This is a genomic window from Vibrio jasicida CAIM 1864 = LMG 25398 (assembly GCF_000400365.1).
GTDB classification, from domain to species: Bacteria; Pseudomonadota; Gammaproteobacteria; order Enterobacterales; family Vibrionaceae; genus Vibrio; species Vibrio jasicida.
In genome coordinates this window covers 1-41,351 of the sequence record NZ_BAOG01000132.1, presented here as the reverse complement: position 1 = coordinate 41,351, position 41,351 = coordinate 1, and the positions used below count along the sequence as shown (strand labels likewise).

Here is a 41,351-nt window from a genome sequence, read left to right as displayed (position 1 = left end):
TTTAGCAATGACACATTTTAGCTCGCGGCTATATTTGGACATAAAAAGACCCCCAATAATTAGTGTCCAACTATTGGGGGTCAGTTCACATTTAGCGGCTTTTTTGATCGTGAGGTTCGAGAATCGATTAATCGTTTGATTCTGTACCTAGAAGGTTCTTGTAGATAAGTGCACCTAGGATACCACCAACGATTGGTGCTACCCAGAATAGCCAAAGCTGAGAAACCGCCCAGTCGCCAACGAATACGGCAACACCAGTACTACGTGCTGGGTTAACCGATGTGTTAGTCACTGGAATACTGATTAGGTGGATAAGAGTCAAACATAAACCGATCGCGATAGGTGCAAAACCTTGTGGTGCGCGTTTGTCTGTGGCACCCATGATCACGATTAGGAACATCATTGTCATCACAACTTCAGTCACTAAAGCAGCAACCATAGAGTATTGGCCTGGAGAATGCGCGCCGTAACCGTTCGCGGCAAAGCCAGAACCAACAACGTCAAACCCTGCTTGACCTGTTGCGATTACGTAAAGTACACCACCCGCAATCACACCACCAATCACTTGCGCGATGATGTAAGGCACAACGTCTTTAGTCTCGAAACGACCACCGGCCCATAGACCGATAGTTACTGCTGGGTTTAGGTGACAACCTGAGATATGGCCAATAGCAAATGCCATTGTGAGTACGGTAAGACCGAACGCCAAAGAAACGCCCAACAAGCCAATGCCGACATCAGGGAAGCCAGCCGCTAACACTGCACTACCACAGCCACCAAGCACTAACCAAAAAGTACCAAAAACCTCTGCCATGTATTTATTCATATTGTTTCCTATTGCGGATTTAGATTACCCGCTGAACATAGTAGAGAATTGTCAGAAAAGTGTGAGTTGAAGCACGGAAATTAACCAAAATGCCAGATATGCGCGTTTCTGTCTCATATATGAAACGGAATGGGTAGAAAGAGGGTAGGTGGATGAGTTCAAAGGAAAACCTCGGCTATCGTTATAGAGCTTGATAACCGAGGCGAGAGGAAGCGTTAGCTAAAAGCAATAAATGGTGAGATACACAACAAGATGCCCGTCGCGATGATTAGGTATAGTGAAGCACCTTTGTATTTATGTAGAGAAGGCACTTGATACACCAAGTAAGCAGGAATCAAACAGCCAATCAAACCAAAGATAGGGCTACAAACCGAAGTGAAGCTCAAAACCGGTAGGTTGAGTACGATAGCGCCCCATGCCATCAAAATCGCGAATAGAATGATGCCTTTCGTCACGAGATCTTTGTTGATTTGCTCTTCAGGCATCACTTTTTTCAATGCCAACATCGCAAGGCCTTGGCAAGAATCACGGAAGCCAAGGTAAACACCAAAGAAGGCTGTCATTACAGAAAAGATGTTCAACATCAGGCTAAGCAGTTTAAGCGTCGTGCCGTCCATGCCTTGTGCTACCATCGCAAGCGCAGAGATGTTCTCGTTTGCTGCGCGGACTGCTTGTTCATGAGACATCGCCAACGTGAAAGAAATCGCGTAGAAAAACACGGTCACAAACAAAATGCCAAAAGCGATATTCATGGCACGCATCGCTTTAAAACGGGCAACTTCAATAGACTTCTCTTTCGAACGGTAAGAGATCACCATCGGACTCAAGCTTTGAATAAACAAAATAGAAGTGAGGGTGAACGGCAGCAGTTCAATCGCATCTTTTAAGCCAGCACCAGCAGTTGGTACGGTACCTACATTCGCCAGATCCCATTTTTCAATCATCATGAAGCCTAGCAGTGCTACGGTACAAAGTTTTACCAATACTAATCCGGTGCTGACCTTAAATAGGACCTTCTCACCACGCGAAGCGATTGCCACCAAAGCGCAAACCAATGCTAGACCATACAGCGGGTTTTCCGACAACAGCCCCTCAGTGATACCAAAGCTGTGTAGGAAAGAGGCTGAGTCATTATTGATTGCTGTCGAGTATACGAATACCCAGATCACCAACATGATGAAGTAGAGCACGCCTAACAAGGCGCCCCATTTATTGCCAAGGTAGCCTGAGATAACGCCCGCATAGTCTTGACACTTCGGAGAGGTGGAAAGCGTGTTAATAAATAGGCGTTGGAACAAGTACATCGCTGGATAACCAATCACCGCGGAGGCAAGAAATACCCATATGCCAAGTACGCCCACCTTTACTGGAAGAAAAACAATACCAGCACCGATTGCCATGCCGATACTCATGATTACCCAGCCCCAGTCAGTGCTATCAAACTTAGTCGCCGCTTTCCATTCTGTGGCTGTCATTCCGGCTTTAACGTGAGGTGGTTCTTTAGTTATTGGAAGAGTTTGTGTAGGTACAGTAACGCTCATTGTCGTTTTCTCTTTGTTAGTATGAATTTTTCTCAAATCTATTTGAGAAAAAGATTAACAACAATTTTTTTGTGGAAAATTCAGATAAATTTGAGATCTCGACAAAATTACTCAATAAAATCTGAATTTAGATCGATTTGTGTGATCTGTAGTGGTTGTTTTGCTCACATATAGTTGAAAGAATAGCTTTGAAACGAAAGCAAAAGCTGAGTTTTACGACTAAAATTAAAAACTATGTGAGGATTAACATGAAAGAATTGATCACTTCAGAGCACGCTCCTGCCGCAATTGGCCCATATTCACACGGAACCACTTACGGGGATTTGATTTTTACGTCTGGCCAACTCCCAGTTGATAGCGCGACAGGTAAAGTAGTAGAGGGAGGGATTACTGCTCAAAGTCATCAATCTCTAACGAACTTAAAACATGTGCTTGAAGCGGGTAACGGCAGTTTAGATACGGTTCTAAAAACGACGTGTTACTTGGCAAACATCAGTGACTTTGCGGAATTCAACAAAGTGTATGCAGAGTTTTTCCAAAAAGATTGCCCAGCACGAAGCTGCTTTGCGGTGAAAGATCTTCCGCTAGGTGTTTTGATTGAAGTTGAAGCGATTGCTAGTAAAAAGTAATACGGAGAAGAAGCATGAATCAGCAATGGAACCAATATATCCAAATCATTAAGCAAGTTGTGAAACCTGCCCTCGGATGTACCGAACCCATTGCTGCTGCATATGCGGCAGCAGTTGCAAAGCGTGAGCTTGGATGCCAAACCCCGGACATGATTGAAGTACGTGTCTCAGATAACTTGTTTAAAAACTCCATGGGGGTTTACGTTCCCGGCACTGGGAAAATTGGCCTTAAGATCGCGGCGTCAGTTGGGGCATTAGCGGGAGACCCAAACGCAGAACTGGAAGTGCTCGCTAAAATTAATCAAGACGATGTGACTGCTGCCCAGCAACTTATTGATGAAGAGCGAGTCAGTGTTGCTCGCATTGATACACAAGAATTTATCTTTTGCAGTGTCACCATGAGCGTTGGAGAAGACACCGTCTCGGTGACCATCAGCGGTGGACACACTAATATTATCCAGATCACTCGCAATGGAGCGGTGACGTTCGATGCCCCTTTGCAGCAGCGAGTCGCGACAGGATCAGTATGTGAAGGGGTGGATATCTCTATTAAGCAGATTTACGACTTTGCTCTTCAAGCGCCATTTGATGACATCAAATTCATTCTGCAAGCGGCTGAACTCAACTCTTCCTTAGCGCAAGAGGGTATCGACCGAGGTTACGGCTTAGAAATTGGCCGAACATTAAAAGGCAATATCGAACAGGGGTTGCTTGGTAATGATCTGATGAGCAGAATCCAAATGATGACCTCTGCAGCATCCGATGCTCGAATGGGCGGTGCGACGCTGCCAGCGATGAGTAACTTTGGCAGCGGTAACCAAGGTATTGCCGCGACGATTCCGGTTGTTATCGCAGCAGAAGCGTTTCAAAGTAACGAAGAACAACTCGCTCGCGCACTAATCATGAGTCATTTAGGCGCGATCTACATTAAGTCATACTACCCACCTTTATCTGCATTCTGTGGTAACACCGTCACTAGTGCTGCCGCATCCATGGCACTAGTGTATCTAGCAGGCGGCTCGTTTGAGCAATCTTGCTCTGCAATTCAAAACGTCATTAGTGACAGTTCAGGCATGGTGTGTGATGGCGCGAAGTCATCTTGTGCAATGAAAGTTTGCACCTCATCAACGACGGCAGTTCGCTCATATTTGATGGCGATGGGTAACCACAGTGTGAAGAATCAAGGTATAGTAGGCGACGAAGTCGAACAAACTATAAGAAACGTAGGCTCTATGGTTAGACTTGGTATGCCGTATACTGACAAATCTATTATCGACATCATGTCGGCCTAGCCTCAAAGTTTTTGCTAAGGGAAGTAAATTGCAGCTTAAGAAACTCACCAAAAGTGATTTAGATATTTTGAATTCGATGAAGAACGTCGTCGATGGCATTGCGCGCATGTATGGCAAGCATACCGAGGTCGTTCTTCACAGTCTTGATGCAGAAGCTCCGGAAATCATCAAAATTGCCAATGGCCATGTTACTGAGCGTGGAGAAGGTGCACCGATTACCAACTTAGCAAGAATGAAGCTGCTTGAAGGTAACGACGTTTCAGATTCGTATGTGACGAAAACCGTAAGCGGTAAAACCTTGCATTCCATCACGACCATTGTCCGTAACCCAAAGAACAAACCTATTGGGTTATTGTGTATCAACGTCGACATGGATGTACCGATGCAGGATTTTTTGAGATCGATTATGCCAACTCAACAAAATGACTGCTGTGCGGGCGCACGTTCACCAGAAACCTTCGCTCGTAACATCGATGAAACCATTATTAGTACCATTGAGACCGTACAAGCAGAAGTGTGGTCAAACGAAGCGATTTCCCCTTCAAAACGCAACCGTGAACTGGTCACGCGTTTACAAGGTTTGGGGATTTTTAAATACAAAGATGCGGTATTGATGGTGGCAAATCATCTCGGTATTTCACGCGATACTATTTACCTTTACTTGAGAGAGTTGGGTAGTAACGACTAGGTCAGTTGTTCAAGTTCGGTGATATTATTTATCGCTTCTTGATTCGTTTTGCCGCACACAACTGGGCAAGGTTTGAAGTCGTGGCAAACTTTTGGGCGTTCAGGCATTCCGAAAAGTTTACATAAGTTGTCGTCATTTAATTGAATGCAGCGCTCTCCAGCAGGTTTGCCTTTTGGCATGCCCGGAATCGGAGAAGAGATACTTGGTGAGATACAACACGCCCCACAACCTAATCGACAATCCATCTAAAAGCCCTCGTAAAAATGAAGGGGGCATTATGGCCATTTCTCGTCAGATTGGAAGAGGCGTGCGTGAATTCACGCCAACAAAGTTAGCCCTTTCTACTCGTCATTAAGTCCTTTTTACTCATCATTAAGTAAAGCAGCGACTTCAAAATTCTGATCGCGTTTAGCCTGTTGGATATAACGGTTGCACTCTTGCATGCTTAAACCCCAGGTTCCAGCCTCGGTGCGAGAGGACATTTCCGTTAGGAACGTTGCTTGACCTTCTTGAACATTAGACGCTAGATCCTTGCCGTATTGTTGACAAAGTTCTGCATCGGTACTTGCCGCAGCTCCGAACGAAACAAGAGAGATAATGGTGATCATTGCGAGCTTCATAATATTGATTCCTTTATTCACACTATGAGCTAAAACCATAGGATAGGAATCACTAATAGTAAAAATATCAATGTTGTTCGCCCTTGCTAGTGAAATAGAACAAACGTTGATAATAGTTCGTATTACGGGGCGGAATTCGGCAAAACTTGAACTTTTGTTGTCAGAGGGGTATAAAACGCACCCAATTCATTCCCATTCGAGAAATAAGTAGTAAGCGTATGAGCACTCCATTTTGGCAAAGTAAATCGTTAGAGAACATGACAGAAGAAGAATGGGAATCTCTCTGTGATGGGTGTGGCAAATGTTGTCTGCACAAGCTAATGGATGAAGATACGGACGAAATCTACTACACCAACGTGGCGTGTAGTTGGCTGAACAGCAAAACTTGTTCGTGCAAAGACTACCCGAACCGTTTCACTTCAGGCGAAGAGTGCACCAAGCTGACGCGTGAAGATATTGATGATTTCACATGGTTACCACACACTTGTGCATACCGCTTGTTGGCAGAAAGCCAGCCACTGCCAGAATGGCACCCATTAATCACTGGCTCTAAGTCTGCAATGCACGCAGCTGGGGAAAGTGTACGAAATAAAGTGGTGTATGAAATCGATGTGGTGGACTGGGAAGATCACATTTTAAATCACCCAAATCGCCCATAGCCGAATGTAAAACAAGCCTTTCATTGAAAGGCTTGTTTATTTTGGGGTGAGGCAAAAGTACCTAACCTTTTAAGAAACGGTTATAGACAAACAATATAACGAAAGCACCTAAAGTTGCAGTGACGATACTGCCGATGTTTACACCGTCTGCACCGCCTAGGCCAACAAAGCTGCCTAAAAAACCGCCAACGAAAGCACCAACGATACCTAGCACCATAGTGGCAATCCAGCCACCGCCATCGTTACCAGGCATCAGCCACTTAGCCAATGCTCCTGCAATCAAACCTAGAATAATCCAAGATAGAAAGCCCATAATTTCTCCTTACTCATTATTGTGTTAGGTACGTGTCGTTACGTATTCATGGTTACGTTTCAATCATAGACCATTCATCCTAAAGCGTAGATTTAACTAACTGATGACCATCGCGATGTAACCTAATATCAGGACTAAAACTGAAGTTAATGCGTATGGCACGGGGTAGCCAATAGCTGGCATGTCACTGTGGCTTGCATCTTGGGCTCCTTTCATTGCAGGGGTACTGTTTCTCCCTCCGGCACAGGCTCCCGCTAAAATAGCAGGGTTCATTTTGCGGAAGTACAATCCGTATAACCAAGCTAGCAGAGGTGGTACGAGTGCTGCAGTCACACCCAGTAACGCAATCTTGATGACAATGATGCCTTGGAATGACGCTAAGATTTTCGGCCCCACGGTTGCCGCTAATACCGCGACAAATAAGTTTAGGCCGATGTCCTGTAGAAAGCTTCTTGCCCCTTCACTCATGGGGCCGCCAAAGCTAGGGTTACGAGTTCGTAGGAATGAGAAAACGATCCCGGTTAACATGCAACCCGCCGATGTGCCAAGGGCAAAAGGGATACCTGCAACGGTGACACTCAAATGTCCAAAGACATAGCCAATAAGAAGGGAGAGGGCGAGGTAGAAGGTTTCGGTGACCGTACTCTCTACAATCGGAACACTATTGAGTTTGGATGCGGTTTGCTCTACGCACCATTGGGAGCCTGCAATACGCACAACATCGCCTACTTCGACCTTAGTTTGTGGCAATAAAGGTTGCTGGTGGCCTTGTCGAAATATCGCTTTGAAATAAACACCAAAGCCGACTTCAGCATGCAATTGTGCGACAGTTTTCCCTGCATGCTCAGATTTACCAACGTGAATATCAGCCACTTCAATGTCGACATTTCTTGCGCGTGGCTCATCGACTTCATTTCCGATATCGGCTTCACCTTCCGCGATCAAGACGCGATATTCTCCCCGAATGCCAATAACATCATTTAACTCAAGCGTTGGGTTATCGGAAGCATCAATGACTTGCTCACCTCGAACCACTTTAAGCACGGCCGCATCAGGGAATTTCTGATACAACTCTTGCACTGAACGGCCAACTAACTCTTGGTGTGTGACTTTATAGGCACGAACATCGATCGGTAGGACGCCCACGTCTGAAAAACCAAAGGTGCTTGGGAGTTTCTCGTTGTCATCGCCAGTTGAGAATTCCGCTTCTGCCTCTTTACCTGCTTTGACGGGGTCAATACCAAAGAGCGAAGGGAGGTACTTAATGAACAAGATGATGAGGACGGTCGAAAGGACATAACTTATCGCGTAGCCCGCGGCAATATTGGCACTGACGTGATCAATGCTCATCCCTTCAGGTGGCGTAAATGCGCCTGAACTAATTGCTGACTGCGCTACGCCCATTACGGCGGTCACTGTGTAACTGCCAGAAATGATGCCAGCGGCGTAGCCGGGCTCCAGACCCATTAGCTTGGCGCCGATGACAACAATCGCAAAATTGCTGAACACGACAATCAAACCAATGACGACGAAGTCGATCCCTCCTCTAGCAAGACCGGAGAAAAATTGTGGCCCAACTTTCATCCCAATCGCGTACATGAACATCATTAAGAAGATATCTGAGACCAGACCCGGCTCTTCAATTTTTAGCCCATAAACCGAAAAGGAGGTAAGAGCTAAAGCAACACCAACAACTAAAGTGCCAGCTGTTGTTCCTAGGCTTACTCCTTTGAATGTGAGTCGACCAAGCGGGTATCCAATAGCGAGAGATAGAAAGAGAAAAACGAACGGATTTTCTGACAAGTAACTAAATAGAAAGGACATAGTGTCACCTGTGAATTTGTTGATATAGGAGCAAGGAACCATGAGAGTTCCTTGCTTTAAGTGGAAGGGGACAATTAGCCGTGGTTAAAGTTACTCGACTCATCAGCGTCGCTACCGTTGACGACAGGATGCTTGTCGAAGAAGTCCACGCAGTGTTGTAAATCGGAAATCAAAAGATCCGCCATGTCTCGGCTAAATCCATGTCGAACCAAAATACGCATGATCACTAGATCTTCGCGTTCGGCAGGCATAGCGTAAGCCGCAATTTGCCAGCCACGAGATCGAATGCGATCAGAAAGATCGTAAAGATTGAAGCCTGGGTTTGCGCCATCTTTTATTGACCAACTCAGTGCAGGGATACCACCATGTCCATCATAGATGATGTGGAACATACCCATTTTTTCGACTTCTTTGGCAAGGTAACGAGCTGTGTCATAACAAGCATCGTGGATCTTACGATAGCCCTCTTTGCCAAGACGCAAGAAGTTATAATATTGAGCAACGATTTGACCACCAGGGCGAGAGAAATTGAGTGCAAAGGTGGGCATGTTGCCACCGAGGTAGTTGACGTTAAAGATCAAGTCTTCATGTAGAGCATCGGCATCTCGCCAAACAACCCAACCAACGCCGAGTGGGGAAAGGCCAAACTTATGTCCAGAGGCATTGATGGACTTTACTCTTGGTAAACGGAAGTCCCACACTAAATCTGGATCGCAGAATGGGGCAAGAAAGGCACCACTCGCACCATCAACGTGAATCGGAATATCTAGCCCGGTATCTTCTTGTAGCTTATCTAACGCTTCGTGCACCGCTTGTACTGGCTCGTATTGGCAAGTAAAGGTCACGCCTAACGTTGGGACAACACCAATCGTATTTTCGTCACAACGTTTGATTACTTCCTCTGGGGTCATGATAAGACGGTCGCCTTGCATTGGGATTTCGCGAAGTTCAATGTCCCAGTAGCGCGCAAACTTATGCCAACAAACTTGAACTGGGCCACAGATAAGATTCGGGCGATCAGTTGGTTTGCCTTGCTTCTTCATTTTTTCGCGCCAAGCCCATTTTAGCGCCATGCCGCCTAGCATTGCCGCTTCACTTGAGCCTGTTGTTGAACACCCCATAGGGTTTTCAGCATCCGGTGCATGCCAAAGGTCGGCAAGCATATGCACACATCGAGATTCGATTTCCGCCGTTTGAGGGTATTCATCTTTGTCGATCATGTTTTTGTCGATGCACTCGTCCATCAATTTGTGGACTTCGTCTTCGACCCATGTTTGACAGAATGTCGCAAGGTTCTGACGCGAATTGCCATCAAGCATGAGCTCATCATGGACAACTTGGTAAGCATGATCGGGAGCATGCTCATGCTCTGGAATACGGTACTTGGGCATAACAATGGAAAGATCTTTAGACGAATACACATCGTCTAGGATTGAGCCACGAACGGTTGATTTTTTATGAAGAGGCATGGTGAATCCCTTATCTTATTGAATTAATTCCACTTATTGCTATTTTTTGTAGGGTTAATAGCAATGACGGCAGCAAAAATAAACATAGCAGGGTTTTCTATAATGTCAGGAAAAATAAGCATTTTGTTGCTTATTTCACGTTGTTTTATTTTATTTTGTGCTCGCTTAGGCAAATATCAGAGACGTACACCATGTGGCACATGAATTGAGTTGTCATAAGAGGAGAATTGTGAATTTAGTACGCACTTTTTATTAGTGCTCGTTTTCTATTTCGTGGTGTAAACTTACAGCATCTACTTTCAAGGATTTATATCCCGGCGCTTGACCATCCCGTTCAAGTTCGTCTCTTACGAGGTAAAAATGACGTTACTATCCCCCCTAACAGTGCGTTTTACACCATTCAAGGTGTTGTTTATGGCGTTTGTTTTGACGATGAGTTCCTTCATTGTTAATGCAACAGAAAGCACAGAAAAGGTCGTAGAAGTGCCAGAGGTTTCTGCCGCTGAAAAAGCGATCGATAATATCAATCAAGATATCATCGATTTGTCCGAAACCTTAAAAATAGCAAGTGGCGATGAGCGCGATGCGCTTCAGTTGCAACTGTTCCAGAAAAATGAAGAACTGAGAAGCCGCCTTGCGACAGCGATCAGCAATAAATCTATCGCTCATGATAAATTGATTGAATTAGTTCAAACTCAAGAAAAATATTCAGAAGGCGCGATCGCTTATCTGGATGAAAAAATCAAAGTTTTGAATGAAGAAATCAACAAAGCAAAAGACGCCGATAAACTCTCTCTTTTGAATGAGTACCGTGAATTACAGCAGTACCTAGACGTCAGCTACCAGTCAAGTTGGCAAAACTTGAGCTGGTTAAGTACGTTAGGTGTTCAAGATGAAGATGCAGATATCGCGTTTAAAGACAATGTTGATAAGCGTATGCGTTTGCTTTCTGCATCCATTGAGTATCTGAACCAGCAAAGCGGGATCATTGGATCTCAAGTTTCCTCTAGTCCGGAATCAGAGAAAGCATCGCTGCAATTAAGTCAGTTAATTTTGAAGCAGAGATTGAACATTGCAACGGACAGTCTGCGCACTCTGATCGCGATTGGCGATAAGGTTGGTTTAGAAACCTCTGAATATAAACGTCAGATTTTTGAAGTAACAGGCAGCATTACTCACGACTTGCTGAACACCAAAGTAATTCTGTCTATCTTGAGCCATTGGTCGAACTCAATGGTGGATTGGTTTGCTGAGAACGCACCACAGCACATCTTCCAGTTGTTTGTGTTTGCTCTGATCCTGCTGATTGCCCGCGCACTGGCGAAGCTAACGCGTAAAGTGGTTAGCAAGACGGTGGCATCGAAGAACTTGAAGCTGTCACACTTGATGCAAGACTTCTTTATCTCGATGTCAGGCAAAGCCGTGTGGATCATCGGTATCATGGTTGGTCTATCTCAAATCGGCCTTAACCTTGCTCCAATCCTGACCGGTTTCGGTATTGCTGGTGTGATCATCGGTTTCGCATTACAAGATACGCTCTCAAACTTCGCTGCGGGTATGATGCTACTGATCTACCGTCCGTTCGATGTTGGTGACTTTGTTTACGCAGGTGGTGTAGACGGTAAGGTAAGCCACATGAGCTTGGTGAACACAACAATCCGTACTTTCGATAACCAAATCATCATCGTGCCAAACAGCAAGATTTGGGGTGACGTGATTAAGAACGTGACACATGAGCGCATTCGCCGTGTCGATATGGTTTTTGGTATCGGTTACTCAGATGACGTACTAAAAGCAGAAGAAGTATTGGCAGATATCGTGACGTCTCACCCTTCAGTACTTCGTTCTCCAGAGCCAATGATCAAGCTTCATACACTGAACACTTCTTCAGTTGACTTCATTGTTCGTCCTTGGGTTAAAACGGATGACTACTGGGATGTTTACTGGGATGTAACCCGAGAAGTGAAACTGCGCTTCGACCGTGAAGGCATTTCGATTCCATTCCCACAACAAGATGTGCATTTGCACATGGTGGAAAAGAAAGAAGCATAAATTTCTTTTACTTGAATCCAAAATCAACAAAAAGGCGCTCAATTAGAGCGCCTTTTTTATCGGTTTAGCAGTAAAGATTACAGCTCATCCAAGAACGTGATTTTTGGCTCACTGGCAAGTAAACCATCAATCTCACTCAATAGAGTCTGGAAATGCGTTGTTTTGCAGTGTTCGTCAAACGCGGCTTGGTCTGCAAACTGCTCTTGGAATAAGAATTGGCTTGGGTCATTTTTGTCTTGGAACAAGTGATAACGCACGCAGCCCGTCTCATTTCGAGTCGGCTCTAGCATCGCTTCTAATGCTTGTTTTAGTTGATATACGCAGTCAGGTTTTGCGTGAAATGCAGCAGTTAAATGAATCATAGTTGTGTTTGCTTCTTTGTTTTTATTAAAGGGGATTGTGGCAGTTTCTGTTAGGACAGAACTTACTATCAGAGATAGCGACCTTGACGCTGCAAGAACTCAATTTTGTAGCCGTCTGGGTCGGTAATGAAGAAAAATGTCGCTAAGTGTTTTTCCTGATGGTCAAAGACTTTGATGTCGCTCGCTTCGATATCTAGCGAGTTCAAGCGTCGATAAGTCGCCGCAATGTCTTCTACGCTTACCGCAAGGTGCCCGTAAGCCGTACCATGTGTGTATGGCTCACTTTGGTCGTGATTGTGAGTGAGTTCTAACTCGAATCCCGTTTCAGGGTTTGCTAAGTAGGTAAGAGAAAAGCCGTCGAATACGTATTGGTCTTTGATTTCTAGCTCAAGTGCGTCGCGATAAAACTTAAGAGAACGCTCCAGATCGCTTACGCGAATCATGGTATGAATCATTTTTGTCATGAGTACTCCTTAATACTGCGCCTAGACTAGTCAGTTTTAGCGCGAGTTTGGTAGTACTCAGGTACGACAATAATATGAGTGGTTAGTTTTGCTCACTTAGTGCTTGATCTAGCGTCGCTTGTGGTTGTCGAGCGTAGGTAAGGCAGGCGCAGCGAAGCAGAGAGGCGAAGTTATTGACCTCCCCGTTGTGTTCTAACGCTTCTTGGTAAACGGTCGTGATGAACTTAGGTACGGTCATGTCTTGGGCAGAGGCAATTTCTTCTAGAATCAACCAAAAACTCGATTCCAACTTTACGCTGGTGGCATGGCCATCAATGCGGATGGAGCGGGTAACAAACTGATAGTTTTCTTGTGGTTGTTTAGCAAATATTTCGCACATAAGGTTATTCGTTTTTATAAAAGAGCCGCAATTATTGAAGGGAGGGAGTAAGCCGTCAACCGTTTCTATCACAAAAAAACGCTCCCAGAAGAGAGCGTTTGAGTATCACCATGAAAGTGGCTGAGTGTGGTTATGCGTTGACGAGTTAGTTAATTTGCTTGATGAGGTATTGACCTAGCTCAGAGTGATGCATGATCTTGGAGATAGGTAAAATCGTGCCAGCAGGCCCCCAAGCAAATACGTTTACAGGGGTGTGCGTATGTGTGCCAGTTCCCCAGACTGTATTCTGTTTCGTCCCTTGTTCGCGAGCGAGTAGGTTACCTCTTTGTAAGGAAAAAACGCATCAAAATCGTTAATTGCTGGGACGTTTTCTTCACTTAAATATTTGTGGCTTGCTAAGCGATAAGGGTTTGGTTTACTTGCTAAGACGCGCTCTGCCTGTTCTGGTGTGATAGAAAAGTCACTATTTTCGTTTACGATTTCGGCCAATTTAGCTGGTGTTTGTTTTGTTTTATCAAGCTTTTGAAACTCGCTGATCATACCGTAGTAGCTTTGTTTTTGATTATAAAGTCCATCAAGAATATCGAACTTGCCGAAGTTAAAGTTGGGAGCATAATCGCGGTTCGTAAAAGCCTCACCATTGCGCTTTTGTGGTTTGGGTAAATCAGCGGAAGAATAACTGAAGCCAAATGAACCGGTTTCATGATCGGCAGTGACTATCACCAACGTGTCTTCACGGCCTTTTGCCCATTCGTATACAGAGTTCACTGCTTCATCAAACTTAATCAGTTCGTGCAACATGGTTCCGGCGTCATTGCTGTGACCCGCCCAGTCGATTTGACCTCCTTCGACCATTAAGAAGAAGCCATCTTTATCCTTAGATAGGATATCGAGCGCTTTTACGGTCATTTCTTCTAGTGACGGTTGAGTCCGTTTCGGATCATTTTTGTTTTTGCTGTAAGCGATGCCATCATCCATGCCTGAATAGGCAAATAACCCCAGTAGCTTATCGCCGTTGGAGGTTTCAAGCATATTGCGGTTAAACGCCAAACTGTAACCTTGCTGCTGCGCTTCCGTCAGAAGGTTTCGCTCGTCTTTGCGTTTCGATTTTAGGTAAACGTCACCCTGGGTCAGCTTCTCAAGTTGTTTGTATGTGTCGCCTTTCTCGTTGGTTGATTTAGGAATCCAATGACGAAGGCCGCCAGAAAGCATCACATCCACGCCTGTCTCTAGCATATCAACTGCGATACTATTTTCGAGAGAACGATGCGGTTGATGAGAAGCAAAAGCCGCTGGTGTAGCGTGTGTCATTCGTGTATCCGACACCAAGCCTGTTGCTTTGCCTTTCGCTTTGGCTTTTTCCAGAATGGTTTCCACGTGATTACCCTGGCTATCAATACCGATCACTTCTGATGCCGTCGGGGTGCCAGTAGCGAGCATTGTGGCCGAGCAAGCAGAATCGACGACAATCGCATCTTCAGGGTTGGTCAAGGATGAACCAATTACCCCTTCCTGTGCGAGCTTGTAAATGGCGGTCGTTTCGCCTTTGTAAATCGAGTTTGGTGCGTGATTCGCGTAAGTCTCTAACAAGCCTACTTGCTGAGGGCCCATGCCATCACCAATCATTAGGATAACGTTTTTGATTTCTGCTGATAGAGCATTGAAAGAGAGCGTGGACGCCGCTACTGCGGTCACAATTGGGGTCACTAAGTGCTTCATTGTATATTCCTTATTTATAAAAGCGTGCAAATTAAAACAAGGATTTATGACAAAATTGCTACCGTCACAAAAGGTTCATGTGTACTTCATTTCTTTTTACTATGGCAGAAATAAGAAAGCCCACAGAAGTGGGCTTGAATTAGGTTTAGGAGTGGAAAGTCATGAGCTAAAGCTACACCGCGTAAGCAGGGCTTTGGGCCACGATTTGATTAAACTCGACTCTTGATTGCTGGGCCGCATCAGATAGCTCGAGTTTTCTCTCTTTTGCTTTCATGACATTATCCAATAGGGTCTGCAGCTCATCCTGCATCTCCTGAGGTAAGTGATGATCAGCAAAATCATTGTCGTCGCTATGCTCCAGAGCAAAAGCGCGAATTCGTTTACGTAGTTTCATGAGTTCGGCTAACGCTTCACGCTCTTCTTCTGCCGCATCTTGAGCTGCATCACGCGCACGTTCAAACTTCGCCATTGCCATGCCTTCTGTTGACCACGGATCAAATTCTGGTAGCTCTTCAATGTTGATGGTTGGTTCGATGTAATCTTCTTGATGACGAATATCCAGCGTGGTTGCACGTACCGCAGAAACCATCAGCATGATTGAGATACCCAACAAAGGTAAACCACCCACGATAGCCGCGGTCTGTAGTGTGCTTAACCCACCCATAAACATCAGAACTGTTGGAAGAAAGGATAAGGTGAATGCCCAGAACATTCGGTTCCAACGCATTGGTTCTTCCGTGACGTTGTTTTGTACAACAGACGCAAGAATGTAGGAAATCGAGTCAAAGGTCGTGGCAGTGAAAATAATGCAAAGCACAGTAAACACGGCGATGACTAACGTACTCATTGGCAGTGCATCTAACATCGAGAAGATCGCCGCGGTTGCGCCTTCTGCATTTAGGATAGCAACAACGTCTAGTTCTCCTGATAACTGTAGCGACAAGCCATAGTTACCTAGAATCATAAAGAATAAGAAACAGCCTAGAGAACCAAAGAAAATCGAGCCAGATACCATTTGTTTGATAGTGCGACCGCGAGAGATACGCGCCACAAACAGGCCCATGCTAGGTGCAAATACTAGCCACCATGCCCAATAGAAAATGGTCCAATCTTGTGGGAAGTGGGTGTTATCAAACGTACCGTAACCGCCGAACGGTTCCGCCCATGTTGCCATTACAAAGAAATTAGACAGCATTCGGCCAATCGAGTCTAAACCCGTTTCCAGCATGAAGATGGTAGGTCCAACCGCTAAGATGAACGCCAGTAAGCCCATCGCACCCCAGAAGTTAATGTTGCTTAAAACTTTAATGCCTTTCTCCATACCTGCGTAAGAGGAGTAAGCAAAAATGGCCGTACAGATCAGCAGTACTAACACTTGGCTATATGTGTTTTTAGGCATACCGAAAAGATAATGCAGACCTTCGCCGATCAACGGAGCGGCTAAACCTAAGCTCGTTGCGGCACCGCCAAGCAGGCCGAAGATAAACAGTACATCAACGATTTTACCGGCGGCGCCTTTACTACGTTCTTCGCCAAGCACTGGCATCAATGCACTGGATACTTTCAAAACGGGTTGTTTACGTACGTAGAAGAAGTACGCAATTGGCAGAGCAGGGATAAGGTAGATAGACCATGCGATTGGGCCCCAGTGGAAGAGGCCATAGGTCGCCGCCCAACGCACCGCTTCTTCACTGCCTGGTTCTAGTTGAAAAGGTGGTGATTGGTAGTAATACGCCCATTCGATGCAGCCCCAGTAAAGAATGCTGGCACCGATGCCGCCACAGAACAGCATCGCCGCCCATGACGCAGTAGTAAATTCTGGTTTCTCGTCAGGGTCACCGAGTTTGATTTGTCCCATGTCGCTGAAGACAACGTAAATCATGAAAATAAAGGCAGCAAGGCCGAGTGCAAGGTACAAGAACCCCAATTTATCCGTCATGAAGGTTTTTGCGATCGCAATCCATTCTGCACCCTCAGTCGGGAACATAATTAATGGAAAGACAATAGAAAGTAACAGCGCGATAGCGCCAAAGAAGGTTGGTTTGTCTATGAGAGAAAATGCATTTTTCACAGTTCATCGTCCGTTAATGAATAGTTATCCATTATGGACTTGGGTAAAAACAGTGTTCAAATGAGGATGGTTGTCGTAACGGAAAAAACTCTTTTTTAACCAATAATTTAAGGCGATATTTTAAACAAGAGCGAGAATAATGCCACCAACGGTCAATGCCGCAGACAAATATTGACCAGCAGAGTATGAGCCATCATCCTCTTCTTCAATCGTATCTGGGTGATCCATCCCGAGTGCGCCATGAGCGAAAGATTCGACTTTGTCACCAACGGTCTTATTTTCGGCTTCCACCTTTTTGCTCTCGTGATCAATCTGTTGTAATGCGACGAGTAAGGCTTTCCCTTCAGAGGACAGCGTGACCGTATTTTGGTCGACCTTTAATGGTGCGGCATTGGCACTTTGTTCAGCCACTTTCGCTTGGTCTCGGTTATTTTGCTGTGCTGCATTACTATAAACCGATTGACGGTTGACTGAATTGCTTCCTACTGGATTCATCTGTTACCCCTTCGAACAACGACACTCCTTTATGAGTGCAGGTATACCCAAGTGACTTCAAGATGCAGGATTCAGAGCGTTGTCATTGATTCGAGGTCAAGGAAAACAACGCAGCGTAATAGCTGGCTCTTTCCAAGTTGTTTGACGCAGAAATTGGGTCAATGACACGCTCCCGAAGGGCGAGTTGACTTGGCTTGTATACTTTGTTGTCGATTCTTGATTTGGATCCACCAAACCTTTAAATCGCCGCCGCGTCTACAAACCAAGTCATTCTCGCTGAACCTAGCATCTCGAGGTTACTTGGGTATAAAAAGCAGTTATCCCTATATCGACGGCAAAGGCTATTTCTTGAATCAATCAAATACAAAAATAGGTCTGTTTTTGCCGCTTTCTATGTATATCTAGAATAGCTAGCAAAAAGCAGACCTATTTATCTTAAGTCGTGGTCGGATTTTTCTGATTACTTACATTGAAGATCGCTATTACGCTTAGCAAGGTGCTTGTACGCAGCCATGCGGTTTGCGTCTTGTACGTAACGCACCGGTGGCGCAAGGACTTCTAGTTGGTAATCCGAACCGTCTGCAGTAATGTCCGCAGTAGGGGTAATGACGACAACGTTTAAATCTGGGTTACGATTCAAGATAGAAGCCGCTGTCCCTAAACCGCCTTCAGTATGGAATTTGCCCGCGACGTGAACCACTTGAGTACCTGGGTGTTGCTCTAGGTATTTGACGATGGATTCTGCCATGGTTTCATCCCATGTTACCTGAGCTGCATATTGCTTCTCAGTTTGTTCTGGCTTGCCGTGGTGCATGGATGCCATGAACCTCTCTTTGTATGGGCTGTTTGCGGTGTTGACTTCGTCCGCGACAAAACTGCGCTCATCACTGTCGAGCTTCTCTAAGTAATCGATGCCTTGGCGGCCAATGCAACGCACAATATTTTTCGGCGCATTTGCGGCAATCACGGGAATATCAGCTTGCTTGGCAAACTCAACCAGCGGGCGGTAATCACTTTCGTAGTTTGGCCAAGCATTACTTTGCTTCATAAAGTATTGCTCACCAATTTCGCCGTTTAAGTATGAATCTAAGATTGCTTGCTTGTCGCGTGTGACCTGCTCCATTGAAAGCGCAAGAGGACGACTAGTAGAAGACAACTGCTTTAGCATGTCAGTCTGGAAACGGTGAATACCTGCGTGCGTGTGCCATTCGCCAATCAAAATTACATCGGCTTGTTGTAGGGCTGGGGTTAGCTGATTGACTGAGATGGCTTCACCGGAAGGTGCATGAAGCTGGTAGTCGTAGAAACTGGTTACGTCGTCAGTTGCGGCGTTGGGAACGGTCGGTGCATTTGAAGCACAACCAGTAAGCAAGCCTGCAAAAATCAGACTTAGTGTAGAAAAGCGCATTAAAAAGCCTCCAAAAATGTCCGAATGATATTAATGGAGGCTGATAAATGAATCAATGGTAATGAGAATAATTAGCGTTACATTTTATGCTTCATTCTCAGATTGATTCGATTTCTTACGGTAAACGCGCAACATAAAGTCAGCCTCACATTGGAAAAGTGTAGATGACTTTAGCTCTTCGCGAAGCTCGTCGCTGGCTTTCCATGCGAATGGTGTCATTTGCAGTAGGTCGAATGCGACGCCGTCTTTTAAGTCCATGGTGTAGTTGAGCTTTTGTTGATGCTCAAGTTCGAACCCTTCAATGTTCTCGGGCTCTTCGTTGTGCAAGCGTATCTCTTGGTAGATACGTTCACGGAACTGGTACAAATGACGGCCTGCTGGCGTGACTGTGATAACAACACCGTTATCTTTAATCACACGTTGTAGCTCTTCTGCTTTACACGGAGCGTAGATACGTAAAATCGCGTCTAGAGATTGCTCTGCAAACGGCAAGCGATGGCTTGATGCCACGCTGAAATCGCAATTTGGGTAGCGCTTAGAGGCGAAACGAATGGCGACTTTAGAAATATCTAGACCATACACCGTCGCTTCTTCATTTTGTGAATGCAGAGACTGCTGAACTTGGTCTGTGTAGTAGCCTTCGCCGCAACCAATATCCAACAATTGATGGCTTGTGTCTTCGGTGTATTTGGCACATAGGCTTGCCACTTCTTGGCGCATCGGATCGTAATGATTGCCTTCTAAAAAGCGACGACGTGCTTGCATCATCTCTTTGTTATCACCTGGATCTTTTGAGCGTTTGTGGTGCGCTGGCATCAAGTTGACGTAGCCTTCTTTTGCTAAATCAAACTGATGGTTGTTTTCACACTTAAACGTCTTTGCTGTTAGCTCAAGAGGTTGGTGACATAGAGGACATTGATAGTTCATGACGATCTCTGGACAGGAAGTAGGGCGGCAAATTCTATCAAAAAGGGATGCTGCAAGCGAAACAAAAAAGAGCCGAATTATCGGCTCTTTCATCGGTTTTATTGGAGGGTTAGTGGAAGAAATCCACTTGCTGTTTTAAGTTTTGTGCTTGGTGCTGTAGCTCGGTTGCGCTTTGCGATGTTTTAGCGCTGGTATCACGGCTTTCGCGGTTCAATTCGCTAATAGAGTGCGCGTTTGCGGCAATCTCTTGAGAAACTTGAGCTTGTTCTTCTGAGGTTGCAGCAATAGCATCGGCTTGAGAAGCAATGGACTGAACTTGTCCTGCAATAGCTTCCAGCGCGGTGCCTGCTTCTTGTGCTTTATCCAATACCTTATTCGCGTTTTGCTGGCTTTCCGTCATCATGCTTACGGCATTGCTGGTGGAGCCTTTAAGCTTCTCGATGATCTCTACGACATCTTTCACGGAGGTCTGAGTACGATGAGCAAGCGTTCGCACTTCGTCTGCCACTACAGCAAAGCCACGGCCTTGTTCACCGGCACGTGCAGCCTCAATTGCTGCGTTAAGCGCAAGTAGGTTGGTTTGCTCTGCGATCTCATCAATCATTTTCGTCACGGTTTGGATGCTTTCGCTGTCACGGTTCACTTGCTCGATAGCTGCCGCAGATTGGTCGATTTGGTCGTTTAGCTGAGCCACATCAATACAAACGCCTTCAACGACTTCGAGACCTGATTGGCTATCAGTGTTTGCAGAGCGCACATTTTCGGCAATTTGCTCAACTTGCTGAGCGACAGATTGAGCAGACGAAGCCATCTCTTCAATTGCAGTCACCACTTGCTCTACCTGCTCTTGTTGAAGATCCGATTGCATGAGGTTGCGGTTTGCATCATCCACAACGCTGGTCGAGTTACTTTCAACTTGGTCGCTAGTTGAGCGAATTTGACCAACCAACTCGTTCAGTTGTCCCGCCATATTGGCAACGCCGTTGTTCAAGTTAACGATTTCGTTTTTCGATGCTTTACCTGAAGCCGGAATATCAATACTCACTTCACCTTTTGCTAAACGGTTCATATAGCCATTCAAAACGGTGAGTGGATTTAGCGTTCGGTTAAGAACAAGCGTAAGCACCACAAAAGTTGCCGCTGCCACAATTAGAGAAATCGTCGCAATCAGTTGAAGTAAAGCTTGGCTGCCTTTGGTGACTTCATTGATGAAAGTGCCACCTAAGAGTTTCCAATTCCAACCTGGTACTTGAGTGTAAACGAGGTACTTTTCTCCCACGGTGCCTTGGTATTCAAATGGGTAGCGTATTAAGCCACTTTCCTGTTCAAAAAGTTGGTAGAAAGGCTTGTTACCGTTGTAGTCAGACACTTCTTGAATCGGTGGATCGCTCTCTTCGTGTTTTGGGTGAAGAAGGTAGTGACCTTGGTTGTCTTTTTCGTTATCCAGAATAATGGTGTAACCAGTGTCACCCCATTTTACGCTTTGTAGCGAGCTGAATAGATCTTGGGTCGCGCGCTCAACAGGTAAACCAATGAATGAGATACCGTTGACCTTACCATTCGCGTCTTTTAAAGGTGCGTAGTAGGTGATGTAGCGCTCACCATAAAGTTTGATTTGCGCATAGTAAGGTTGGCCGTTTTTAAGCTTTTGGTAACCCGGGTGGTTAAGCCCCAATGTAGTGCCAAGTGCTCTTTTACCTTGAGGATCTTTTAGTGAAGTAGCGACGCGAATGAAGTCGTTGCCCATTGGAGCAAACAGGGTCGCAACAGCGCCAGTGTCACGAGTGAAGCTATCAACTAACTTAGTGTCACCAATCAAGCTTTCGCTGTATTGGGTGATGTTTGGTACTTGGTAACCTTGAAAGTCGACGTTGTAACTCTCGACATAGACGCCCGCTAAATAACCATTACGGAAGGTTGATTCCAAAACTTCTGCCGTGTGCAGATAAGCATTGAACTGGCCTGCAATGGTTTTTGCCATCGATTCCACTTTAGATTGATGTTCTTTCAGCGTGTTTTCTAAAAGTACGTTTGAAGCGTTTTGATAAACAAGCGCAGCAATGCTTGAAAATGCAATAAGCAGACACAGTGTGATGACCAGCTTGAGCTGAAAACCGACACTTTGATTCCGATATTTGTCTAGCATGTAGTGTCTTTCCTGATTATTGATAGATGTTATAAATGTTGTATCGGCATGCTAGCGATTTATATGACGAGTTTTTTTGATATTTATTAAGTTAATTGTCAAAAATAAGAACAACCAATAGCTTAGATAACAAATGACCGCTGACTGGGTGATTTTATTGCAGAAATGGAATGACCAAATAAGGTTGAGTAAGTTGAGCCACCAATGAATTTGATACTAGTGGGCGAAAGTTTCATTTGTTTGGTTGAAGCAATAGTAAGGAGCAGCGACTAAAAGAAAGCTCATACCTTCGGCTTTGGTCACGTTTATCCTTGTTTTTTATAGGTATTGTTGGGGCTTTACAAGCGTTTAATAGAAGCTGATATGACAAAGAAAATCATCCTAGACACTGATCCTGGCATCGATGATGCGATGGCCATTCTTTTTGCTGAAGCCCATCCTGATATCGACCTTATGGCCATTACAACCGTTTATGGCAATGCAACGATAGACAACGCGACGCAAAACGCCCTTTACCTAAAACAGAAGTTTGGTATGAAAGCCTTGGTTGCGAAAGGTGCGGATAAGCCCTTAATAAAAGCGCCAGTTGGAGCAACGGTTGTCGTGCACGGTGAAGCTGGTTTTGGTGATGTGAAAGCGCCGAGCGCACTGGATGTAAGTGCCATTGATACGTCTGCCTATCAGTTCATCATCGACAGCGTTAGAGCAGAACCGGGAGAAATCACCTTGGTGGCCGTGGGCCCTTTAACTAACCTTGCGCTCGCTTTGGAAGCAGACCCAGAAATCGTTAACTTGGTTAAGGAAGTGGTTGTAATGGGCGGCGCTTTTGGTGAAAACGATCATCGAGGCAATGTTACGCCATTTGCGGAAGCAAACATTCATGACGACCCTCATGCCGCCGATAAGGTATTCACGGCTTCATGGCCAGTCGTTATCATCGGTTTGGATGTTACGGAAGAGAGCTTCTTTACGGGGCAATACCTAGACCAACTGCGAGAGGATGCGGGAGAAGTAGGGCAGTTCATTTGGGATGTGAGCCGCTACTATTTGAAGTTTTACTCCGAGAAGGTTGGAATGGATGGTTGCCATGTCCATGATCCTTCTGCGATTGCGTATGTTATTGATCCTGAGCTGTTTACTTTGCGCAGTGGTGCCGTCCGAGTGGTGACTGATGGGCCTGCCGAAGGGATGACGATTCAGAAAACGGATCAACGCAAATACATGCACGATGAGTGGAGTGCTTTCTCCGCGCAAAACGTTGGGGTCGGTGTGAAAAGCGATACACTGCTTTCACTGTATCGAGAATCGATTATTCGTTATTCAAAGCGATAACGGAGTGGGGTTATCTGTAATAGTCGATGACTTGCACAGATATTCTCTCGTTGTCTGATTTTACGGGAAGAGTAAAAACATTCGACGCCGGATATTGATTTTGATTGTCGTAGGTCAGCCCCTCAATCTTCTTGAACGGTTTATTTTCGGCATAGAACATCTCAATGCTTATTGCCGTTTTCTGGTTCGCGGAAACTTGGAAGCGGCAGATTCCGGTGGGGCAATAGACTTGATATCGTGTTGGAGACAATTGCTTGTATTCGGCGACGTTCTTTTCGGCTTGTAACGAGACCTCAGTGTTGGCACAGCCAAACAATAAGCCCGTAAGAAGCGATATTGAATAAATGCGGTATTTCATCGTTACACCATTATCTCGACTCGTTTTGGTTGGACTTAGTATGGCATGAGTGATTCTTGTGTTGTGCTTTGGAAATGTAAAAAAAGGCCGGGAGAACCGGCCTTTAAACTGTATTACTGCGCTGAAATCACAGTGATAAGTTCATGTGTCTCACCTGGCTGTAACGTCTTGCCTTGCTCGATACTTGGCGCATGCACTGTCGATTCCACACATATCATGGTTTCGTAGCCATTGTCTGCCATGTCACCCATGCCTTGTGCGCCTTGTGCCCAAGGATTCCACAATACTGCTGAGTTATGGCCTTGGTTTTCAACGCTCAACGTGCGATCTAACACAGGGTCTTTCACCAAGATTTGCGCTTCTGGCTGAGTGTAAACACGGTCGATGGTATCAGTTAGTTGAAGGACATCACCACCTTGGCAGATTTCACCTTCTTTTAAGCTGTCGATGTACTCAGGTCCCATACCTGTTGTTTGTGCTTGTTTGATATCACCAACGTTTAGATATGTGTGTAGTGCACCTGAGAATGTCCACTCTGCATCATCAATGTTGGTGACTTTCAATGTCACTTTTAGCTCGTCGCTGATTTCAACAACAAGACGAGCATCAAACATATGTGGCCAGATGTCGTGAGTTTCTTCGGTTGGGAAGAGAGCAAGTTCGACGATCACGCCGTTGTCGTTCTCACGATGTTCAACCAATTCCCATTCTGCTGTGCGCGCAAAACCATGAGCTGGCGCTGCGATGCGGCCAAACCAAGGCCAACAAACAGGAATACCACCACGAAGTGCCGCTTTGCCATCAAAGATTGCTTTTTCGCTCATCCAGATTAGGTCTTCTTGGCCTGCTGGTGTAAACGAAACGACATGACCACCGTGTAGTGCGATACCTGCCGTTGCTTTCTCATGAATAACGCGAACGACTTTAACCTGATCAACTTCGACAATAGTGACGTTATCAGATAGCACGGTTAGAGCTGGGAGAGTTTTTAAATCCATGTGTTGCTTCCTATCGCTGGGAGGGAGAGTGTTTTAGACGCACTTCGCACATTGAGTGCAACGTCGAGTCTTCATTCTCTCAAATTCCAGATACAAAAAAGGCGACTCTAGAGCCGCCTTTTATTCAAATCTTATGTTTCAAACACAAGCTTCGCTAATTGCTTTTCAGCTAAGTAATAATTACTTAGAGATGTGAGCGATTAGGTCTAGAACTTTGTTTGAGTAACCGATTTCGTTGTCGTACCAAGATACAACTTTAACGAAGTTATCAGTTAGAGCGATACCAGCTTTAGCATCGAATACTGAAGTTTGAACTTCACCGATGAAGTCTTGAGAAACAACTTGGTCTTCAGTGTAGCCTAGAACGCCTTTTAGTTCGCCTTCAGAAGCTTCTTTCATTGCTGCACAGATAGCTTCGTAAGATGCGCCTTTCTCTAGGTTAACTGTTAGGTCAACTACAGAAACGTTAGCTGTTGGTACGCGGAAAGCCATACCAGTTAGTTTGCCGTTTAGTTCTGGAAGAACAACGCCTACAGCTTTAGCAGCACCAGTTGAAGATGGGATGATGTTCTGAGAAGCACCACGACCACCGCGCCAGTCTTTAGCAGAAGGACCGTCTACAGTTTTTTGAGTAGCTGTAGTAGCGTGAACTGTAGTCATAAGACCAGATACGATACCGAACTTGTCGTTAAGAACTTTAGCGATAGGCGCTAGACAGTTAGTAGTACAAGAAGCGTTAGAAACGATGTCTTGACCTGCGTAAGTTGAATCGTTTACGCCCATAACGAACATTGGAGTTGCGTCTTTAGAAGGACCAGTTAGAACAACTTTCTTCGCACCAGCAGTGATGTGCTTACGTGCAGTCTCGTCAGTTAGGAAAAGACCAGTTGCTTCAGCTACTACGTCAACGTCGATAGCATCCCATTTTAGATCTTCAGGGTTGCGCTCTGCAGTTACACGTACAGTTTTACCGTTAACGATTAGGTTACCGCCTTCAACTTCAACAGTACCGTTGAAACGGCCGTGAGTTGAGTCGTACTTAAGCATGTATGCCATGTAATCTACGTCGATAAGGTCGTTAATACCTACAACTTCGATGTCGTTGCGCTCTTGCGCTGCACGGAATACGAAACGACCGATACGGCCAAAACCGTTAATACCTACTTTGATAGTCATTATAGTTGCTCCACAACTTAATTTCTGATTAAAGATAACTGGTAGTAAAATTACAGAATCCAGTAAACATCTGCAACAGATAATCGGACTTAACTTGTTTAAAGTCAAAAAAAAGCGACGCTTTTTTTAACAATTCTTCGCAAATGCTCGTTTTTTAAACTTTTAACTGGTTATTCTACATCCCAGTTGGCGTAATATAACTTCCGAGATAAGTACTCGTATCAAATTAATTACACATGGTGTTCTGGTGAGAAAGTATGTGCTACAACTGTTACGAGAAGCAAGTTTTTTGCTAAAAAAGTCATTGCCAAAAATAAGAAATAAGGAACAGGAATTGGTGGAACAAAGCGGAAGAAAAGTAACGAAGTCCGATGAACAGTGGCGTGAGCAGCTCTCTGAGGAAGAGTTTCGCGTCTGTCGCGAGCAAGGAACAGAAGCTCCGTTCTCCGGTAAACTGCTTCACAACAAAGAGACAGGCGTCTATGCCTGTACGTGTTGTGATGCTCCTCTATTTGTCTCTGATAATAAGTACGACTCAGGGTGTGGCTGGCCAAGTTTTGATGCGCCAATTAATGACACCGCGGTCCGTTATTTAGAAGATCTGAGTCACGGAATGGTTCGTACAGAGATTCGATGTGGCGCTTGTGACAGTCATTTAGGTCATGTTTTTGAAGATGGGCCGCAAACAACAGGCGAACGCTATTGTGTAAACTCGGTGTCGTTAATTTTCAACAAATCTGACCAATAAGCCGGATAATGGTTGAAAGAATGTTTCATCCTTTCAATTAATAAAATAGTAATTGCCCACTCAAGATAAGCCGAGAGACAAATAAAAAACTCCCAATATGAATGGGAGTTTTTTATTTTATAAATTACTTGGGATTATCCTTGGCGAATAATTCCCTTTCTCTATCGACTTCGAAATAGATTTAGCCAAATCGTCTAGTTGTTCATATTTCTCTGTCTTTGAAAAATTGAACATACGCTTTAATTGTTGCTCATTGGCGAGCGGAACATCAAAGCGTTTGGCTACCATCGCCCATAAATAGGCCTGCTCTTTGTTACCTAACCCTTGATTGATGCTCGCGAGCGACTTGAGGATGGCTGGATTGAGGTTGTTCTCGTCAGACATTGAAAGCGAATTATGAAGTAATGTTAACGTTTTTTGCTGGTCTCTATTGGTATAGAAGGTCGCTAAGGCATATTGCATCTCAGCATTGTTAAGTTGAGGGGAGCCTTCCATTTGCAAGAATTGACGCCTCGCTTGATCGTCTCCCGTTTGAGACCATAAAAAGTATAGGGTCGCAGGATCGTCAGAACCTTTTAGTGTCGTGACGATACGTTCTAATTCGTCAATGCTATGCACTAATGCATCGAAACGTTTTCTTTTTAACGCGCTTTGATCGATAGGGGTAATTTGAGAGGCAAGCTCAAGGCATTTCCTGTACTCAGCAACCAAAGCGTATTCGGTGATCTGGTTCGCTTCTGTTGGGCTTTTGAGTAACTCAAATCGATGCCAGACTAAATTCGTTCTAGGAATCCGGCACTGTCCATCGTCCATGTTGAGTTGCTCGCAACGCAGTTTGGGATTGTTTTGGCACAATTCTTCCGTGGTGACGTTGCCTTCAAAGCAGCCTGTTAAAGTCAAAGAGGCAAGGCTTGCTAGTAGCCAGTATGTTCGTTTCATGGTTTTGCTTGTGATCCGTTACACCAATTCATTTTTGGATTCTTGACTCTGTTTACTAACCCGTTATGTTCTGTGAATAGAATGTAATAAGAAGGTACATTATGGACGCAGAACAATTATTAAATGCGATAACGCCAGAAGTCTATGATCGATTGGTTTACGCAGTAGAAACAGGAAGATGGCCTGAGGGTACAACACTTTCTAAAGAGCAGCGAGACTCATGTATGCAAGCTGTGATGTTGTATCAATCAAAACACAACACTGATGCGCAGCACATGACCGTGGCTGCTGGTGGAGAAATCAGTTTTAAATCGAAGCAAGAATTGAAGAAACAGTTCAACGAAGAAGAGCAAGATATTGTTCGAGTAAACCCGAATCACAGCTGATAGTCCTTATTCTTACTCTCCTTGCAGTAGGCAGAACAGTAAATATTGAAAAGCCCAATTTTGAATTGGGCTTTGTTGTTTAAGATACGAACAGTAGGTTTACCGAACTACAGGCTCATTTCACCACGCAGTACTTCTTGCATCTTCGTTTTGATCTCTTCATAAGACAGGTTCTGGCTTAGAAGGTAGTGCAGTTTTGCTAGCGCTGCTTCTGGCGTCATATCAAAACCACTGATTACGCCAGAATCTGCTAGTGCACAACCAGTTGCGTAGCCGCCCATGTTGACTTTACCCGCCAAACATTGCGTTAAGTTCACGACAATGACGCCACGCTCAGATGCTTCTTTTAGATGACCTAGTAACTCAGGATTTTGCGGGGCATTGCCCACACCAAATGTCAGCAAGATCATCGCATTGACTGGTTGACGAAGTGTATTGCGGATTACTTCGTGTGAAATGCCAGGGTACATGGTGATCACGCCGATAGGTTGTGGCGTGATGTTGTGTACTTTGAAGTCACCCTCTGGCTTTGTGCCTACTGAAACATTGTTGCTGATCTGGATATTGATACCTGCCTCCAACAGAGGTGGCAAGTTTGGCGATGTAAACGCGTTAAAGCCATCAGCATGAGACTTGGTGCTGCGGTTGCCGCGCATCAACTGATTGTTGAAGAACAATGTTACTTCGTTGATAGGGTAGTTTGCCGCAATATGCAGAGCATTCAGTAGGTTTGCTTGGCCGTCTGAGCGTAGTTCTGCCAGAGGAATTTGTGAGCCGGTCACGATGACAGGTTTACCTAGATTCTCCAACATGAAAGACAATGCAGAAGCGGTGTATGCCATGGTGTCGGTACCATGCAAAATAACAAATCCATCGTATTTATCGTAGTTGTCACGGATGTCGTCTGCGATTTGCTGCCAGTCTGCCGGTGTCATATCAGATGAGTCGATCAGAGGCTCGTACTCATGGATGGTGTATTCCGGCATTTCTGGGCGGTGGAACTCGGGCATGCTGGCGAGTTGTTTTTCCATAAAGCCAGCGACAGGGACGTAGCCGTGATCGGATTTTTGCATACCGATGGTGCCACCGGTGTAAGCGATGTAGATGTGTTTTCTAGTCATCGTTCTACTTTACTTTCATGTAGGGGAACAGTGGCGGGGATTATAGCGAAATGAAACCTAATAAAAAGGGGCATCTCGCACAGAGACGCCCCTTTTTGGCTAAGCTAGGATAGCTATTGCACTTGGCAATTTAAGCAGAACGCGTATTGACCTTTTGGATCATTAAAACTTTGTAGCATGCTAGCGTCTTGTTCAAATTGCTGAGCCACTGGTTGAAGGCTCTTAGGTAAGAAGCTCGTTGCGTCAATACCGAGAGATACTTTGACTTGGTTCATGAACTCTTGAACAAATTGCTCTGTCGGTGAAAGTGGTTCTTCAACCCAGTAGATTTCGTAGTTCTCTACCTCAGCCAGTTTCGCTGCCAGTTTAACGGCATCATCGAAATCACCCATTTGATCGACTAGACCGAATGACAACGCGTCTTGACCCGTCCACACGCGGCCTTGCGCTACTTTGTCCACTTCTTCAAGTGACATATCTCGGTTTGAGCCAACCAAAGAAATAAAACGTTTGTAACCGTGCTCAATACCCAATTGGAACGCCTCAGAAGCGCCAGCAGAAAGACCCGTCGTGATGCCATCACCAGAGAATGGAGAGGTCCCCACACCATCAGTGCTAATACCAAGTTTGTTAAAGCCCTTCTCAAAGGTCGTAATTACGCTGAAGATACCGATTGAGCCTGTCAGTGTCGTCGGCTGAGCAACGATTTTGTCTGCGCTCATTGAAATCCAGTAACCACCTGAAGCCGCAAGGCTAGACATCGAAACCACAACGGGTTTACCTACTTCTTTTAAGGCTTCTACTTCATTACGAATCACTTCAGAGGCAAAAGCACTGCCGCCAGGGCTATCAACACGAAGTACAACAGCTTTCACTTTATCGTCGTTGCGAGCTTGACGAAGTAGGCTTGCGACTGTGTCACCACCGACCGTACCACGTGGTTGTTGACCATCCATAATGGCACCGCTTGCAACAACAACAGCAATGTCGTTTTCAGCAAGGTTTAGTTTAGGACGCATGGTAGCAAGGTAGTCGTAATATCCAATTGCGTTGTAGCTGTCTTTACCGTCACTGCCAAACTCTTTAGCGAACAGCTTACGTACGTCTTGGCGAGTAGCCAGTTCATCAACCAATCCCATTTTTACTGCAAGCTGAGCGATGTCGCCATCAACCGATTTCATCTCTGCTAGCAACTCTTCCATGGTTGGATTTAATGCTTTTGCATCAATGTTACGGTTCGTTGCTACGTCATCAACAAACGCGCTCCATAGTTGTGTGATCCAACGAGTCGCTGATTCTTTTGCTGCGTCTGACATGTCATCGCGGATGAATGGTTCAATCGCGGATTTGTAAGTACCTACTCGGAATACGTGCGTTGAAACATCGAGTTTCTCTAACAAGGTTTTGTAGTACATGGAGTAAGAGCTATAACCCTTAATCAATACGCCACCATCGGGTGCTAGAAAAACTTTATCAGCGTAACTTGCAAGGTAGTATTGGCTTTGATTATAGAAATCACCCACCGCGTATACTGGTTTGCCTGATGCTTTAAACTCGTTCAGTGCTTTTGCAATATAACGAAGCTTAGTTAGGTTAGTTTCTGGCATATCACGCAGAGCAAGGACAAGGCCCGAGACTTTAGGGTCGTCTTTTGCGTATCGGATGGTATCGACAATGTCGAATAACACGTTTTCTTTCGGAATTTCGTTACCTAAAACCGAACCAGCAATGGAGTCCATTGGGTTAACGTAACGACGCTGCTCAACGATCGGTCCCGATAAGTTCATAACCAACGCCGATTCTTTATCAATGACAGGTTGACCTTCTCCAGTGTAGGTAAAGGCAAAGTAGAAGACAGCAATCATCACTAAAAAGATCAGGTTCACTAGCGCAAGTCTGACAAAGGTGATGGCTTTCCATATCCCCTTGAATATCAGACCAATAAATTTGAAGAGTTTTTTCATCTTGTCTCCATAACGAGATAGTCTTTCCCTAATCTTACAAAGTATGGGTTCTTATCTCTAAGATCTCAAAAGATAACAATTTTTTTAGCTTATCACGCTCATTCACAATTGGCATAGTTTAACGTGAGATTGACGCGTGTTGCAAAATTGTAAACGCTTGTTTGATTTTTTGGTTTTTGCGGCGTACTGTGGTCAGACCACAACAATAAAAATGGATGTTTAGTGATGTCTGCCATGTACCCAAATTTGTTAAAGCCATTGGACTTAGGTTTTACACAGCTACGAAACCGCGTCCTGATGGGATCAATGCATACTGGTTTAGAAGAGCACAAAGAAGGTCTTCAAAAGCTGGCTGCGTTTTATGAAGAGCGTGCCAAAGGCGGTGTTGGCTTAATCGTAACTGGTGGTTTTTCTCCAAATTTACGTGGCCGATTGCATCCGTTAAGCGCTGAATTTAGTAAGCCTAAGCACGCCAAAGCACATAAGGTTGTGACGGAAGCGGTTCACAAGCACGGCAGTAAAATTGCCCTACAAATTCTCCATGCAGGGCGTTATGCGATGCATCCATTCGCGCAAAGTGCATCGGGTATGAAAGCGCCTATCGCCAAATTTGCACCAAGCGAAATGAGCGAGCGACAAATCAAAAAGACCATCGAAGCTTTTGCTAATAGTGCTGAGCTGGCTCAGCTAGCGGGCTATGATGGTGTCGAGCTAATGGGCTCTGAAGGTTATTTGATTAACCAATTCTTATGTAAGCGTACCAACATGCGCTACGACGACTGGGGCGGCAGCTACAAAAAACGTATGCGTTTCCCTATCGAAATCGTTAAAGCAGTGCGTAAAGCCGTGGGCGAAAAGTTTATTATTATCTTCCGTCTCTCGATGTTGGACTTGGTCGAGCAAGGCAGCACGTTTGAAGATGTTATTGAATTGGCAAAAGCACTTGAAGAAGCCGGTGTGACAATAATTAATACGGGTATCGGCTGGCACGAAGCACGTATTCCTACCATTGCCACTCAAGTACCCCGCGGAGCATTTACGTGGGTGACTGAAAAGGTGAAGCCGCACGTTTCTGTTCCAATCATCACCTGTAACCGAATAAATACCCCAGATGAGGCCGAACGAATTCTTTCTTCTGGACATGCTGACATGGTTTCTATGGCGCGTCCTTTCCTAGCTGATCCTTACTTTGTTGCTAAAGCCGAACAAGAAAAGTCACAGCTCATCAATACGTGTATTGGTTGTAACCAAGCGTGCTTAGACAATGTATTTAAAGGCAAGCGAGCAAGTTGTTTGGTTAACCCATTAGCTTGCTACGAAACTGAAATTGTGGTCGAGGACGCGTTTAAGAAGAAAAATATTGCAGTCGTCGGCGCGGGACCTGCTGGCCTCGCTTGTGCGACAACGCTGGCAGAACGTGGCCACAAAGTAGATTTGTTTGAGAAGAACGATCGCATTGGTGGTCAGTTCCGTTTAGCCATGCAGATTCCAGGTAAAGAAGAGTTTCGTGAGACCATCCGTTACTTTGCGAACCGCATTGAAGAAACTGGCGTTAACTTACATCTAGAAACTGAGGCGAATTACGATCTGCTGACTGAATATGATGAAGTGGTCATGGCATCTGGCGTTGAGCCGCGTAAAGTGAAAATTGATGGGATAGAAAACCCAGAAAAAGTGATCGACTATCAAACGCTGATTCGTGATAAAACGCCAGTAGGTGAGAAAGTTGCCATTGTTGGCGCAGGCGGGATTGGTGTTGATGTGGCAACGATGCTTACTGAGCCCGTGGGACAAACACTTGATGATTGGCTGCATGAATGGGGAATCGACAAAGAAATGTCTCAACCGGGGGGATTGTACCCTTATCCTGACGCCGTTGCTGATAAAGAAGTGTGGGTACTTCAACGTCGTAAGGGTCGCGTTGGAAAAGGACCGGGTAAAACCACAGGTTGGATTCATAAACGTACGCTTGAAAAGCGCGGTGTTCACTTAGTCGGTGGCGTGTCATACGACAAGATTGATGATGGTGGCCTACATATTCAAGTCAGCGGCAAGGCGCAATTGTTAGAAGCTGACAAAGTGGTTATTTGTGCGGGGCAAGAGTCGGTTCGTCCGTTTGAAGACAAATGGCATGAGCTGGGCGAGAAATTACATATCATTGGTGGTGCAGACCATGCTGGGGAATTGGACGCGGTTCGCGCCATCCGCCAGGGTGTGAAACTGGCTGTCAAACTGTAAGTATCATTCTTTCTTAACTATTTTGCTGCGCCAAGTGCGCAGCTTTTTTTTGCCTACTTAACGCCTAGAAATCTAAAATTGGCTATCTAAACCCCCAGAAAACAGGTTGTTATTCGAAAGTTTGGATTATGCTAAAGTGAGCTGCGTAAAAATAATAATTCAATCAAATAAGGACTTGTTCATGGAAGCTCTCGATCTCTTGCTCAACCGTCGTTCTATCGCCAAATTGTCAGCGCCAGCACCAGAAGGGAAAGCTCTGGAAAATATTATTCGTGCGGGTTTACGTGCGCCTGATCATGCAGGTTTAACTCCTTGGCGTTTTGTGATTGCTCAAGGCGATGGCCTTAAAAAGCTTTCTGATATTTTAGTACGAGCAGCGGAAGCGGAAAATAGCGACGAGGCGGTCATTGAAAAAGTGAAGAATGCACCTTTCCGCGCGCCTATGGTGATTACCGTTATTGCAAATGTGACAGAGCATGAAAAAGTGCCAGCAATGGAACAATACCTCTCAGCGGGCTGTGCTGTTCAAGCAATGCAAATGGCGGCGGTAGCACAAGGTTTTCAAGGGTTTTGGCGTTCAGGTAAATGGATGTTCCACCCAGAAGTGCATCAAGCTTTTGGCCTAAAAGGCGAAGATCAAATTGTCGGTTTCCTTTACTTAGGTACCCCAGGTTGTACCCCGATGAAAGTGCCGGAGCGTGACTTATCTCAGTTTGTTGAGTTTCAATAACACACTACTCACTGTTCATCTGTACAGTTTTTCTTGATTTGTTAGGGCTACATTAGATAATGTGGCCCTAATTATTATGATTTCCAAAACCTTATGTCTCGTCTGTTTATTGCTGAAAAACCAAGTCTAGGCCGTGCGATAGCGGCTGCCCTGCCAAACCCTCAAAAGAAAGACCAAGGCTTTATTCGCTGTGGTAATGGTGACGTAGTCACTTGGTGTATCGGTCACTTGTTAGAGCAAGTCGAACCTGATGCCTACGACGAACGTTATAAAAAGTGGAATATGGCTGACTTGCCAATTATTCCCCAGCAATGGCAACTAAGACCGAGAAAAACGGCCAGCAAACAGCTCACGGTAATACGTAAACTCCTTAAATGTGCGACAGAAGTTATCCATGCAGGCGACCCGGATCGAGAGGGTCAATTGTTGGTGGATGAGGTGTTGGATTACTGTAAGCTCTCCAAAACCAAGAAAGAAGCGACACAACGACTTCTCATTTCAGACTTGAACTTACCCGCGGTTAAGCGTGCATTGAGTTCTATGCGCAGCAATCGCGATTTCATTCCTCTTTCTGTTTCAGCTTTGGCACGTTCTCGTGCTGATTGGCTTTACGGAATGAACATGTCTCGCGCTTATACTTTGCTGGGCCAAAAAGCAGGCTACCAAGGCGTATTATCGGTCGGGCGAGTTCAAACGCCTGTACTTGGTTTGGTGGTACGTCGCGACGAAGAAATCGAAAACTTTGTGCCTAAAGACTATTTCACTCTGCATGCATTGATCCCTTATCAAGATCAAAATGGTTCGTTTGATATTCGCGCTCGTTGGAAGCCAAGTGAGGCATGTAAGCCTTGGCAAGATGAGGAAGGTCGAGTTCTTAACCGAAAGCTCGTTGAGAACGTAGCGAATCGCATTGCCAACCAGCCTGCGAAAGTCACGGAATCCGAGCAAAAGCAAACTAAGCAGTCTGCGCCACTTCCTTATTCATTATCAGCCTTGCAGATTGATGCTGCCAAACGCTATGGCATGAGTGCCCAGCAGGTTTTGGATACTTGTCAGGCGTTGTATGAGAAGCACAAACTGATCACGTACCCACGTTCCGATTGTCGTTACTTACCGATGGAGCATTATTCGCAAGCGGGTTCTGTCACTTCCGCTATTGCTAACAATGCCAAAGAGCTACAAAGCGCGGTGCAAGGTGCGGATTTATCGATTAAGTCTAAAGCTTGGAACGACAAAAAAGTGGATGCTCACCATGCAATCATTCCAACGCCAAAACAAGCGAATGTGAATGCATTATCAGGTAATGAGATGAAGGTGTATCAGCTCATTGCCCGTCAATATTTAATGCAATTCTATCCAGCTGCAGTTTATGCGGAAGCGAAGCTCGTCTTTGATATTGCTGGTGGTACGTTTATCGCTAAAGGTCGCCAGCTTGTTTCTCCGGGCTGGAAAGCGTTAATGGGGAAAACAGACAAAGAAGATGAGGGTATTGATGCTGTGCCACCTTTAACAGAAGGCACCGTACTGACATGCCGTGAAGGGGAAATTAGAGATCGCAAGACAGAGCCGCCAAAGCATTTTACCGAAGCGACGTTATTACAAGCAATGACGGGTATTGCTCGTTATGTTGCCGATAAAGAATTGAAAAAGATTTTGCGAGATACCGATGGTCTTGGTACGGAAGCGACTCGAGCAGGCATCTTAGATACCTTATTCAAACGTCAATTGCTGACTCGTCAGGGTAAATCGATTTTGAGCTCACCAGCAGGGCGTGGCTTGATCCACGCTTTGCCAATGGACTCGACGTACCCAGATATGACCGCGCATTGGGAACACCAATTACAAGGTATGGCAGAAAGAAACCAAGCATATCAACCTTTTATGCAAGCGTTAGAACAACGCATAGACGGGCTGATGGGCGAAGTGAAATCAGGTCCGATTCCGGAATCTCTGCGTCATCTTCCTAAAGTAGAGCGACCAGCATTCAAGCGTAAGAAGCGCAGTTACAACAAATCTGGTGCATCAAAAACGACGACCACCAAACGTAAATCCTCCAAGTAATTCATGCCTTCCGGCGACTAAGCGGCACCAGCTAGTGCCGCTTTTGATATCAATATGATGACTAGTCGAACAAGTTATCGTTCTTGTCGATTGCGCCTCTGACGTCATCTTGCGTTAATACGCGTTTACCTAAATCCTGCTTTACTTGTTTACCCAAGTCGATCAATGCATCTCGATTTGCTTGAGTTTGACGCTTGCCTGCACTTCTTAAGCAGTAATTGAGCTCATGCTCTTCACTAAAATTCACCAGATCTTTATCTGCGGCCATTGTTACTCTCCTTAGTGGGGTTAATACCTCACTAAGTCTGGATAGGAAACGGTGAAATTCAAGTTAAGTAATGAGATTGGAGAATGGGCGACGAAACTGGGAACCTTTCGTCGCCTAACGTTAACTTATTGATACTTGACTATTACCAAGGAAGTTCGGTGCCATCATAGTTAATAAACTGCCCTGAATTTTCTTGCGTGCTTTGCTCAATCACTTTTGCTAAACCATCAGCAGACGTTTGTGGGTCGATAAGCGCATTAGGCCCACCCATTTCAGTACGTACCCAGCCCGGATGGAGTGCCAAGACAGTGAAGCCCTCATCGGTTAGGTCATTACTCAAACTTTTAACAACAGAGTTGAGTGCCGCTTTGGAAGAGCGATAGATGTAACCACCACCAGAGGTGTTTTCCGTTATGCTGCCGACTTTAGAGGAGATACACGCAATTTTCTTCGCTTTGCCTTGTTGTAGCAGCGGATAAAAGCTTTCCACTAACTTCAATGGAGCGATGGTATTTATCTCGAAGACTTGTCGCCACTCTTCGATGTCGGTGTTACCAAATCCATAGCCTTTAGGCCCGTAGTAACCTGCATTGTTGATCAGCAGATCGATTGCCGGGAGTTCGCTTGCGAGTTGGGCGACTCGTTGGTAATCCGTCACGTCCAATTCATATAGCACCAAGGTATTATAACGCGACGCTAATGCGTGTAGTTCTTTACTGTCTGTTAGGTTACGGCTTGTCGCGTGAACTTGAGCGCCTTGTTGCAAATAGAGCTCGGTTAAACTCAAACCGATACCGCGATTCGCACCAGTAATAAAGACTGTCTGACTCATGAGTACACCTATCTGTCTGATTCAATAAGGTTAAGTGGAAACAGAACCATTGTGTTAGCTAAGGGCGATAAAATCAACTAACCACCATGCACCTAACATCATCGACATGAACAGAGAAATCGCGCAGAAAGAACCAAAGAAAGCGCCGAGTATCGTATATAAGGTTTTATTCATAACAGGTAGAAATTTAATTGATATTGAAAATCATTATCAATTAAATTTCTTTTTAATCAACTCAAGGAGTTGGTACTATTTCACAACGTTTTATGAAAAGAATGTCTCATGCTGCCACTGATTTATCACCCTATTTACTCGCAACTCGATCTACCAGATGGTCACCGTTATCCGATCATGAAATATCGCTACCTTTATCAAGCTGTGATGGAAAAACTCGCGAGTGAGGGTTGGGGAGGGCGAATTGAATTCTTCCAACCAAGCCCTCTAAGTACGGATGATATTAAACAGGTGCATGATGGGGAGTATGTCGACTTGTTGGTGACGGGAGCTATGCCTGCGGCTAAAATGCGTCGAATTGGGTTTCCTTGGAGCGAGGTCCTGATAACACGGACACTGACATCCACCGCCGGAACAGTGCTGACCGCAGAAAAGGCATTAGAGCATGGTGTCGCGATTCACCTAAGCGGTGGCTATCATCATGCGCACAAAAACTTTGGCAGTGGTTTTTGTCTATTCAACGATCTGGCGATTGCTGCTAAGCACATGCTTGATCATGAACACGTCGATAAAGTGATGATCATCGATAGTGATGTCCACCATGGCGATGGCACGGCAACGATTTGTGAAAGTGAACCCGACATTGTCACCTTGTCTTTCCACTGCGATAAAAATTTCCCAGCGAGAAAGCCAGACTCTGACCTTGATGTTCCATTAAGTCGTGGAACCAGTGATGAAGCTTTTTTGATGACGTTTAAAGAAGTGGTCGAAATGGCAATTAATCTGCATCGCCCTGATATGGTGATTTACGATGCTGGGGTGGATATTCATGTCGACGACGAATTGGGGTATTTCAACGTGTCGATGGAAGGCATATTCGAACGTGACCGCTTTTTAATGCAGTTAATGAAAGATAGAGGGATTCCTGTTGCGGCTGTCGTCGGTGGTGGTTATCGAAGTGAACACGCGGATTTGGTGCCTATTCATATGCAGTTGTTGAATGCCGCTGAATTCGTTTTTAAAGACTGAATCTAGAATGTTGAAATTGAGGTAGCGGACTCAGTTCTCGAATGAACATTTAAGGCTGGGAATCCTTTCCCAATTTTATTTTCCTAGCCTTTGACGTTGTCTAAAACAACAAATGGATGGATTTAGCTAATGCAGAAAGAAGATGCTCCTGCCTTATGCCGAGGCGAATATTAGGGGGCTTCGCGGCATTTAGATAGTTATAAACACCTTACAATTCGTCTGATAAAAAATGTAATCAGCAACTAACCTGTTGATTGGCAAGCCCGCATCTCTGAATGTAGGCTTTTTTAGTGATAATGAACCATTGTCGATTAAATTCACTGAGAGAGTAGTTTCTATCACTTTAAGTGGCTTTATTTGAGCGGAATTGACCATTTAATTATTTTTTCGGTGAATTTGAATTCATAATTAATATGTATTTTATAAATAATTGATGTTTAGTTTGCTTATGGCAGTCAAGTTTATCAATTTATGAATGAGATAGGATAACGCCTTTAAATTCATAAAATTAAATAAACTATTCGGACTGTATATGAACCATCAACGCATTTCCAATACCATCTCTTTTAAAGGGCGAGGGGGAGAGTTTTTTGGCATCTGGATTGTCAATGTTCTACTTTCTATCGTTACGCTTGGAATTTACTCTGCTTGGGCCAAAGTAAGAACAAAGCGCTACTTCTACGGTAACACGTACATCGACGGTGATAACTTTGAGTATCATGCTGAGCCAATGCAAATTTTAAAGGGGCGTTTAGTCGCGCTGGCGATTGTATTGGTATGGGGTATCGCAAACTCGTTCATTCCCCAACTGGCGCTTGTGCTCTTACTTCTGTTTTATGTCGCTCTGCCATGGTTGTTATGGAGCAACGCACGATTTGATTCTGCAATGACGAGTTACCGCAATGTTCACTTCTCTTTTAATTCGTCACTGAAAGATGCATACATGACCATACTTGGCCGAGGCTTTGGTGCAGCGCTGGCGGTCATGGTTTTCATTGGTATCTGTGTAGCGGTTGCAAGCGTTTCGCAAGCTGCGTCGGTTATTTTAGGGCTTTGCTCAGTTGTCGTTATGGCTGCACTTTATGGTTGGGTTGTGGTTGGCGTTCAACGTTACTTTGTTAACGGCTACCGCTATGGTGATTGGCAGTTTAGTGGCGAACTTGAAACCAGTTTCTTTGTAAAAACCTACCTGAAAGCCGTAGCAATCGGCCTTAGCACAGCTGTCGCGATTGCGATTGTAGCGGTCATTGTGATGGTTGGGAGCTCAGGGCTAATGGAAGCAGCAACGGGCGACTTGGCTTCACTGAATAAATCTAGCCCTGTCATTACAATGGTTGTCATGTACCTTGGTATGATTGGCTTAACCATCGGCTTGACGGCATACACAGCAACAAGAACTCGTAACTACTTGTTCTCTCAAATGAAGCTAGAAAAAGAAGGGCAAGAAGAAAACAACTTTACCTTTAAGTCTACCTATACAGTTGATGGCTACATGTGGCTGATTATCTCAAACTTCCTATTACAAGTTGTGACCTTGAGTATTGCGAGACCATGGGTAATGGTTCGTACTTCTCGCTATGTTGCTGACAAGACGGTCGTCGTTGGAGACATGAGCCAACTGAAAGCAGCAGACCAAGATTCAAAAGTGAAATCAGCGATTTCTGATGAAGTTGCACAAGCCTTCGATCTCGGTGTTGGAATCGGTTAATGCAGTTTGAAGGAACCGCGTTTCCACCCAAAAGCTCTGAGCGACATCAAGCCAAATTGGATGTCGCTCAGGCCAACTCGTTGAGTTTGGTTGTTGCTGACAATATTTTCAGCTGTGACCAGCAGCACGCGGACATTACTGCTCCAGTCGGCAATTTACCCGTCAGATTTAAGCTGCCCAATGGTTGGGTTTTCGTTACCGAACGGACTGAAGAAGTGTCTCGGTGGCTACAGGCAAATAAAAGATCGAGCTTCATTGATAAAATAGAATCAAACTGGCTTGCTTGGGTCGTGTCTGCGATGGCATGTATTGCCGTTGTGCTCGGGGGATATTATTACGCGTTACCTTGGGTGAGCGACAAAGTCGCATACGCTATTCCTGACAGTGTCTCAGTTGTACTTGGCGAAAAGGTACTCGAAAGCTTGGATTCCCGTTGGGAACCGAGCGAGCTGAGTAAAGCCGAACAAGAAGCCATTCGAAGCAGGGTAGAGCAGCACTTAACACAGTTAGAGGCGTTGCCTTACCAAGTAGAGATTGTTTTCCGATCTTCTGAGCTAGGAGCGAATGCGTTTGCCTTACCTGGTGGAAAGATTGTGCTGCTCGATGAATTAGTCGCGCTGTCTAAAAACCAGCAACAACTGGACAGTATTATTCTTCACGAGCTTGGTCATATTCATCATCGCCACATGCTAAAGAGGTTGGTGTATTCGAGTGTCCTTTCTGTTGGTGTCGCTCTTTTAACCGGCGAAAGTTCTGGCATCGTGGACAATCTTGCCGGCGCAAGTGTGTTTGTCTTGTCCAGTGGTTACTCCAGAGAAGCCGAAATACAAGCCGATGCATTCGCAAGAGAGGCGATGCTCAAGGTTTATGGCGACACAAAGCCGATGGCTGAAATGTTTGAGTTGTTCCGTAACCAAGGTTATGAAGAGTTGCCTGAGTGGTTGAGTACTCATCCAGATCTCGATAAAAGGATTGAGGCAGCGAAAGGAAACTAACTCTTTCATACCAATACTTAACGATGAAAGCTCACTAAATATTAGTGGGCTTTTTTCTTGCATATTGAAAAGTGCTTCGAGGATTAGACAGGCTTTTTCTGGATGTGGCTGAGTGCGGGGACGCTTAGTTCGGGGTTGCGTTCAACTAGGGATTTACAAATCCCGTAATTTCCCAAGCGCTAAAACGACGAAAGCCCGTTGATTTCTCAACGAGCTTTCTAAATGTGGCGTGAGTGCTGGGCTTGCATTCAAGGAGGGATTTGTCTAAATCCCTCTTTACGCCTTCAGATACGAAAAAGCCCACTAATTGCTTAGCGGGCTTTTTCTAAATGTGGCGGAGAGATAGGGATTTGAACCCTAGATACGCTATTAACGTATGCCGGTTTTCAAGACCGGTGCTTTCAACCACT

Annotated in this window: 37 protein-coding genes and 1 pseudogene; 14 read left to right on the top strand and 24 right to left on the bottom strand. The window is 45.1% G+C overall.

What is annotated here, in order from left to right; all coding sequences use genetic code 11:
* Positions 1-127 precede the first annotated feature (127 nt).
* Positions 128-826 (bottom strand): aquaporin Z, encoded by a 699-nt coding sequence (gene aqpZ / locus VJL_RS24395; protein WP_009707332.1) that lies wholly within the window; start codon positions 824-826, stop codon positions 128-130.
* Between the two features lie 215 nt (positions 827-1,041).
* Complete coding sequence (locus VJL_RS24390; protein ID WP_038881910.1) at positions 1,042-2,301, bottom strand: amino acid permease; 1,260 nt, start codon at positions 2,299-2,301, stop codon at positions 1,042-1,044.
* 314 nt (positions 2,302-2,615) lie between these two features.
* On the opposite strand from VJL_RS24390, the gene VJL_RS24385 reads away from it, so the two are divergent.
* From VJL_RS24385 to VJL_RS24375, 3 genes are read left to right on the top strand one after another with little or no spacing between them, the layout of a single operon-like run.
* Positions 2,616-2,996, top strand: a complete 381-nt coding sequence (locus tag VJL_RS24385) for a RidA family protein (protein WP_038881906.1) — start codon at positions 2,616-2,618, stop codon at positions 2,994-2,996.
* Between the two features lie 14 nt (positions 2,997-3,010).
* A complete protein-coding gene (locus VJL_RS24380) occupies positions 3,011-4,288 on the top strand; it encodes an L-cysteine desulfidase family protein (RefSeq protein WP_038881904.1) in 1,278 nt (425 codons plus the stop codon).
* Positions 4,289-4,316: 28 nt separating this feature from the next.
* Positions 4,317-4,976, top strand: coding sequence for a helix-turn-helix transcriptional regulator (locus VJL_RS24375; protein WP_038871302.1), 660 nt, complete (start codon positions 4,317-4,319; stop codon positions 4,974-4,976).
* Here VJL_RS24375 and VJL_RS24370 read toward each other — a convergent pair.
* Together VJL_RS24370 and VJL_RS24365 are read right to left on the bottom strand one after the other, a co-directional pair.
* Positions 4,973-5,221, bottom strand: a complete 249-nt coding sequence (locus tag VJL_RS24370) for a YkgJ family cysteine cluster protein (protein ID WP_038871300.1) — start codon at positions 5,219-5,221, stop codon at positions 4,973-4,975. The genes VJL_RS24375 and VJL_RS24370 overlap by 4 nt on opposite strands.
* 117 nt (positions 5,222-5,338) lie before the next feature.
* Positions 5,339-5,596 (bottom strand): hypothetical protein, encoded by a 258-nt coding sequence (locus VJL_RS24365; protein WP_038881903.1) that lies wholly within the window; start codon positions 5,594-5,596, stop codon positions 5,339-5,341.
* A gap of 218 nt (positions 5,597-5,814) precedes the next feature.
* Between VJL_RS24365 and VJL_RS24360 the strand changes: the two genes are divergently transcribed.
* Entirely contained in the window at positions 5,815-6,255 is a 441-nt protein-coding gene (locus VJL_RS24360; RefSeq protein ID WP_038871294.1) for a YcgN family cysteine cluster protein, read from the top strand.
* 61 nt (positions 6,256-6,316) lie between these two features.
* On the opposite strand, the gene VJL_RS24355 is transcribed toward VJL_RS24360, so the two are convergent.
* From VJL_RS24355 to gad, 3 genes are all read right to left on the bottom strand, one after another.
* Entirely contained in the window at positions 6,317-6,568 is a 252-nt protein-coding gene (locus VJL_RS24355) for a GlsB/YeaQ/YmgE family stress response membrane protein (RefSeq protein WP_005439775.1), read from the bottom strand.
* Between the two features lie 96 nt (positions 6,569-6,664).
* Positions 6,665-8,392: an aspartate:alanine exchanger family transporter gene (locus tag VJL_RS24350; protein ID WP_038881908.1), complete on the bottom strand. Its 1,728-nt coding sequence runs from the start codon at positions 8,390-8,392 to the stop codon at positions 6,665-6,667.
* 74 nt (positions 8,393-8,466) lie between these two features.
* On the bottom strand, positions 8,467-9,861 hold the full coding sequence (gene gad, locus VJL_RS24345; RefSeq protein ID WP_038881900.1) for a glutamate decarboxylase: 1,395 nt from the start codon (positions 9,859-9,861) through the stop codon (positions 8,467-8,469).
* Positions 9,862-10,221: 360 nt separating this feature from the next.
* Here gad and VJL_RS24340 point away from each other — a divergent pair, with 360 nt between their 5' ends.
* On the top strand, positions 10,222-11,913 hold the full coding sequence (locus VJL_RS24340; RefSeq protein WP_038881899.1) for a mechanosensitive ion channel domain-containing protein: 1,692 nt from the start codon (positions 10,222-10,224) through the stop codon (positions 11,911-11,913).
* A 77-nt stretch (positions 11,914-11,990) separates the two neighbouring features.
* Here the strand turns inward: VJL_RS24340 and VJL_RS24335 are convergent, their stop codons facing one another.
* The 9 genes and pseudogenes from VJL_RS24335 to VJL_RS24295 all read right to left on the bottom strand — a co-directional run bounded on the left by VJL_RS24335 (position 11,991) and on the right by VJL_RS24295 (position 21,884).
* On the bottom strand, positions 11,991-12,275 hold the full coding sequence (locus tag VJL_RS24335) for a putative quinol monooxygenase (RefSeq protein WP_038871285.1): 285 nt from the start codon (positions 12,273-12,275) through the stop codon (positions 11,991-11,993).
* A gap of 68 nt (positions 12,276-12,343) precedes the next feature.
* Positions 12,344-12,739 (bottom strand): VOC family protein, encoded by a 396-nt coding sequence (locus VJL_RS24330; protein ID WP_038871282.1) that lies wholly within the window; start codon positions 12,737-12,739, stop codon positions 12,344-12,346.
* Positions 12,740-12,821: 82 nt separating this feature from the next.
* Positions 12,822-13,118, bottom strand: coding sequence for a ribbon-helix-helix domain-containing protein (locus tag VJL_RS24325; protein ID WP_038871280.1), 297 nt, complete (start codon positions 13,116-13,118; stop codon positions 12,822-12,824).
* Between the two features lie 145 nt (positions 13,119-13,263).
* Positions 13,264-14,837, bottom strand: a pseudogene (locus VJL_RS24320) (alkaline phosphatase).
* Between the two features lie 172 nt (positions 14,838-15,009).
* Positions 15,010-16,908 carry a BCCT family transporter gene (locus VJL_RS24315; protein ID WP_038871275.1) on the bottom strand — a complete coding sequence of 633 codons (1,899 nt, stop codon included), beginning with the start codon at positions 16,906-16,908 and terminating at the stop codon, positions 15,010-15,012.
* A gap of 120 nt (positions 16,909-17,028) precedes the next feature.
* Entirely contained in the window at positions 17,029-17,403 is a 375-nt protein-coding gene (locus tag VJL_RS24310; protein ID WP_038881897.1) for a hypothetical protein, read from the bottom strand.
* Between the two features lie 460 nt (positions 17,404-17,863).
* The gene (locus VJL_RS24305) at positions 17,864-18,811 is read right to left on the bottom strand and encodes a ChaN family lipoprotein (protein ID WP_038881895.1); all 948 of its coding nucleotides are present in this window, start codon (positions 18,809-18,811) and stop codon (positions 17,864-17,866) included.
* 84 nt (positions 18,812-18,895) lie between these two features.
* On the bottom strand, positions 18,896-19,738 hold the full coding sequence (rlmA, locus tag VJL_RS24300) for a 23S rRNA (guanine(745)-N(1))-methyltransferase (RefSeq protein ID WP_038881894.1): 843 nt from the start codon (positions 19,736-19,738) through the stop codon (positions 18,896-18,898).
* A 109-nt stretch (positions 19,739-19,847) separates the two neighbouring features.
* Complete coding sequence (locus VJL_RS24295; RefSeq protein WP_038881893.1) at positions 19,848-21,884, bottom strand: methyl-accepting chemotaxis protein; 2,037 nt, start codon at positions 21,882-21,884, stop codon at positions 19,848-19,850.
* Positions 21,885-22,247: 363 nt separating this feature from the next.
* On the opposite strand from VJL_RS24295, the gene VJL_RS24290 reads away from it, so the two are divergent.
* On the top strand, positions 22,248-23,216 hold the full coding sequence (locus tag VJL_RS24290; protein ID WP_038881892.1) for a nucleoside hydrolase: 969 nt from the start codon (positions 22,248-22,250) through the stop codon (positions 23,214-23,216).
* A gap of 10 nt (positions 23,217-23,226) precedes the next feature.
* Here VJL_RS24290 and VJL_RS24285 read toward each other — a convergent pair whose 3' ends face one another.
* The 3 genes from VJL_RS24285 to gap form a co-directional block, all read right to left on the bottom strand.
* Positions 23,227-23,574, bottom strand: coding sequence for a hypothetical protein (locus VJL_RS24285; RefSeq protein WP_038871262.1), 348 nt, complete (start codon positions 23,572-23,574; stop codon positions 23,227-23,229).
* A gap of 113 nt (positions 23,575-23,687) precedes the next feature.
* Positions 23,688-24,572: a D-hexose-6-phosphate mutarotase gene (locus tag VJL_RS24280; protein ID WP_038871260.1), complete on the bottom strand. Its 885-nt coding sequence runs from the start codon at positions 24,570-24,572 to the stop codon at positions 23,688-23,690.
* Positions 24,573-24,752: 180 nt separating this feature from the next.
* Entirely contained in the window at positions 24,753-25,748 is a 996-nt protein-coding gene (gap, locus tag VJL_RS24275) for a type I glyceraldehyde-3-phosphate dehydrogenase (protein WP_038871258.1), read from the bottom strand.
* Between the two features lie 334 nt (positions 25,749-26,082).
* Here gap and msrB point away from each other — a divergent pair, with 334 nt between their 5' ends.
* Positions 26,083-26,496, top strand: coding sequence for a peptide-methionine (R)-S-oxide reductase MsrB (msrB, locus tag VJL_RS24270; RefSeq protein WP_080774313.1), 414 nt, complete (start codon positions 26,083-26,085; stop codon positions 26,494-26,496).
* A gap of 117 nt (positions 26,497-26,613) precedes the next feature.
* Here msrB and VJL_RS24265 read toward each other — a convergent pair whose 3' ends face one another.
* On the bottom strand, positions 26,614-27,435 hold the full coding sequence (locus VJL_RS24265) for a DUF2989 domain-containing protein (protein WP_038881891.1): 822 nt from the start codon (positions 27,433-27,435) through the stop codon (positions 26,614-26,616).
* A 101-nt stretch (positions 27,436-27,536) separates the two neighbouring features.
* Between VJL_RS24265 and VJL_RS24260 the strand changes: the two genes are divergently transcribed.
* The gene (locus tag VJL_RS24260; RefSeq protein ID WP_038871251.1) at positions 27,537-27,821 is read left to right on the top strand and encodes a YeaC family protein; all 285 of its coding nucleotides are present in this window, start codon (positions 27,537-27,539) and stop codon (positions 27,819-27,821) included.
* A 107-nt stretch (positions 27,822-27,928) separates the two neighbouring features.
* On the opposite strand, the gene ansA is transcribed toward VJL_RS24260, so the two are convergent.
* The gene (ansA, locus tag VJL_RS24255) at positions 27,929-28,942 is read right to left on the bottom strand and encodes an asparaginase (RefSeq protein ID WP_038881890.1); all 1,014 of its coding nucleotides are present in this window, start codon (positions 28,940-28,942) and stop codon (positions 27,929-27,931) included.
* A gap of 113 nt (positions 28,943-29,055) precedes the next feature.
* Complete coding sequence (gene sppA / locus VJL_RS24250) at positions 29,056-30,906, bottom strand: signal peptide peptidase SppA (RefSeq protein WP_038871246.1); 1,851 nt, start codon at positions 30,904-30,906, stop codon at positions 29,056-29,058.
* Between the two features lie 225 nt (positions 30,907-31,131).
* On the opposite strand from sppA, the gene VJL_RS24245 reads away from it, so the two are divergent.
* The 3 genes from VJL_RS24245 (at position 31,132) to VJL_RS24235 (ending at position 35,935) form a co-directional block, all read left to right on the top strand.
* Complete coding sequence (locus VJL_RS24245; RefSeq protein WP_038881889.1) at positions 31,132-33,144, top strand: NADPH-dependent 2,4-dienoyl-CoA reductase; 2,013 nt, start codon at positions 31,132-31,134, stop codon at positions 33,142-33,144.
* A gap of 181 nt (positions 33,145-33,325) precedes the next feature.
* On the top strand, positions 33,326-33,874 hold the full coding sequence (locus VJL_RS24240) for an NAD(P)H nitroreductase (RefSeq protein ID WP_038881888.1): 549 nt from the start codon (positions 33,326-33,328) through the stop codon (positions 33,872-33,874).
* A gap of 93 nt (positions 33,875-33,967) precedes the next feature.
* The gene (locus VJL_RS24235; protein WP_038881887.1) at positions 33,968-35,935 is read left to right on the top strand and encodes a DNA topoisomerase III; all 1,968 of its coding nucleotides are present in this window, start codon (positions 33,968-33,970) and stop codon (positions 35,933-35,935) included.
* A 61-nt stretch (positions 35,936-35,996) separates the two neighbouring features.
* Here VJL_RS24235 and VJL_RS24230 read toward each other — a convergent pair whose 3' ends face one another.
* Together VJL_RS24230 and VJL_RS24225 are read right to left on the bottom strand one after the other, a co-directional pair.
* Complete coding sequence (locus tag VJL_RS24230) at positions 35,997-36,203, bottom strand: hypothetical protein (RefSeq protein WP_038881886.1); 207 nt, start codon at positions 36,201-36,203, stop codon at positions 35,997-35,999.
* Between the two features lie 142 nt (positions 36,204-36,345).
* The gene (locus tag VJL_RS24225; RefSeq protein WP_038881885.1) at positions 36,346-37,035 is read right to left on the bottom strand and encodes an SDR family oxidoreductase; all 690 of its coding nucleotides are present in this window, start codon (positions 37,033-37,035) and stop codon (positions 36,346-36,348) included.
* 282 nt (positions 37,036-37,317) lie between these two features.
* Between VJL_RS24225 and VJL_RS24220 the strand changes: the two genes are divergently transcribed.
* The 3 genes from VJL_RS24220 (at position 37,318) to VJL_RS24210 (ending at position 40,941) form a co-directional block, all read left to right on the top strand.
* A complete protein-coding gene (locus VJL_RS24220; protein ID WP_038881884.1) occupies positions 37,318-38,238 on the top strand; it encodes a histone deacetylase family protein in 921 nt (306 codons plus the stop codon).
* 532 nt (positions 38,239-38,770) lie between these two features.
* Positions 38,771-39,946 (top strand): YjgN family protein, encoded by a 1,176-nt coding sequence (locus VJL_RS24215; RefSeq protein ID WP_038881882.1) that lies wholly within the window; start codon positions 38,771-38,773, stop codon positions 39,944-39,946.
* Complete coding sequence (locus tag VJL_RS24210) at positions 39,946-40,941, top strand: M48 family metallopeptidase (RefSeq protein WP_038881880.1); 996 nt, start codon at positions 39,946-39,948, stop codon at positions 40,939-40,941. Before VJL_RS24215 ends, VJL_RS24210 begins: the two co-directional genes overlap by 1 nt.
* Positions 40,942-41,351: the final 410 nt, after the last annotated feature.

Coding starts and splice junctions, on each gene's coding strand:
- VJL_RS24390 (WP_038881910.1), bottom strand. CDS start 2,301: ATGACAGCCACAGAATGGAAAGCGGCGACTAAGTTTGATAGCACTGAC.
- VJL_RS24235 (WP_038881887.1), top strand. CDS start 33,968: ATGTCTCGTCTGTTTATTGCTGAAAAACCAAGTCTAGGCCGTGCGATA.
- ansA (WP_038881890.1), bottom strand. CDS start 28,942: ATGACTAGAAAACACATCTACATCGCTTACACCGGTGGCACCATCGGT.
- VJL_RS24325 (WP_038871280.1), bottom strand. CDS start 13,118: ATGTGCGAAATATTTGCTAAACAACCACAAGAAAACTATCAGTTTGTT.
- VJL_RS24265 (WP_038881891.1), bottom strand. CDS start 27,435: ATGAAACGAACATACTGGCTACTAGCAAGCCTTGCCTCTTTGACTTTA.
- VJL_RS24240 (WP_038881888.1), top strand. CDS start 33,326: ATGGAAGCTCTCGATCTCTTGCTCAACCGTCGTTCTATCGCCAAATTG.
- sppA (WP_038871246.1), bottom strand. CDS start 30,906: ATGAAAAAACTCTTCAAATTTATTGGTCTGATATTCAAGGGGATATGG.
- VJL_RS24225 (WP_038881885.1), bottom strand. CDS start 37,035: ATGAGTCAGACAGTCTTTATTACTGGTGCGAATCGCGGTATCGGTTTG.
- gad (WP_038881900.1), bottom strand. CDS start 9,861: ATGCCTCTTCATAAAAAATCAACCGTTCGTGGCTCAATCCTAGACGAT.
- VJL_RS24335 (WP_038871285.1), bottom strand. CDS start 12,275: ATGATTCATTTAACTGCTGCATTTCACGCAAAACCTGACTGCGTATAT.
- VJL_RS24355 (WP_005439775.1), bottom strand. CDS start 6,568: ATGGGCTTTCTATCTTGGATTATTCTAGGTTTGATTGCAGGAGCATTG.
- VJL_RS24385 (WP_038881906.1), top strand. CDS start 2,616: ATGAAAGAATTGATCACTTCAGAGCACGCTCCTGCCGCAATTGGCCCA.
- VJL_RS24215 (WP_038881882.1), top strand. CDS start 38,771: ATGAACCATCAACGCATTTCCAATACCATCTCTTTTAAAGGGCGAGGG.
- VJL_RS24245 (WP_038881889.1), top strand. CDS start 31,132: ATGTCTGCCATGTACCCAAATTTGTTAAAGCCATTGGACTTAGGTTTT.
- VJL_RS24330 (WP_038871282.1), bottom strand. CDS start 12,739: ATGACAAAAATGATTCATACCATGATTCGCGTAAGCGATCTGGAGCGT.
- gap (WP_038871258.1), bottom strand. CDS start 25,748: ATGACTATCAAAGTAGGTATTAACGGTTTTGGCCGTATCGGTCGTTTC.
- VJL_RS24260 (WP_038871251.1), top strand. CDS start 27,537: ATGGACGCAGAACAATTATTAAATGCGATAACGCCAGAAGTCTATGAT.
- VJL_RS24360 (WP_038871294.1), top strand. CDS start 5,815: ATGAGCACTCCATTTTGGCAAAGTAAATCGTTAGAGAACATGACAGAA.
- VJL_RS24380 (WP_038881904.1), top strand. CDS start 3,011: ATGAATCAGCAATGGAACCAATATATCCAAATCATTAAGCAAGTTGTG.
- VJL_RS24340 (WP_038881899.1), top strand. CDS start 10,222: ATGACGTTACTATCCCCCCTAACAGTGCGTTTTACACCATTCAAGGTG.
- aqpZ (WP_009707332.1), bottom strand. CDS start 826: ATGAATAAATACATGGCAGAGGTTTTTGGTACTTTTTGGTTAGTGCTT.
- rlmA (WP_038881894.1), bottom strand. CDS start 19,738: ATGAACTATCAATGTCCTCTATGTCACCAACCTCTTGAGCTAACAGCA.
- VJL_RS24230 (WP_038881886.1), bottom strand. CDS start 36,203: ATGGCCGCAGATAAAGATCTGGTGAATTTTAGTGAAGAGCATGAGCTC.
- VJL_RS24280 (WP_038871260.1), bottom strand. CDS start 24,572: ATGGATTTAAAAACTCTCCCAGCTCTAACCGTGCTATCTGATAACGTC.
- VJL_RS24370 (WP_038871300.1), bottom strand. CDS start 5,221: ATGGATTGTCGATTAGGTTGTGGGGCGTGTTGTATCTCACCAAGTATC.
- VJL_RS24310 (WP_038881897.1), bottom strand. CDS start 17,403: ATGAATCCAGTAGGAAGCAATTCAGTCAACCGTCAATCGGTTTATAGT.
- VJL_RS24350 (WP_038881908.1), bottom strand. CDS start 8,392: ATGTCCTTTCTATTTAGTTACTTGTCAGAAAATCCGTTCGTTTTTCTC.
- VJL_RS24210 (WP_038881880.1), top strand. CDS start 39,946: ATGCAGTTTGAAGGAACCGCGTTTCCACCCAAAAGCTCTGAGCGACAT.
- VJL_RS24220 (WP_038881884.1), top strand. CDS start 37,318: ATGCTGCCACTGATTTATCACCCTATTTACTCGCAACTCGATCTACCA.
- VJL_RS24285 (WP_038871262.1), bottom strand. CDS start 23,574: ATGAAATACCGCATTTATTCAATATCGCTTCTTACGGGCTTATTGTTT.
- VJL_RS24365 (WP_038881903.1), bottom strand. CDS start 5,596: ATGAAGCTCGCAATGATCACCATTATCTCTCTTGTTTCGTTCGGAGCT.
- VJL_RS24290 (WP_038881892.1), top strand. CDS start 22,248: ATGACAAAGAAAATCATCCTAGACACTGATCCTGGCATCGATGATGCG.
- VJL_RS24295 (WP_038881893.1), bottom strand. CDS start 21,884: ATGCTAGACAAATATCGGAATCAAAGTGTCGGTTTTCAGCTCAAGCTG.
- VJL_RS24305 (WP_038881895.1), bottom strand. CDS start 18,811: ATGCGCTTTTCTACACTAAGTCTGATTTTTGCAGGCTTGCTTACTGGT.